We start from the raw sequence: 57671 nt of genomic DNA, 5'->3' as shown, positions 1-57671 counted from the left end.
GTGGACGTGGTGCTGAACAGTCTGACGGGAGAGGGCTTCATCGACGCGAGTCTGTCCTGTCTCAGGCACGGTGGCCGCTTCGTGGAGATGGCCAGACGGGACATCCTCAGCGAAGACGAGATGGCGGCGGTGCGTCCCGACGTCCCCTACTCCATCCTGGAACTGGATGTTCTGAAAAAGACCGATCCCGCATGGGTCGGGAGGGTCCTTCGGCGAGTGATGGAGCGCCTTGGGGCGGGCGAACTGAAACCCATCGTCCACAGCCGGTGGCCGTTGGCCGAAGCCGGAGCCGCGCTGAGCTTCATGCGGTCGGCCCGGCACCTCGGGAAGATCGTGGTGACCACGCCGCCGCTCATGGGGAACCGGTTGCGCCGGGACCGGACCTACCTGGTGACCGGCGGTCTGGGCGGGATCGGATGCGCCGTCGCCGGCTGGCTGGCGGACCGTGGCGCCGGGGCCATCGTGCTGAATGGACGACGCGCGCCCGAAGCCGACGCCGAAGAAGCGATCCGGGCGCTCCGGGAACGCGGGGCAACGGTCCATGTCGAGTTGGCGGATGTGACGGACGGGAATGCCGTGGACGCAATGCTGGCGCGCGTGGACCAGGAACTGCCCCCCTTGGGCGGCGTGATCCACAGCGTCGGGGTGCTGTCCGACGGTGCGCTCACCAACCAGACCTGGGAGAGGTTCGAAACCGTTCTTTGGCCGAAAATACTGGGGGCCTGGCACCTGCATCGCGCCACCGTCGACCGCGACCTGGACATGTTCGTCCTCTACTCCAGCCGCGTCGGCGTTATGGGCAATCCGGGACAGGCCAACCATGCCGCCGCCAATGCGTTTCTGGACCAACTGGCCGGTCACCGCCGGGCGCTGGGGCTCCCGGGGCAGGCCATCGCCTGGGGGGCCTGGTCGGAAATCGGCGAGGCGGCGGAACAACGGGAGCGGATCGACCGGCAACGATCGGCGCTCGGCGGCCGCTGGTTTACTCCTCAGCAGGGCCTCAGGGCATTCGACCGGCTGGTGCGCCAAGACGTCACGCATTCCGTTGTGATGTCCATGGACTGGTCGGTATTCGAAGAGGCTGTCGAGGACCGTCCACCACTGCTGGAAGATCTGCTGTCGACAACGGCCGATGCCGGCGGGGATGCCTCCGGCTCAACCAGAAACGTGCTCTCCCGGCTGCGGGAATCGCCCGTCGTGGAGCGCGAAGAGGTGCTGGTGGCGTTCCTGCAGGCGGAGGTGCAATCCGTCCTGCGGCTGCCATCGGAACCGGCGCCGACCGTAGGTTTCTTCGATCTGGGGATGGACTCCCTGATGGCCGTGGAGTTGCGGAACCGGCTGAACCGGGCGTTTGCCGAGGAGTACACCGCGTCCAACACCATCGTGTTCGACTACCCCGACATCGCTACCCTGGCCCGTCATCTCGCCGAAGAGCTTGCCCAAGTTGAGGGTGAACCCGTACCGGAGCCTCAACCCGGGCCTGAGCAACGTCCGGCGTATCAAGCTGAGGGAGACGCCATTGCGATCGTGGGCGTGGCGTGCCGCTTCCCCGGCGCTCCGGATCATGAAGCGTTCTGGCGCCAGCTCGAGGCCGGCGCGGACGCGGTGACCGACCGGCGCCCGGGTTCCGACAACTGGAGCGATCTTGCCGGAGACCTTCCGCCGGAATATGCCGCCTACTGCCGGGGCGGGTTCGTGGAAGAGATCGAGACTTTTGATGCGAGATTCTTCCGGGTTGCGCCGATCGAGGCGCGCATGATGGACCCGCGGCAGCGCATGCTTCTGGAGACGAGTTGGCAGGCTCTCGAGGATGCCGGGATAGATCCGGCCAGCTTGCGGGGCAGCCGCACCGGAGTCTATGCCGGTATCGCTACCAGCGAATACCGGGACCTGATGGCGAAGAACGACTACGGCGTGAGTTACCTGGGCAACGCCGCCAGCATGACCGTCGGACGCGTCGCATTTCATCTGGGACTTGAGGGGCCGACGATACCGGTGGAACTCAACTGCGCGTCGTCGCTGGTCGCGGTACACCACGCGGTCGCGAGCTTGCGCCAGGATGAAGTGGACCTGGCGCTCGTAGGAGGCGTGAGTGCAATCCTGTCGCCTGAGATTACGAGGGCGATGGCGGACATGGGTATGTTGTCGAAGGCAGGCCGGTGCAACGTATTCGATGCCTCCGCCGACGGCTTCGTGCGGGGGAAGGCTGCGGAATGGTCGTCCTGAAGCGGCTCGAAAGGGCGCAGGCCGACGGCGACCGCATCTGGGGCGTGATCCTCGGATCGGCGGTCAACCAAAACGGGGCAAGCGCTGGACCGACGGTCCCCAACGGTCCGGCACAGGAACGGGTGATCGAGGAGGCGCTGTCCCGTTCGGGAGTGTCTCCACCGGACGTCGACTACCTCGAGGCCCACGGGGTCGGGTCGGCGTTGGGCGACCCGATTGAAGTGCAGGCGGCAGCGGCGGTGTACGGCAAGGGACGTGAAGCGGACAGCCCGCTGTTGATCGGCTCGGTCAAGGGCAATATCGGCCATCTGGAGACGGCTGCCGGCGTTGCCGGACTCATCAAGGTACTCCTCGCCATGAAGCAGGGGGTGATTCCAAAGCAATTGCACTTCCACAACCCGAACCCGAACGTGGAATGGGACCGGCTCCCTGTAAAGGTGACTTCCGAGGCGACGGACTGGCCTCGTCACGCCGATCGGCCGCCGCGGGCAGCAATCAGCGCGTTCGGGGTTTCGGGAGCGAACTCCCACATCGTCGTGGAAGGGTACGGAACAACCAATGGCGACGATTCGAACTCCGGATCTCCACCGGCGGGTTCCGGGCGGACGGTCGCCGTTTCTCTTCCCGAGCCGCTGTCGGACCTGCCGCTACCGGAGGAAGGAGAATTCCGGGCGCGCGGGCTCCGGCTCCTGCCCTTGTCCGGGAAGTCCGGCGGTGCCCTGCGGAAACTGGCGGGGAGGTACGCGAGCTGGTTCGACGAGCGGACCGGGGAGCTGACTTCGTCAGCGGCCGAAGAGGCGATGCTTGCGGATATGGCGTGGACGGCGGGACTGGGTCGTAGTCATTTTGATTACCGGGCCGCAGTCGTATTCCACGACGCTCCGTCGTTGCGTACCGGACTGAAGGCCATCGCCGAAGGAAACGAGAGTCCCGAGCCGTTGACAGCCAAAAAGGTGGCGTTCGTGTTCACCGGGGAGGGCAGTCAGTGGATCGGCATGGGCCAGGCGTTGTATGACAGCGAGCCGGTGGTGCGGGCGGTGCTGAATCGCTGTGATGAAATGCTGCGGGAACAACGGGGGTATTCGCTGTTGGACGTGATGTTCGGACGGTCCGGTCCGGGCGGAGATTCGGACCGGGCTTCGTGGGCGCAGCCAGCCGTATATGCACTGGAATGTGCACTTGCGGCGCTGTGGTCAAGCGTGGGGATCCAGCCCAGAGTCGTGTTCGGCCAGGGCGTAGGGGAATTGGCGGCGGCGCAGGCCGCAGCGGTTATGAGCTTGGAGGAAGGGCTTCGATTGGCAATGGCGAGGACTCCGCTGCCGGCGACCCGGCCGCAAGGGAGGGCAGCGGCACCCGGGTTGGAGAATCCGGACGCATTCTTGCGGGGAATCACGTTCGCGCCGCCGTCGCGCGCCGTGGTCAGCGGCGCGACAGGCCGTGTCATGGAGCCAACCGAGGCGGCAGACGGCGAGTACTGGCGCCGGCAGACGAATGAACCGGCACGATTCGGCAATTGCGTCCGAACACTGAAACGACTTGGTGTTGACGCCATTTTGGAAATTGGCCCCGATGCCATATTGGGGCCGAAGGTCGTCAGGTCCTGGCCTCACCCACCGGGCGGGGAGTCGAATCGTGCACCGGCCGTGCTACGGAGTATGCGGCGCCCCTCCGGGAAGGAATCGGCGAACGAATGTGACGGCTGCTTTGTGGAGGCCGTTGCAGGAGCGTACGAGGCCGGTCTTGCGGTTTCCTTTGCCGGGCTGTTTGCGGGAGAGGTCCGGCGCCGGATTTCTCTGCCTGTCTATCCATTTCAACGACGGCACTACTGGTTCAGAGCGCCGAGGCAGAGTGCTTCCACCTCGTGACGTTGACGCATTCTCCAAGGGGTTCGGGACGGCAAGGCGTTTGACGCGAACCCGTCCAACGGGAAAGAGTGATCCGGAAGCGATTGATTGACTTGAGGAACCCTTCCTGATAGTTTTTCCGCCGATTTCCTTCTCCTAAACTGTTTGAAAGCATCAATACTATGGCCTCAGTCGAGGAACGTATCAGACAAATCGTCGACGAGAATCTCGAAGTGGACGGACGCCCGTTGGGCCGACCTTTGGATCTCAACACCAACCTCATCGAGGCCGGTGTTTCCTCAATGGATGCCGTTGCGTTCATGCAGGTCGTCTCCAAGGAGTTCAACATCACGATTCCTCCGGAAGAGTGTGCGAAGATTCGTTCCGTGGGGATGTTAGTCGAGTACCTCGATACGCACGCTGGTTGAACATTCCCGGACCCGCAGACAGTCAGCCCCCCGGGGTAACGATCACCGACGTCTGTACGGTCCACCGGGTCATTCGTCGCAGGCAGAATTCCCCTCCAATACGTGATCGGTGGAACAAGCTCAACCGGCGATGTCCGTTATCGCAGATCAGTGTTCGCGGCGTCCGTTCAGGGCAGCCGGTAAGATCTCCATCCTGCTCGTCGACCTGACTCCCCACAGAGCATCCGAGGCGGACAACTGAGCTTCGCTCGATAAGGGGCACCGGGTCCGTTTGCAACGCTGCCGCCACCCCGGCCCCAAATGGCGAGTTTGCCTTTTCCTGGCGCAGCGACAACTTATTGGGGAAACCTCCGACTTGACTGACGCGTGGAAAATACCCGAACCGCTCTCGACTTGCGAGGTCCGCGTGGACGATGTCACCTCGATCACGCTGAGACGTCACGGAAACCCGGCAGGTCCGCGCCTTGTCCTGAGCCACGGCAACGGATTGGCCATAGATCTCTACTATCCTTTCTGGTCACTCCTGGCCGACGAATTCGACTTGGTCATGTACGACCTCAGAAACCATGGGTGGAATACCGTCGGCAATCTGCGAGAGCAGAACATTCCGACGCTGATTCGTGACCACGACCGGCTTCTTGAGGCGATCGACGGCCATTTCGGGAAGAAGCCGCGAATCGGCGTATTTCATTCCGTTTCGGCTCTGATCACGCTCTTGTCACCGACACGGGGAAGCGGATTCTCGGCGCGCGTATTGTTTGACCCACCCCTGTGCAAGCCGGATGACAGCTACGAAGAATTCGAGCGGGCGGCGACCCGGGTCGCCGCCATGACCCGGCGCCGGACGGACCGCTTCAAGTCCAGGGAAGCGTTTGCCGGCTTTCTTCCGTATTTGCCGGTCTTCCAACGTGTCGTGCCCGGTGTCTGCGATCTCGTGGCCATGACGACGCTTCGGGAGTGTGCCGATGGAGACGGATTCGAGCTTCGATGCCCACCCGAATATGAAGCACGACTCGTAGACTACGCGCGAGCGTTTGCCGTGCTCGTGGACCTTGATTCCCTTCGCTGCCCGACCAAGGTCATCGGGGCCGATCCGATGCTGCCGTACTCCTACCTCCCCACCATGGATATGAGCAACATGCTGACCGTCGACTACGATTTCATTCCGGAAGCGAGCCACTTGCTGCAACTGGAACAACCGCACCAGTGTGTCGCGGCCATGCGTGAATTTATCGATCCCATTATCCGAACCTGATCCGAACGGTCACCCGCACGCGGGCGCCGGAAAGTCTCAATGCGCCTTTGGAGCCTGCACCCCAAGTACCTTTTCGCGTCACACCCGGCGCGATCGCGGATTGGGAAAAACGCTGACCCGATCGTCCCAGCGGAAGGGTGCGGTCCGGCATGAAAAATCGGGTTCCTTGAATCGGTCGGCCAACGATCTTATTTTAAGGGCGACCGTCGGCTCATCGGGAATCGCAACCGAGGCGTGACTCCGCTGGGAGAGGGAGAAAGCGGCTTTGTCCAAAAGAGATTATTACGAAGTTCTGGGGGTGGGTCGCAAGGCCTCTCAGCAGGACTTGAAGGCAGCGTACCGCAAGCTCGCCATCAAGTACCATCCGGACAAGAATCCGGGAGACAAACAGGCCGAAGAGCGTTTCAAGGAGGCCGCCGAAGCCTACAGCGTTCTGATCGACCCGCAGAAGCGCACCCAGTACGACCGCTTTGGCCATGCCGGCGTGAGCGGCGCGGGAGGCCCGGGTGGAGGATTCAGCGGCGATCCCTTCGCCGACTTCAGCGATATCCTGGGCGATCTGTTCGGATTCGGTGACGTCTTCGGCGGCGGACGATCCGGCCGAGGGACCCGGGCCCGCCGGGGCGCCGATCTGAGGTACGATTTCAGAATCTCATTCGAGGACGCCGTCTTCGGAGCCACGACCAAGATCAAGATTCCCAGACAAGAGACCTGCGAACCGTGTAACGGCTCCGGCGCCGACCCCGGAACCGGTCCCGTCACCTGCCCGGCCTGTCAAGGTCAGGGCCAGCAACGCTATCAGCAGGGCTTTTTTACCATCAGCCGCACCTGTTCCCAATGCCAGGGCTCGGGACGGATCGTCAAGAACCGGTGCCGCCAGTGCCACGGGGCGGGTCGGATTCAGCGGGAGAAGGTCCTGGAGATCAAGATTCCGCCTGGCGTGGACCAGGGTTCGAAGCTGCGCATCGTCGGCGAAGGAGAGGCCGGGCCCAACAAGGGACCTTCGGGAGACCTCTACGTGGTCCTTTCCGTCGAGGAACACCCCTTTTTCAGCCGGGATCAGAACGACCTTCACTGCGAGGTTCCGGTGAGTTTCGTTCAGGCCGCGCTGGGAACAGAACTGGTGGTCCCGACATTGCAGGGAACGGAAAAATTGCGGCTGCCCGAAGGCACGCAACCCGGTACGGTCTTCCGTCTCAGGGGGCGCGGAGTCATGAGTCTTCGAGGACACGGCCGCGGGGATCAGTTTGTCAGAATCAAGGTCACCTTTCCGAAGCGGCTGAGCCGGGAACAACGGGAGTTGCTGCTCCAATTGGACACCATCGAGAAGTCGAGCCGGGACAACGAGGGTTTCTTCGGCAAGGTCAAGGAAGTGTTCGGTTAACAGCGGCCGGCCATCCATCGTCCGCGGTCCCGCGTCTGGCCCTAGCCCGCATTTCTCACCAGGTCGCTATGCGTACGATGAAAAAGATTTTTTTGAACATTTACGGAGGTTTTTCCATAGTTTCTCCGGGACAGACTGCGCTGGGCGCGCGCTCGCTGGTCTTTTCGCCCTCAGCGCGCACGTACTCCCTCAAACGTAGTCACCACTACGCTCTCGGTCGCGAGCACGCGCTGAGGGCAAAAATCCTGCGCGATCGTCACGCCCCCTGGCGAGAAATGCGGGCAAGTTGACTCGCCTCGGAGGCGTCCATACACTCCCCCGGATGAAGCGGATCGCGGTCCTGCCGGCGCTCGTCCTCCTCTCCGGATCCCTGTTTGCTCAGGAACGTCCGCTGCACACGGAACCCGCCAGCACCGTTCCCGAAGGAATGACCCGCTTCGGACTCGGCTTCGAGCACTTCCAGGACGCCACTTTCCGGCTCTCGGGGCTGAAGGGGAACTTGACCCGCGCCGGTGTCTGCGATCTGCGCTTTGGGGTCGGACCCAAAGCCGAACTCCAGATGGGCTGGACCGTTCAGGAATCCTTGGGCATTTCCGAGAGGTTCCCCGCTCCGCACACGGAAAAACTCGCCTTTTCCGGAAACTCGACCAGCGACTATGGCGACCTTTTCGTCGGTTCCAAGGTCCGTTTCCTGGACGAGAAGAACGGTTGGCCGGCGATGGGACTGCACTTCCTCGCCCAGATTCCCATCGCATCGAACGAGACCGGCATCGGAAATGACGTGACGAACATCTTCTCCGCGCTCGTCATGGAGCGGAGTTTCGGCCGCCTGAGGGGCTTCATCAATATGGGTCTCGCGCTCTTGGGGGATCCGTTGGATGCGGCGGCCCAAGACGACCTGGTCCTGTACGGGGTGGGGATGATCTACCCGATCACTTCCAAGATCAATCTGGTGGGCGATTTCTACGGAAGGGCCGGGTCCGGCCGCCACACGGGAATTCCGGTGTCACCCGACATCATTGCCAGTCGATCGGGCATCGGAACCGAGCAACAAAAGAGGATGCGGATTGCCCTGGAGGTCCGGGTGGGAGGAATCTACCTGGATCTGGGCGGCTTTGCCGGGCTGCGAGACACCGACCCGTCCTACGGCGTGGTCTTCGGACTTTCGAAAGAGTTCAAGTCTCCGTTCTAGCCGCCAAGAGGCTTCAACTACATCCCGACGTGGTGCCGCAGACGGTGCACACGTAGCAGTTTCCGTTCCGCTGCATCAGGTTCCCGCACTGGAGGCAGGCGGGCGAGTCTGCCCGAACATCCTCCACCAGCTTTCCCGACGGGCTGGCCGGTTCGGCAGACCGCGAGTACTCGGAGAAACTCACCTGGACGCCATCCTGGACACTGCCGTTGGGCCGGACCTGATGGATCCCGAGCTCCTCCTGAATCTCGGTGTCGAGGAACCGGCTCGCCAAGTACCGGACCACGTAATCGGGAATGGACGTGGCGAAGGGAATCTGGGGATTGTCGGTAAACCCTGCCGGCTCGAAGCTCATGTGAGAGAACATGCGGATATAGTCTTCGATGGGCACTCCGCGTTGAACCCCCATGGAAATGGCGATGGCCCACGCCATGGCCATGCCTTGCAGCGTCGATCCCTGCTTCGAAAAATTGACGAAGATCTCGCCCAACTCTTCGTCTTCCGGATACATCCCCATGGTCAGGAAACCCTTGAAACCACGAATTCGGAATTCATGCTGCAGCGCCGGATGATCCTTGGGCATGTTCCGGTGCTGAGCCGCGAGAGCCTGGCGGCTGCTGTCCTTGGTCGACAGCGGCTGGACCAGCTTGCATCCGTCCCGATAGATGGAGACGGACTTCATCCCGTGTTTCCAGCCCTGGATATAGGCGTCCTTGATCTCCTCGACCGTGGCCGAATTGGGCAGGTTGACCGTCTTGGAAATCGCTCCGGAGAGAAAGGGCTGCACGGCGCCGCACATCTTGATGTGCCCCATGGGATGAATGGAGCGGACCCCATTCGCCGGAGTGTCCGCGCAATCGAACACGGGGAGATGGTCCCTCACCAGGTTGGGCGCACCCTCTACCGTATCCTTCCGGTTGATGTAGTCCAGAATCGCCTTCTGCTCACCCTCGTCGTACCCCAGAGTCCGGAGAGCCCGGGGAATGGTGTGGTTGACGATTTTGAGGGTGCCTCCACCGACCAGCTTCTTGATCTTCACCAGTGAGAAGTCCGGCTCGATGCCGGTGGTGTCGCAGTCCATCATGAAGGCGATGGTCCCCGTCGGGGCCAGCAGGGTCACCTGGGCATTCCGGAAGCCCGATTGAGTCCCCTTCTCGATGGCTTTGTCCCAAACCTCCATGCCGGCGTGGAGAAGGTTCATGGGCACCAGGGCCGAATCGATCTGGGTGAGGGCGCTCCGGTGCTTGTGGATGACACCCATCATGGGAATGCGGTTGCTCTCGAACCCGGCGAAAGTCCCCATGCGCTCCGCGATCCGGGCGCTGGTCAAGTAGGCCTGTCCCGTCATCAGCGCGGTGATGGCGGCGGCCGTGTTCCGCGCCTGGTCGCTGTCGTAGGACAGCCCCTGCGCCATCAAATACGCTCCCAGATTCGCGTATCCCAATCCCAACGTCCTGAAATCGTGACTGATCTCTTCGATCTCTTCGGTGGGATAGCTGGAGTTGTCGACGATGATCTCCTGAGCCAGGATCAAGACGGATACGGCATGGCGGAAGGACTTGGTGTCGAACTGTCCGTCCGGCTTCAGGAACTTCATCAAGTTCAGGGAGGCCAGATTGCATGCCGAGTTGTCGAGGAAGACGTACTCGGAGCAGGGATTGCAAGCGTTGATGGGGCCCGCGTTGGGACTGGTGTGCCACTCATTGAGAGTGGTCTTGAATTGCAGGCCGGGATCGCCGCACTGCCAAGTCGCTTCGGCAATCCACTGCATCATATCGGCAGCCTTGTAGACGCGGTCGACCTTGCCGTCGATGACCCGCCGGGTTCGCCACTCGCCGTCGGAAATCACGGCCTTCATGAATTCATCGGTCACTCCGACGCTGTTGTTGGCGTTCTGGAACTGGACGGACCGGTAGGCCTCTCCATCGATGGAGTCGTCGTATCCCAATTCGATGAGCTGCTGAGCCTTCTTCTCCTCCTTGGCCTTGCACCAGATGTATTCCTCGATGTCGGGATGTTCGGCGTCCAGGATGACCATCTTGGCGGCCCGGCGCGTTGCGCCGCCGCTTTTGATCGCTCCGGCGAAGCTGTCGTATCCCCGCATGAAGGAGACGGGACCGGAAGCGAAGCCGCCGGCGGCGAGGGGTTCCGTGGAGGCGCGGATCTTGGACAGGTTCACGCCCGAGCCGGACCCACCCTTGAAGATGGTGGCTTCGGTCCGGGCCAGCTTCATGATGTGCTCCATGGAATCGTCCACGGTGTTGATGAAGCAGGCGGAGCACTGGGGCTTCTCTTTGATCCCGACGTTGAACTGAACCGGCGAATTGAACGCCGCGACCTGGTGCAGCAGCAGGTAGCTCAACTCGTGGTTGAAGGTCTTGGCGTCGGCGTCCGAGTCGAAGTAATCCATCTTGGAACCCCAACCCGTGATGGTGTCGACGATGCGCCCGATGAGCTGCTTGACGCTCCGCTCCCGCCCGGGGGTGCCCAGATGGCCGCGGAAGTATTTGCTGGAAACGATGTCGGTGGCCCGTTGGGACCAGAACTTGGGAAACTCCAGATCGTCCTGGCGGAAACTGACCTTGCCCGTCTTCCAATCCTTGATTTCAGCGGAACGCGTCTCCCATTCCACGTCATCGAAGGGATGGATGTCGGGTCTGGAGAAATGATGCTCAAGCCCGATCCGAGACCCCGATACCGCTTCCGCCAGCTTCCCCATGCTCCCCTCCCAACAAGTGAATTATTTAATTTTCACAAAAAGTGCGGCGGATTGTAGCAGGGGCCCCTGACAGGATGAGCTGCGAACCGCCGGCGGCGGCACTTGGGGTTGAAGCCGCACCTCCGGTTCCTCCGATCAGTTCCTCCGGAACCCGGAACCTCCAGACTGGAACCGAAAACGGCCCCTCAAGAGGGACGTTTTCCGAACAGCTTCGACCCGACCCTGAGCAAGGTGGCCCCTTCCTCGATGGCCACGCGATAGTCGTGGCTCATTCCCATGGAAAGGCCGGTGACGGGCTCCGGCCGGGATCGGCTGATTTCCCGGGCCAATCGGGCCAACTGCCGAAAATAGGGTCTCGACGCTTCCGGGTCCGCGGCATAGGGTGGAATGGCCATCAAGCCCTGGAGAACCAGGGGCGGCGACCGGTCCACCAGCCTTACGAGCTGTCCCACGGTGGCGGGGTCGACGCCGTATTTCTGTGTCTCCCGGCCCAGATTGACCTGGATGTAGACGGCGAGAGCCTTTCCCATCTCCCGGGCGCATCGGGCCACCCTGGAGATGAGCTTCTCACTGTCCAGGGTCTGGATCACGTCGAAGAGCTGGACCGCACGGCGCACCTTGTTGGATTGGAGATGGCCGATCAGATGCCACTCCAGTGCGGAATCGTCGACGGCGGGAATCTTGGCCGCGGCCTCCTGAACGCGATTCTCGCCGAACCGTGTCTGCCCGGCCGCGACGGCGTGTGAAACGACCGCGGCGGGAAACACCTTGGTCACGGCCAGAAGCTGAATGTCGCGCCCGTCCCGGCCGCAGGACCGCGCCGTCCGGTCGATTTCGGCCAGCAGACTGTCCAGTCGGGATCTCAAATCCTGCATCGGCAGCCAGTATATCCGAGGGCAAACAGTGAACGCTCTTCGAAATCAACGAGTGAGCGGCAGATCCGGCAACCTGCACCCGCCGGGCCGTATGGTACTATGTGCAACCCTTGTTTCAGGACCAGCCGGAAGGCCTGCAACTCGGCATCGGCGGGGGATCCGTGGGCCGATTCATAGCACTCGAAGGCATCGAGGGTTCGGGAAAAACGCTGCAGTTGTCGCTGCTGTCGGAAGAGTTCAGGAGACGCGATATTCCCACCGTCGTGACCCGGGAGCCGGGCGGCACTCCCTTCGGTTCGCGCCTGCGCCGCATCCTCCTGGAATCCAAGGGACCCGGCCGGGAGGCCGAGGCCGAACTGCTCTTGTACCTGGCGGACCGTTTTCAGCATCTGGCGGAGGTGATCGAACCGGCGCTCCGGCAGGGGCGAACGGTCCTTTGCGATCGCTACCACGCCGCGACGCTGGCCTACCAGGGTTACGCCCGCGGCATCGGATTCTCGCTGGTCGATGAACTCGCACATCCTCTCCGGATCCGCATGCCCGATCTGACCCTGATCCTGGATCTGGAAGTGGAATCCGGGTTGGCTCGCGCCCGCAGGAGGAATGCCGTCGAGGGCAACCAGGCCTGGGGCCGCTTCGAAGCGGAGACCATGCGGTTCCACCGGCGGGTCCGGGAGGGATATCGACTCTTGGCAGAGCGGGATCCGGACCGGATCACGCTGGTTGACGCTTCCGGAGACCCGCAAGAGACTCTGAAGAAACTGCTGTCCGAACTGGAGGGGAAAGCACTGATCGGCTAGCCCGCACTGCTCGCCAGGAGGGGCCGCCGGCATGGCGAAGAGATGGCCGCCAAGCGTCGCGCCGCCAAGCGCAGACCGTCCGCTGGTTCCGGTTCCGGCGTGTCGCCGGGATATGGCTTGGTCCGTCTGAAGGATTTCATCGGGAACCACGAGCTCGTCAGCCGCGTGAAGAGAGCTTCCCTGCCCCAGTCCGCTCTCTTTGCCGGACCCGAAGGAGTCGGCAAGAAGACCCTGGCGCTGGGCCTCGCCGCCCGGACCGACTGTAGAAACCGGTCCGCTGAAGACTTCTGCGGAAACTGCGAATCGTGCGCGAAGGTGGCGGGAGGCAACCATCCGGATATCCGCCTCATCCAGGCCACCGGGGCTTCCATCGGAATCGAGACCGTCCGCCAGTTGACCCGGGAAGCCCGTTTCCGGCCCTTTCAAGGAGCCTTTCGCGTCTTCGTCCTGGACCAGGCGGAAAAGATGACACGGGAAGCCGCCAACTCCATCCTCAAGACGCTTGAAGAACCGGCCGAGACCAGCCGGATCATCCTGACGACGGCCTTTCCCAACCAGCTTCTCCCGACCATTCGATCCCGATGCCAAATCTTCGTTTTCCGGCCTCTGACACGCAACCAGCTCAGAAGTTATCTGGAGATCCGGTACGGAGCCGAAGAGGCCAAGCTGCGGGCGGCATTCGCCGGCGGCAGCATCGGACAAGCGCTGCAGTTGGACCTGGAGCAAGCCCTGCAGGACCGGGACCGGGTTTTGGCCGTGCTCCAGCAATGGCTGTCCAACGCCTCCTTCTCCCGACTCTTCGAGGCCTGCGAGGAAGAGCCCATGCGGCGCGACCTCAAGAGCAGAGAGCGAGTGCGGGAGTATCTGGAAATATTGAGGCACCTGGCTGAAGACCTGTATTTCCTTCGAACCGGGACCGAGTCCAGAATGGTGAACCTGGATCGCCGGGACCGGTTGCTGGAACTGGCGGAAAGCGTCGATCTGGACTGGATTCGGGATCTCCTTTACCATCTCCGGGAGGCGCGCGAGGATCTGGACAGGAACGTGCAGCCCCTCTTCTGCTTCGAGACCCTCTGGTTGAAATTGGCCGGAAGGGCATGACATGTACGAATTGCTCACGTTGAGATTCGGACTCCGGAAGACGATCGGCAGGTTCCTGGCGACGAACATGAGCTTTCGGATTGGAAACCGCTGTGTGGTCTCCACCGAGCGGGGCGTGGAGATGGGGATGGTCCTGGACAGTCGCCAACTCGACAGCAACGGGACCAAGGAAACGACTCTGGGCAAGGCTCTGCGGCGGGCCACGGAACGGGATCTCTACCTGTACGAGAAAAAGAAGGACTGGGAGAATACGGCGTACCGACTTTGCCGCAAGCAGATCAAGGCCCACAAGCTACCCATGAAGCTGTCCGAAGTCGAGTACGTCTTCGACGGAAGCCGCGTCATCATCTACTTCACCGCGAATCGCCGAGTCGACTTTCGACGTCTGGTCAAACAGTTGGCGCGCCGCCTGAGGACCAGAATCGAAATGCGGCAAGTGGGGGCTCGGGATGAGGCCAAGCTCGTCGGCGGACTCGGTTGCTGTGGCCTGGGACAGAATTGCTCGGCCCTGTTCCTGAAGGAACTGAAGTCGGTGAGCGTGCGAACCGTCAAACGTCAGGACTTGAGAATGAGCATGAATCGGCTCTCCGGCATGTGCGGCCGGCTCAAGTGCTGTCTGAACTACGAGGTCGATACCTCCCGCCGAAGTTGCAATCAACGACGGCGACGGCGACGGCGGGGCAAACGGCCGCGGAAGAAATGATCCGGGGAACGGTCTTCTTTGAAATAAGGAGGGGCGAACTACAATCGTCCGTTCTTGCGCCGTCGCTCTGCTGCTCGCGAATCGGCGGTTAGGAAACCGCCGCTCCGGTGTTCGGAAGGGCGATTTCCTAATCGCCCGGCATCGCTCCTGTTCTCCGGCTGCTCGGGAGTCCGGCGGTTGGGAAACCGCGCTGGCTTCCTTTCTTCAGTCGGCCCCGCTACCCAGCTTCTGTTCCAGACGCTTCGCCCGGCGCTCGAATTCGGGAGCCTTCTTGGAATCCGGCGCGGCCTTGAGAAAATCCCGGCAAGCCTGGATCGCCTGGTCGTATCGGGCCATGGTCTCCAGGGTCCGGACCAGTTTCTCGTAACCCCTGGGCCATTCGGGACCGTAGAGAATCGCCTCGCGGTAGCGGACTTCCGCCGCCTTGTAGTTCTCCCGCTTGTAGTAGAAGTTTCCGATCTCCACGGCCTTGCGGGCCTTGTCCGGATCGGGCTCGGGAGGAACCTCCTCCTGCTCCTGCGAGGAGGCATCATCCGCTCGAATCAGGACCGGCTTGCGCCCCAATCTCCGGTCCTGCAGGGGTAGCGTCAATGCAAGTAGAAAAAGGGGGTAGGTGAGGGCCCTCATACTGCCGCAAACTAGTCTATTTGCGGTGTCCCTTCTTGTCAAAAACAGGCATTTGTGCTAGGCTTTTTGAGACAGCGCTTTTAGAGATTCTCCTCTCTCTTATTGGTCCTTTTCATTTCAACCACAATACGAGAGCAAGACTCAGTCCAGGATGAGGTCACCATGGTTAACCGGAAACTGATACGACCCTCGCTTTCGGGACTGCGAGAGCAGAGTTCCAACAAGTACTCCGACGGCCCGAAGCGGCGGGTTCCGCCCGAACAGACCAACGCGGAGCAGTATTACTACCTGAAGCAGATGACGGGGAAAACCCCCATGGTGGTGCGACTCATCGACGGAGAGGAGATCCGGGGAGTCATCGAATGGTACGACCGAAACTGCATCAAGGTGAACCGCGAAACCGAGCCGAATCTCCTGATCCCCAAGAACGTGATCAAGTACATCTTCAAGCAGTATGAAGACAAGCCGGAGCTGGGTCCCAGACGCCGCGTCTGAGTCAGGAGTTCTCAAGTCCCAGATTGTAGGCCCGTCCCAGGGCCTGAAGATTCAGATTCACCAGATCTTCCGTCCTGAATTCCAAACCGGCCTCGAGCGCCCGGGCGAACTCGCCGGCGTCCGCAAACCTGTAGGCGGGCAGGAGATAGCCCTGTGCCAGCAGAAACCAGTGGGCGAGCAGTGAGACTGAGACCTCCGTCCCTTCCCCGAACGGATAGATTTCGTGGAGACGGACCTGGGTCACCGTGACCTGCTGCACGACGTGCATCTCGGCGAAGCCCGGACTGGAGGTCCACTCGAAGAACCGGTCCAGGGCCGGCCCCACCGCCCCCGGTTCGAGCGGTGCGTGAGCGGGAAACAAAGGCTTGGCGGGGACCAGGCGCAGTCCTGCCTTCGTCCCGGGGATGACGGCGTCGCGCAAGGCAATCAGACCTTCGAGATCGGGACCTCTCCCGCCGCGAGCCACCTGCAACAAAAACCGGAATCCACCGCTGACGACCGGCTCCGCCAATCCACCCCGGAAGGCCTCGAACTCCACCAATCCGGGTAGAATCCGCTGCCGGAGCAGTTCGTGGAAATCCGAACTCCCGGCCTCGAAGAGCTCTTTCTTTCGCGCCAGAGCGGCAAACCGGAGAGCCGTCCTCACCGACTTCCCCGGACTCGGGCCAATCCCGCGAGATGGCGAACGGCCAGCATCTGAGGTTTCATGAATCCGGGTGGAGTGACGCCAGCTCAACCATGGTCCGCACTCCGAAGCCGGTGGGACCCTTGTTGGCGCCACCCTCCTGAAACATGTCGACACCGGCTATGTCGATGTGGCACCAGGGCGTATCGCCTACGAACTCCTGGAGGAACTTGGCCGCCGTGACGGCGCCGGCCGCCCGCTTGCCCACGTTTTTGATGTCGGCAATATGACTGTCCAGGAGCGCGCGGTACTCGTCGTCGAGGGGCAGCCGCCAGAACTTCTCCCCGGCCTTGTCCGAGGCCTGGAAAAAGCACTCCGCCAGCCGGTCATCATTGGAAAACAGGCCGGCCCGGACATGTCCCAGGGCGATGACGCAGGCGCCGGTGAGCGTGGCGATGTCCACCATGCAGGCCGGATTCAAACGTCGGGCATAGTGCATGGCATCGGCCAGAATCAGCCGGCCCTCCGCATCCGTGTTGAGAACCTCGATGGTCTTTCCCGACATGGAACGGACCACGTCGCCGGGGCGCTGTGCCCGTCCGCCGGGCATATTCTCGACGGCCGGCAGGATGCCCACCACGTTCTTGCGCAACCGCAACCGGGAGACGGCCTTCATGGCGGCGAGCACGGCGCAGGCTCCCGCCTTGTCCGCCTTCATCTCCTCCATTCCCTGGGAGGTCTTCAGGGAGAGCCCCCCGCTGTCGAAGGTCACCCCCTTGCCGATCAGGACCACCGGCGGCGCGGCGGCGTCCTCGGCGCCGAAATGCTTGAGGACGATCATTCTGGCCGGCTCGTCACTCCCCCTGGCCACGGCCAGGAGCGCCCCCATGCCCTCCTCCTCCATGGCCGGCTCGTCCAGGATCTCGATCTGCAGACCCGACTTCTCGGCGATCGAGCGCGCTTCCTCCGCCAGCCGCGCCGGATTGATCCGATTCCCGGGCTGGTTGACCAGGGAACGGGCCAGATTCGTGGCCTCGCCAAGCACCTGCCCGCGGTTCAAGGCGTCCAGCAACTCAGTCTTGCGCGCTGGATCACCGGAGCAGAAAAGCGCCTGGCCGATCTTGGTCCGGCTTCGGTCCCGGGTCTTGTATTCGTCCGGTCCGTAGCTCCCGATGACCAGTCCCTCGGCACACGCCTGGATCGAGAGGGCGGACTCCGATGCATCCCAGCCTGCGACGGCGATGGATTCGACGTCGGAGCCCCGAAATTTGCGCACCACTTGAACCATGCGGTCGCGGAGCCGGGCGCCGTCGCAATCGCCGCGGCGTCCCGCTCCCAGAAGAACCAGGCGGCTCGCCGAGATGTCCGCGGGCCGGTGAATCACCAGGATGTCACCATCGGCCCCCGTCCACTCTCCACTGGCGGTCAACTGCGCCAGCAGACCATCCATGCGTTCATCCGCCGACTGGTTCAGCCGGCCGGACTCCTCCTCGCGATGGAGTATCAGCACCACGGCATCGCACTCCAGGCGATACCAACTCGAATCGACCACTCCAAGTTCCATGCTCATCGACGTTTCAACTCCTGTGCCATGTCCCGGTCGACGGCGCGGCGCCGGGCCGCCTCCCGTTTGTCGTAGAGACGTTTTCCTCGAGCGACCCCCAGCTCGAGCTTGGCCCTTCCCTTTTCAAAATAGAGCGCCAGCGGGACCAGGGTGAAACCCTTGTGGGCGACGGCGCCCGTCAACCGGTTGATCTCTCTTCGGTGCAGCAACAGCTTCCGGGGCCTCAAGGGTTCGTGATTGGCCAAATTGCCGTGACGGTAGGGTCCGATGTGGCAATTCTCCAACCAGACCTCGCCATCCCTGATCCTGGCATAACTGTCGGCAAGGCTGACCTGATGGTCGCGGATCGCCTTGATCTCGGTCCCCAGCAGCACCATTCCGGCCTGGTACCTCTCCCGGATCTCATAGTTGTGGAAGGCTTTCTTGTTTCTGGTCACCGAACCGCGGTTCACGACTCCTCCAACAGTGCGAACCCGGCAGTCCGCAGCACGTCTTCAAGGGCAGACCCCTAAAGGCTGGACAGGGTCCGGTCCCGGTTCCCGTAGACCAGGCGGTAGTAGCGCCGGTAATCGCCGCTTCGAACCCCGTCCACCCATTGGGGATGATCGCGGTACCACCGCACCGTCTCGTCCAACCCTTCCTCGAAGGAAATCCGCGGAGACCATCCCAACTCCAGCCGCAGACGACTGCTGTCCACGGCGTATCTCCGGTCGTGCGCCGGCCGGTCGGCCACGAAGGAAATCAGGTCTTCAGACTTTCCCAGGATACCAAGGATTCGGCGCGCCACTTCCAGGTTGGTCCGTTCCCCGTGGGCTCCGATGTTGTAGACCGCCCCCTCCCGGCCCGCGAGCAGTATCGCCTCCAGGGCGCGGCAATGGTCCAGGACATGGATCCAGTCCCGGGTATACAGACCGTCTCCGTACAAGGGGAGCGGTTCATCGTCCAGCGCGTTGGAGACCATCAGCGGAATCAGCTTCTCCGGAAATTGATAGGGACCGTAATTGTTCCCGCAACGGGTCGTAACCACGCCCAGGCCGTAAGTGCGGTGGTAGGCCCTGGCCAGCAGGTCGGCGGCCGCTTTGCTGGCGGCATAGGGACTGTTGGGAGCCAGCGGAGAATCCTCGGTGAACTGTCCGCTGCCGGACAGCGAACCGTAAACCTCATCGGTGGACACGTGGATGAAACGGGAGACCCCGTTGCGGCGCGCCGCCTCCAACAGGTTCTGGGTACCCAGAACGTTGGTGCAGACAAACGCGGAAGCATCCAGAATGCTCCGGTCCACGTGGCTCTCGGCGGCGAAATGGACAATGGCGTCGATTCCGGGATCCAGAGCGCCGGCCACCTGCCGCCTGGAGGCAATGTCGCCCCGGATGAAGCGGTAGTCGTCGCCGGCCCCCAGACCGGCCAGGTTCTGGAGATTCCCGGCGTAGGTGAGGAGATCCAAATTGACGACTTGAAAGCCGCGGCGGCTCAGAATGTGGCGGATGAAATTCGAGCCGATGAAGCCTGCTCCACCGGTGACCAACAATTTCATCTGAAGCCACCACTCAAGAAAACCGAATCCCGATCGTGTTTCCGGTCCCGGCGCCGGCCCACGTTTCCCGGGGGTTCATACGGGAGTGCCGCACGGGATGTCAAGGATTGGCGAGCAGCTCGACTTCAAGGGGCGCAGGTGCTCCTGCATCCTCCGCCACCAGGTTCGCGGCGCGCATCAGGGACTCGATGGTTCCCGCGTCCGTCCACCAGCCGTCGATGACATTGCAGGTCAGCTCGTTCGACTCGATGTACCGGTTGTTGACGTCCGTAATCTCCAGCTCTCCCCGGTCGGAAGGCGAGAGGGTGTCAATGATGTCGAAGACCCGGCAGTCGTACATGTACACTCCCGTCACCGCATACGGAGAGGCGGGCCTGGACGGCTTCTCGGTGATGCGTACGACCCGGTCGCCGTTCAACTCCGGCACTCCGAAACGTTGGGGATCGGGCACTTTCTTCAAGAGGATCTTGGCGCCCCGGCCCTGCCGGAGAAAGCTTCGCACGAAGGGCGCGATGGATTTTTCCAGAATGTTGTCGCCCAGCACGACGCAGATCAGGTCGTTCCCGGCGAAATGCCGGGCCAGAGAGAGCGCATCCGCGATCCCCCCTTCTCCCTCCTGGTAGCCGAAGTGGATCTGTCTGAGACCGAACTCCTGGCCGCTGCCCAGCAGGCGGAGAAAGTCACCCGCATTGTTGCCTCCCGTCACCAGCATGATCTCGTCGATGCCGGCTTCGACCAGCATTTCCAGCGGGTAGTAGATCATGGGCTTGTCGTAGACCGGCAACAGGTGCTTGTTGGTCACCTTGGTCAGGGGCCACAACCTGGTGCCGAGTCCACCTGCGAGAATGACTCCTTTCATGGCCTTCCAAATCCCGGCTCATCTTACCAGCCCGCGCCAAATGCCGTCACGGCATACGGCCGCACCCGCGCCGCGGCGGACTGCCCTGCCGCGCGGGAACTTTTCCGCGGCCTGTCAACTCAAGCGTCCCGGCCGCCGCGACTTCGCCAGTTCCAGATAGAGCCGCTCGGTCTCATCCAGCTTCCGTTCCAGGGTGAAATACCCGGCCACCCGCTGACGCCCGGCTTCCCTCATTCGCCGTCTCAACGAGGCGGACGACAGCACCTTGGCCAGCGCCTCGGCCAACTTGTCCGGCCGGCCCGGGGGGACCAGCAGACCCGTGCTTCCATCCACCACCAGCTCGGGAATCCCGCCGACGCGAGTGGCCACGACGGGCAGCGGACGGGCCATTGCGGCGAGAATCGCGGAGCTGAGCCCTTCGGACAGTGATGCCAGACAGAAGACGTCGAATTCCCGCATCATCGCGTCGCTGTCTTTCCGAAAGCCGGTGAACAGGACCCGGTCCGCGACGTTCAGGGCGCGAGCCCGCTCCTCCAGCATCTGCCTGCGCTCCCCGCCGCCGACAAAGACATACGTGACGCCGGGAAACCTCTCCCGCAACCGAGCCGCGGCCTTCAGCACCGTCACGTGCCCCTTCTCGGGACTCAGGTGGGCGACGACCCCGACGACGAGACCCGTTCGCGGCGGCAACACCGACGTGTGTGGGAGCCTGTCCACGGACCGCAGGTCCACCCCCTCGTAAACGACCGAGACCCGCTCGGGCCGGACGCCGTTTTGAACCAGCGTCCGCTGAATGCTCCCGGAGACGGTGACGACCCGGTCGAGGAGCCGGTTGTACTTGATGCGGCTGAACCCGGAGCGCAACGGAAAATTGACCCGGCGGGAAGCGACCAGAACGGAGACTCTGGAGATCAGAGCCGCCAGTTTGCCGGCCAGCACCGGACGGGGCGTATTGTAGTGGAGCAGGTCCACCGTCCCGGATCCCATGATCCGTGTCAGCTTCCAAGCCGCGGCAAGGCTCAGCTCACTCCGCTGGGTAAAGCTGTGGGTGGGGATGCCCGCATCCCGGGCCCGGTTCGCCAGCGGGCTCCCGGCCGGCGCCGCCAGCTCCACAACGTGGCCCCGTTTCCGGATTCCCACCATCAGGCTGAAGAGCTGCTCCTGGCCTCCCCGCCAGAAACTCTCGGTATCCACATATAGGATCCGCAAAGGACGCTTCACGCTATCCGTCACCCGCCCGCTTCGGGTCTCCTGCGGCCAGTTCCCACAGCTTGAGATACTTGAAGAATGTGGACATGGCAGAGAGGAAAGACACGGCCAGCCCGGGAACGCCGTCCTGAAAACCGCGGTGCAGGACGTAATTGCGAAAGAATACCCAAGGGGGGTACAGCAACAGCTTCGCTGGTCCGGCTCGAACGCCGGCATCGAAATAGTCGGCTGCCGCCAGGTTGGTGAACCGCTCCAACTGCCGCAGATACTCGCTCAGGGAAGCGTAGGTGTGGTGGTGCAGATCTCCCGAAAGCCGGCCGGTGGACCCATTGACCCGGAACGACTCATGGACCCGTCCTCCTTCCCACCGTCCCGCGGACCGGCGAAAGAGCCTCATCTGCCAATCGGGATACCAGGTCGTGTGCTCGATCCATCGCCCCAGAAAGAAAGTCTTGCGGGACAGGTAGTAGCCGTCGATTCCGTCATCCTTACCGGACTTCCAATGGAGCACTTCCCGCTGCAGCTCCGGACTCAGAACTTCGTCCGCGTCCAGGCTCAGGATCCAGTCGAAAGAGGCTTGATGCGTCGCGAACTGCTTCTGGTCGCGGTAGCCGGACCACGCGCGTTGGAGAAATCGATCCGTAAAACGGCGGCAAATGGCTTCGGTCCCGTCCGAGCTGAAGGAATCCACAACCACGATCTCGTCGCTCACGTCCTGAAGGCTGCTCAGGGCAGCGTCGATTTTTTCCTCCTCGTTGTAGCTGATGACGACGCCGGAGAGCTTTTTCAAGAGACTCGCCCCATCCCGATCACTTGACCCCCTGACATGGAGTTCAGATCCTCAGATCATACAATCGAACCGGGACGAGACGAACCGGCCTCGACGGCGGGAGCTTTTTCCAGACCCGGATGCTCCGCCCGGACCTCGCTGCTGCCCCGATACACCCGAATCGGCGCGGTCCGATAGAAAGCGCTCAATAACCGGGAGATCTCCACATCGGATCGCCGCGCACGGTCCCGCTCCCGCCGCCGCATCCTCCTCACTTCGGGAATCCGGGAGAGAGCGCCCAGGAAGGAACGGTAAAAGGCGCCATCGAGCACCATGAACCGGGTCAGCAGGAGGCCTGCAAGTCCCACCAGGTGGCGAATCCAGTAACCGGTGGAATGGAGATTGATCCAATGGAACAGGAGCCGGTTCCGCACCGCTACGGTCTGGACCCTTCGAGGCTGGAACCGGCTGCCGATGGTGGCGCTGATCCGGTGATAGGCGACACTGTCCGGTTCGTAGTGGATCTTCCAACCACGCTTCCATCCGCGGTAGGACAGGTCGACGTCCTCCCAGTGAAAGGGAGCGAGGAGGGTGTTGAAGCCTCCCAGCTCCTGGAGCTTCCGGCGGTCGTAGGTAGCGAAACCGCCGACGGCATAAGCCGACAGCCATCGGCGATCCTGCAGCTCGGCGCGGGCGCTGCGCGGGTCGACGTCATAATTCAGATAGACGCTCCAGAACCCTCGCCGGAAACGGCCGAACCGTCCTCCCGCCGTGAACTCGTCTCCGTCCCAGGAGAAAACCCGGGCCGTGACCGCCATCACCTCCGGGTCCTGAAAATGCGGGATCTGGCGCAGCAGGTAATCGGGCTCCACCTTCACGTCGTTGTTCAAGAGCGCCACCAGGGGAAAGCGGGCGTGCTCGAATCCGAGGTTGCAGGCCGGCGCGAATCCGCGATTCGAGGGGGACTCGATGAGCCGGACCTGGGGAAACTCGGCCGGCAGGACTTTCCGTGTCTCGTCTTCACTGCCGTCATCCACGACCAGGATCTCGATCCGGCAATGGCTCTCGCGGCGGTAGAACCCGGCGGCCTCGCACACCGAGGGCAGAGTCTCCCGCAACAGGGCGATTCCGTTCCATGTCGGGATGACGATGCTCACGTCCATGGGGAACTGCCAAGCTATCTCAACAGGGATCTGCCGGACATTTCCTTCGGCTTCGGCAAGTCCAGATATTCGAGCAGCGTGGGGGCGACATCCTCCAGAGCTCCGTCCGGCCTCAATGCCGTCCGGTTCTGAGAATCGACCAGAATGAACGGCACCGGGTGACTGGTGTGCGCCGTGTGGGGCTGACCCGTTTTCGTGTCCACCATAAACTCTGCGTTCCCGTGGTCTGCCGTGACGGCCATGACGCCTCCGGTTTTCCGGATCTTTCGGTAGATTCGGCCCAGGCAGGAGTCGACGGCTTCCACCGCCTGGACGGTCGCCGCCAGGTCTCCCGTGTGTCCCACCATGTCGGCGTTGGCAAAATTGACCACCATGGCGGGAAAGACGCCGTGTTCCAGCTCTTCGAGCAGCCGGTCGGTGATCTCGGCGGCGCTCATCCAGGGTTGGAGATCGTACGTGGCCACCTTCGGAGATGGGATCAGCACCCGGGTCTCGCCGTCCGGAGGCTCCTCCACTCCTCCGTTGAAGAAATAGGTGACGTGGGCGTACTTTTCCGTCTCCGCGAGGCGCAGATTGGAAACGCCATGGGAGCTCAGGAGCTGGGCCAGCGTCTGACGAACCGGAACGTAAGGGAAAGCCGCCGGCAGGGACCAGTCGAGACGATACCGCGTCATGGTGAGAAGGTGTGTCATGGGCCCCCGGTTCCGGGGAAAGGCCTGGAAATCGTCTTCCGTCAGCGCGTGCGTGAGTTGGCGGGCCCGGTCGGCACGGAAGTTGAAGAAAATCGCCGCATGATCGGGATCGATGGGACTCACCGGACGGCCGAGGGAGTCCACAACCGGAAACGGGACCACGAACTCATCGTAGACCCCCTTTCGATAGGACTCCTCTACACCCTGAATCGGATTCCGCCAGCCTCGCCCTCCGCGACCCTCGACCATGCACCGGTAGGCCTTCTCCACCCGTTCCCAACGGTTGTCGCGATCCATGGCGTAGTAGCGGCCGCCGACGGAAGCCAAGGCTCCGGTTCCCAGCCTCCTGGTCTCTGCCCGCAACTGCTCCAGATATTTCACTCCGGCGGTGGGACTCGCGTCCCTCCCGTCCAGGATGGCGTGGATCCACACGTTCTCGACATGCTCGTTCCCGGCCAGCCGCAGCAACGCCAGCAGGTGCCGGATGTGGCTGTGCACACCTCCGTCGGAGACCAGGCCGACCAGGTGGAGCGCCGTGTGGCGAGCCGTTTCCATGACGGATCGCAGGCTCGAGTTGCCGTCGAACCGCCCGGTCCGGATGGCTCGATCGATTCGGGTCAGATCCTGCGGGACAACCCGTCCGGCCCCCAGATTCAAGTGGCCGACTTCGCTGTTGCCCATCTGGCCCGGGGGCAGGCCGACACGCCCGCCGCTGGCCGCCAGGCGGGTCCAGGCGTAGCGCGAGCAGAGCCTCTCCATGGTGGGGAGCCGGGCCTGGGCAATGGCATTCCCTTCCCGGCCGTCTCGCAATCCCCAACCATCCAGGACGGCCAGAAGGACCACGGGGGGTGTCGACATGATTCAGTGCGGCAGATAGAGGGTCAAACGGCGGTTTTTCTCAGGCAAGCTCCTGCCCGGTCAGGGACCGTCGTGCGTGAGTTCAGTGCTGGAGTAGAGGGCTCGGTCGCCCAGTTCCTCCTCGATTCTCAACAACTGATTGTATTTCGCCACCCGGTCGGACCTGCAGGCCGATCCCGCCTTGATCTGTACGGCGTTGGTCGCCACGGACAGGTCCGCTATGAAAGCGTCCTCCGTTTCGCCCGAACGATGCGAGACGATCCAACTGTAACCATTCTCGCGAGCCAGACCGATGGTTTCGAGCGTCTCGGTCAGGGTCCCAATCTGATTCAGCTTGATGAGTATGGAGTTGGCGACGCCGGAATCGATGCCCCGTTGCAACCGGCCCGGATGGGTGACGAACAGATCGTCGCCCACCAGTTGGACCCGGTGCCCCAACTGGCGGGACATCCGAGCCCATCCGTCCCAGTCGTCTTCGGCCAGGCCGTCCTCGATGGAACAGATGGGATAAAGGTCCAGCCAACTGGCGTACATGTCGACGAGTTCCTCCGAACTCATGTAATTGAGGCCCCGCAGAACGTAGTGGCCGTCCCGGTAGAGCTCGCTGGCGGCCACGTCGAGAGCCAGATAGAAGTCCTCTCCGGGACGGTAGCCGGCCCACTCGATGGCTTTCAGGACCAGTTTCACCGCTTCGGCGTTGGATTCCATGTTGGGGGCGAATCCTCCCTCGTCGCCGACGGTGGTGGGGCGCCCGTCCTGCTCCAGGACCCGGCCCAGGTGATGGAACACCTCGGCGCCCATCTGCAGTGCGCGCGAGAAGGAGCCGGCGGACACCGGAACCACCATGAACTCCTGGAAGTCGACGTTCCGGTGACCGTGCACGCCACCGTTGAGGATGTTCATGAGAGGAACCGGCATGCGGCGGGCCCCGGCGCCGCCCAGAAAACGGAAAAGCGAGCAGCCCCGGCTCTGGGCGGCGGCCCGGGCACAGGCCAGGGAGACCGCCAGGATGGCGTTGGCCCCCAGCTTCTCCTTGGACTCGGTTCCGTCCAATTCGATCATCCGGCGGTCCACACGAGCCTGGTCCAGGACCGGCAGCCCTTTGACACCCGGCCCGAGGACGCGCCGGATATTCTCGACGGCCCGGCCGACTCCCTTCCCCAGAAACCGGCCCGGATCCGCGTCCCGCAGTTCTTTGGCTTCGTGAAGACCGGTGGAGGCTCCGGAGGGCACGGCAGCCCTCCCCAGGTGACCGTCCCGGGTCACGACATCGGCTTCGACGGTGGGGTTTCCCCTGGAGTCAAGGACCTCTCTGGCCCGGACCTCTGCGATGGTGGTCATGAGCAATGGTCACACGAACCGGGCGGGCGCTATCTTCGTTCCCTCTGTCTTCGAATCCGCTCCTGAACCCGCTCGACACTCGCCTGGATCTCGCCATCCCGGCTGAGGCTGTGAGCTTTCCTGTAGTGTTCCAGAGCCTCCGAATACTGGTTATTCATTTCGTAGATATAGCCGAGCCGGTTGTGCGTCTCCCAGCGGTCCGGATCGATTTCCTTGCTCTTCACAAAGGCTTCCTGCGCCGCCAGGAGGTGTTCGGAGAAGAGATGAGCGATCCCCAGGTTGAACCAGGCATCCCCGTCTTCCGGTTGCTCCTTCAGGTAGTCGCCCAAGGTGGCGACCGCTTCCGAATAGTTGCCCTGTTCGAGGGACGCAACGCCCCTGTAGTAGACGATGCGCGAGAGGTGGTTGCGGGCTTCGGCGGAATTCGGATCCAGCCCAACGGCCTGTTTCAGGAATCCTTCGGCCAGTGTGTAGCTCTTCATTCTGTAGTGGGCCAATCCGAGCTGGAGGACGTCGTCGAACTGGCCCCTGCGGATGGAGACGGCCCGCTCCAGGTCGGAGATGGCCCGGTCGTACATGGTCAGATTGTAGTAGGCGCTTCCTCGGGTGTGGTGCAGTTGGTAGCGGTCCGCGGGCGACTTGGCGTATGCCTCCGCTCTTTCAAGCGCCGCCGCGGCTTCCTGAAAATTGCCCGTGTTGTAGTAGGCGATCCCCAGTCCCTGATGCGAGGCGTAGACGTCGTCCTTGAGATCCAGCGCTTTCTTGAAGGACTCGATGGCCTTTTCCGCCCGATTGGTCTTCAGATAGGAGATCCCGAGAATCCGGTGCCCGCTCTCATAGTCGGAATGCTCCTCGACGATCGCCTCGAACTCCGCTATGGCCTTGTCGTACTGCCCCTGCTTGTAGAAGGAGATTCCCTTCCCGAAGTCTCCTTGACCCCAGACCGGGGGAGTACCGGGCAGCAGCGCCAGCAATAGCAGTCCGATTCGGCAGCGGCGGCGTCCGGGCGGCATGGTCACCCCTTCAACGGCATCACTCGAAAACACCGAATGCCTTCCAACGCTCGACTTCCGACTCCGTAGGCACCGAGATGTTCTTGACCTCAAGCTGTCTCAAGAGGTCGAAGACATCGATCATGACCCGGTAAGGGACGTGTCCCTGGGTCTGAATGATCACGGGTTTGCTGGGGTTTTGCCCCATTTTCCCCTGCACGTAGCTGGACATGGCCTCCAGAGACATGGGGGTCTTGTCCACCAGGTACTGGGCTTCACCGGTGATCTTGATGTGAACGGCCTCCTCGGGCTGGACGTCCAACCGCGTCGGATCCTCCTTGGGGAAAGCGAACTGAAGCCCCCGGTTGGACGTAAAGACGGCCGTCAGCATGAAGAAGATGATCAACAGAAAGGCGATGTCGGCCATTGAGGAGGTCGGGACCTCAGGGCTGCGCTGGAGGCGGCTTCGAAGTTTCATTCAGCCCGATTCCTTGACCTCGCGCTCCGTCAGAAGTCCGATACGGCGGGCGCCGTTGGTCCGCAACTGTTCCAGGACACCGTCCACCAACTGATACCGGACGCTCCGGTCCGCCTTGATCAGAAACTCCTTCCTGGGCATGACGGCCACCAAGGCCTTCACCACTGCCCCCAACTCGGCGACCGTGGCCAGTGGGAACGCCGCCGTTTCCCCGTCGGTGAAGCTGATCTCGCCCTGGGGCGAGATCGCCACGATGGCGGCATCCTTGGACACTTCGGTCCGAATCTCCGACTCGGGCAGGCTCACCGAGGTCCGTTCCGGAGAAAAGGAAGTCGTCAGCATGAAGAAAATGATGAGCAGAAAGGCAATATCCGCCATGGATGCGGTGGGAATCCTGGGCACCAGCGCTGCGGACTGTTTCCGTCTCAGCTTCATCAGGAATCACTCGGGGCCGCTTCCGTCAGCCGGCCTCTTCCACCCTGCCTCTCCTCCAACTCGTTGAACGTCTCCAGCAGCATGGAGGAACTCGTCTCCATGTCCAGACCAAGGATCGAGACCCGGTTGCTGAAGTAATTGTACGCGGCCTGGACCGGGAGAGCGACGATGAGTCCCGTGGCCGTGGTCACCAGGGCCTCGGCGATGCCTCCCGCCACCGCCTGCGGGTTCCCAAGCCCCACCTCCGCCAACGCCTCAAACGACGCGATCATGCCGGTGACGGTTCCCAGGAATCCGAACAACGGGGCAATATTGGCCACCGTTCCCAGGATCCAGAGTCCCTTTTCCAGATTGGAAACCTCGTGAAGAGCCACGCTCTCCATCGCCTTCTCGATCTCGTAGTGCGGCTTTCCGTACCTGAGCAGACCCGACTTCAGAGTGCTGGCGACGGGGTGGGTATAGGACTCGCAAACCTCCAGGGAGTGGCGAAGGTCCCCGTCCAGCAACGCCTGGCGGACCGACGAGAAGATGTCCGCCGTGGTTCCTTGAACCCGGTAGTACGTGATCATCCGTTCGAAGATGAATATCAACGCGACTATGGAACAGAGAAGGAGGGCGTACATCATGGGACCGCCCTGCTGGAAATAACTCCACAGGGTTCCCCCGATTGCTACTACCACTGTCCTGTCCTCCTATTGTCCGAACAATAAACCGATCTGCTTGAGTAAATTAGACTGCAAAAGTCGGTGGAAGTATCAATTCAGTCCAAAGAGTCCGGTATCCGACCCCGTGGCACTCGTAAGGAAAAATCATGATAGCCCCGCTTCGCCGGGCAAGTCAAACCGGCCCGGAGCCGGAAGCGGCCCCTCCCAACTGGTTTTTCGCGGTAGGAATGTCGTGCTCCGAAGCGGGCAAACTTCCCCCTGGACTCGCTCTTTTCTCTGTCCTGTTTTCTGTTTCCTCAGAACGTCAGGAGGGGATCCTGACCTGCAGGCGTTTCAGTTTGGCATTCAGGGTGGTCGGTTTGACCTTGAGAAGGCTGGCCGCCTTCCTCTGGTTCCAATTGGCCCGTTCCAGCGCCAGCAGAATCAGATTGCGCTCAAATTCAAGCACCAGTTCCCTGAGGGAACCGTTCTGGGATTGCGGCGGGATTCCATCCAGCCGGCCCGAGATCGAATCCAGAATTTCCCGGGGAAGCAGATCCGATCGGACGCTTGCGCTGGTCCCGGAGAGTACCACTGCACGTTCGATGGCGTTCTCCAGTTCCCTGACGTTTCCGGGCCAGTCGTAGTTCATCAAGACCCTGAGCGCGTCCTGGTCGATGGATTTCATCGTCTTCCCGTTCTCGCGGCTGAAGCGGGTCAGGAAGTGGTGGGCCAGCAGAGGGATGTCATCCTTCCGGTCGCGCAACGGCGCCACGTCCAGGGTGATGACCTTGAGGCGGTAGTAGAGGTCCTCTCGGAATCGGCCTTCCCTGACCGCCAGCTTCAAGTCCACGTTGGTGGCGGCCACGATTCTCACGTCGACCTTGGTGTTCCGCACGCCGCCCACGGGACGGAATTCCCTTTCCTGCAGAACCCGCAACAGCTTGGCTTGGGTCTGCACCGGAACGGTATCGATCTCGTCCAGGAAAATCGTGCCCCCATGGGCGATCTCGAACAGCCCCTTCTTGGTGGCCGTGGCGCCGGTAAAAGCTCCCTTCACGTGCCCGAAGAGCTCACTCTCCAAGAGCTCGGAGGGAATCGAGCCGCTGTTGACCGGGACGAAGGCCCGGTCGCGCCGGGGACTCAGATTGTGAACGGCCTTGGCGACCAATTCCTTCCCGGTACCGCTCTCCCCCGTGATCAAAACCGTGCTGCGGCCCGGGCCCACCTGGGTAATGAGTTCCGTGACCCGCCGGATCGGCTCGCTCTTGCCGACGATGTTCTGGAAGTGACCCTGACGGCGATGAAGACTGGACTTGAGCTGGCGATTCTCCAACTCGAGTCGCCGTTGCCGGATGCCGTTCTTGATGACCAGCAGCAACTCTTCGTTGCGAAACGGTTTGGTCACGAAGTCGAACGCTCCCAGCCGGGTCGCCTGCACCGCGTTTTCAATGGACGCATAGGCCGTGACCATGATGACGGCCAGGTCAGGATCCAGCTCCAGGATCTTCTCCAACGTCTCAAGTCCGCCGATGCCGGGAAGCATGAGATCCAGAAGCACCAGATCCACCGGCTCGCGTCGAATCAACTCGACGCCCTCCTCCCCCGAGGAAGCAAGGAGAACCTGGTGACCGCCGCCGGCGACGACTCGCGAGAAGACTTCCCGCATGATCTCTTCGTCGTCGATGATCAGAACCGTGGACCGGGATGTCATTGAACCCTTTTCACGGGCAGATGGACCGTGAACGTGCTTCCCTCGCCCGCCTGGCTTCTCGCCTGAATCCGGCCCTCATGCTCCTGCACGATTCCATAACAGACCGAGAGCCCCAGGCCGGTTCCCTTACCGACGTCCTTGGTGGTGAAGAAGGGGTCGTAGATTCGGTGCAGAACGTCGCCGGGAATGCCCTTTCCACTGTCTTCCACCTCCACCACGAGCCCTGAGTTCCTGTGGGAGGTGCGGACCGTGATGCTCCCTCCGTCCGGCATGGCGTCATTGGCATTCATCAGCAAATTGACGAAAACCTGCTGCAGCTTGCCCTCATGGCCCCGGGTGCGGGGCAGAGCGGGATCGAGGTGGAGACTGACCTCCACCCCCTGGCTCCAGAGTTGATGCTCCAGCAGGGACACCGTCTCCAGCATCAGGGAATTGACGTTGACTTCACGGAATTCGCCGTCCCGGACACGGGCGAAATTGACCAGGTTGTTGACGATCCGCGAGGCTCGAAAGCTCTGTTTTTCGATCTTCTCCAACAGGTCGCGCCGGGAGTCGGAAGCAGGGGTCGAATCCAGCAGCAACTGCGTGTAGCTCGAGATCCCGGCCAGAGGGGTATTGACCTCATGCGCCACACCCGCCGCCAGGAGGCCGATGGAGGTGAGCTTCTCCGCCTGGACCAGTTGATCCTCCAACTGCTGCTTCTCCGTGACGTCGTCGAAGAGCAGCAGAGTTCCGGTAAGGACGTCATCCTGGGCCACGAAGGGCGAGAGATGGACATTCACGAGGCGCTCCTCGCCTGAGGAGGACTTGAGACGCGTCTTGTCCAGGCGTGCCACCTTTGGAATCCGCCAGCGAGAGCTGCCCAGCGCTTCCGTCACGGATCGGAGCAGGTCCGGGGGAAAGACATGGTCGATGCTCCGGCCGACCGCCTGGCTCGCCTCCAGGCCGTAGAACGTCTCCATGAACGAGTTCCAGACTCGGACGGCGCCTTCCGAATCGACCACCACCACTCCCGCGGTGATGCTCTGGATGACGCTTTCGTTGTAGCTCTTGAGTCTTTGGAGTTCGCCCGCCTTGGTTTCCAACGAACGGTAGAGCACGGCGTTGTCCATGGCAGTCGCCGCATAACCGGCCAGCGCCGCCAGCAACTCCAAATCTTCGCTGTTCAAGGCGTCGCCGTTGGCCCGATCCCCCAGTCCCAACTGGCCGATGACGCGGCCATGGGTCTCAAGGGGCTGGAGAGTCCGGATTCCCAAGGCCGCCAGCCGGGTCCGGTGTCCCGCCTCCTCGTCCCTGCCGCCGAAATCCGGCGCCAACCGCTCCGCCCGGCCGTGGCCGCCGCCCCAAGCCGGACCCGGCAGCAGTATCGGACTTTCCTGGTCAACGCCGCCGTTCACGCCGCGGGAGTGGTAAAGGAAGAACCTGCCGGGCCGTTCCGGGGAGCGGAGAAAGACGGCCACGGGACGGACCGTGAAGGTCTGCTCGATCCGGGCGCAAACCCGCTCCGCCAAACGCGGCAGGCTGAACTCCGAGTTCAGGCTCTTGCCGAAATCCGCAAAAGACTGACGGTAATCGTAGGTCTCGGGATAGTAGTAGCGGTCCAACCGCTGCTGAATCTTGTCCTTCACCGGTGCGAACAGGAAAGCCGCCACCAAGGCCGAAACGGCGAACACCGAGAAATCGGAATGGGGAGAGAGTCCGAACAGCGTCCCACCGACCAGCAGGACCACCCCCACGTAAAAGACCAGGAGGACCCAACTGGCCAGGACGTAGGCCGCGCTTTCGCGAAAGATCAACTCAACGTCCATCAACCGGTAGCGGATGATGGCGTAACCGAAACACAAGGGAAGGAGCGCCAGACTCAGGATCGACATCTCCATGACGGGATGTATGGGAAAACCCATGAAATAGGGTCCCGCATACAGAATCAAAAACGGAGCCAGGGCGATGAGGGTCCCATGGGAAACCCACATCATCTGCCTGCGGTGAAGGGGAGTCCGCGCCTGCCGGCCGGACTGGATGAGCAAACCGGCTCCGAGACAGAAGAAGACTCCCAAATGGGACAGGTGAATCTTGTCAAAAAAGTGAGCGACCCCCGGACTTCGCGGCAACCCCAACGGCTGCAGGGATCCCAGGAACCAGGCCACGTGGATCGCCAAAAGCACGAACGCCGGCAGATAGAAGGCAACACCCAGCCTTCCCCGGCGGTCCAGCCATCGTTGGGCCTCGGGAAACGTCGCGCAGAAGTGGAGAAACAAGGGAGGAAGGACCAGCAGCGCCACCGATCCGATCCAATAAACCAGGAGATCGAAGGAATCGCTGCGACCCGAGTACCGGTACAGAAAGAGGCAGAACGAGACCAGGCACAGCACAAAAAAGTGGAGCGCGCCCGCCGACTCGTGCTTGCGCAGGAAAACGAACAATCCGATGGCCAGATGGAGCAGCGCGACAAGCACCAGAAGACCGTCGGTCCGGCCGAGTCCCGGCTCGACCTCCAGTTGAACCTGGTGTTGGCGCCGGTCGCCTCCCGGTGTTTTCTGGACCAGATAGGTCGCCGGCATGCCAATGGAACCGGACCCGGCCAAGACTTCCATCACCTCGACGTAGTCGTCGAGAGACCGGATCTCGATACCCCCCAGTTCCACCAGCCGGTCTCCCGGCTCGATTCCGGCACGCGGGCCACCGGCCCCAGGATCGTGGATCCGGTGGGCGAGGACGTCCCCGCTACTTCCTTCGGTCCAGACGATTCCGTCGGAGACCTCGCCCCAAGTCGACCGGTCCAGAAGATTCAGGACGCCGACATAGACGGCGACGGCAGAGGCCAGGACGACCAGGATAGCCTTCAGTTGGAAGCCACGAAGCATGAACGGCTCCCCTCAGAAACGGCCGTCAACGGAAACGATGCACACGTCTGCGGCGCTTTTCACAGTCCCTCCAACTCCCCATCTGTTACTCGCAAGATCGGTGCCACCTGTCGGTCCGCACCCGAAATGTCTTGGGACGAAGAGGGATACTCGGCCGTGGGAGGAAGCCGGCGCGCCATTGACACGGGTTCAGATCCAATCTCTCGTATGAGATCCAATAAATTAGATAGCCGACATGGGCCCTTGGATCGGAGCTTGCCGGGAGTCCCGCTTCCGACAATGGCGGGGACAGCGGTGGGAAATCAGAACCTGACCGTGACTCCTCCCCGAACGGACCTTGGGTTCTGGGCCAGGACGACGCTTCCACCCGGACCGTTGGAGATCACGCCAAGGTCCTCATTGGTGAGATTGCGGATATCCAGCAGTGCCTCGATCCGACGTCCGTTGAGGAAGTCCAGGCCGAGAAAACTCAAGACGCTGTCGGGAATGGGAATGATCTGGCGAATAAAGAGATTCAGACCCTTGTTGCCGGTCTCGTAGACATCCGAGAGAGCGTTCAACGGGGTCACGGGATCTCCATCCGTCACGAACTTGACCACGGTCGTCAACTCGGTCCGAGTCGTCGGGATGAGCACGCCCAGCTCGGAAGCGACAGCACCGTAGCCTCTTCGTTTCAACAGTGCGCCGACATCCGGCGTTTCCAGCACCAGCGTGTACCCGGCAGGAATCACACTGACGGCCGAGCCGCGGATATAGGAAACACCGGCTCGAACATTGCGGCTGATTCCCTGCCGCAGCGTCAACCGGTTGCCCCAGGTCCGGGCCTGATCATCTGTCAGCCGAACCAGGTCCGGGTCCGGAGAATTCGCGAAAAAGGCCATGAAGGGGACGGTTCCGCCGAAGAACTGGTCCTGGAAGCGGACCAGCTCCAACTCGGTGTCGTCCCAGAGCGTGTAGGACATGCTGCCCTGGAAGTGGCGCGAGGTGCCGAATTCCAATCGGTTGTCGATCCAGGAGATCTTGACGGCATCCGAGAGGCCCAGGGAACGGCCGTCCTCCAGAGTCACGGAATTCTGGTAGAGAGCGGGCCGTTTCGACGCCATGGTGAGGCGCAGACGGGCTCGGGGGACCGGTCGCAGGGTCAACTCGGCACTCGGACTCAGTGTCGAATAGTTGTAGATCGACCGGACCCTGTTCAGCTCCAGCCCCCAGGTCAGGTCCAGCGTGTCGCCCCACGAGAACCGGTCTTCAAAACCCACGCTGAGGATGTTGGTGGTGCCGGCGGCATTGGTGAAATCCAGGTCGCGCCCCAGGGAGCCAGGATTCCCCAACAGGGCCATTCTGGGTTGGTGGACGCCGATCCGGCCGTGGCCCAGGTACAACCTGATCGAGTGCCGCTCGCTCAGCGACTGGTCCATGAACGCCTTGATCCGCCAGAGCGCATCCTCGCCCGAATTCAACTGGCCCGCGAAGATGTAGTCGCGGCCGCCGGGCAGGCTCTGCACCATGGCGAAGTTGGCCGTGGTCGCGCCCGCGGAGTCGTCGGGAAGGCGGAGATAGTCGCCGCCATGGCCGGCATTGGAATAAACCTGGAAAACCGCGCTTTCGAACCAGGGATTGGTCTTTCCTTCCAGCAGTTCGGGAAGATGGCGGAAAATAAGCCGGGGGTCGGCGTTGCGAAACAGCGCCTTGAAGCTGACGTTTCGGCCTCCCAGCCCTTCGACATCCAGCAGATCCTGCAACACCAGGGTCATCACCGCCGTCTGCCCGGGAAGAATCTCCACCGGAGCCGCCTTCCGCACCGCGTACTGACTGCTCTTGACCAGGACTCTGTAGGAACCCGCCCTCATATTCTTGAAGAACAGGCGCCCCGAAGCGTCGCTGCGGGTGAGAACGGGCAGGCCCTCGTCGGAGGAGTCTTCCGTCAGAGTGACCAGAACGTCGGAAACCGGAAGCCCGGATTCGTCTTGCACCAGCCCCAGGAGTTGTCCCCGGGCGGACGCCCGCGCCGATACTCCGGACAGAGCTATGAGGGCACAGACGAGAATCAGACGAACTGAAAAGCGACCTATTGAAGGACAGGCCATAAGTTTTCTTTCAATTGCACATTGTAGGCATCGTCATCACGTTAGTCAATCCGCGGCAAATTCCCGAAACTGCGACTGCTCCCGGACCACCCCTTTTTCTCTCGGTATTTCACCGGGCCGGACCGGCCGTTCAGTCTCGTGCAGGCTCCTTCCCACTCTGGCTCCGAGTGTATACTCCGGCCATGACGCCGGTTTTCAATCCTGATCCCGTCTCATGATCGTTCACGGGGTCCATGCCGTCCGGGAGGCGCTGGCGGCGGAGATTCCCAAGGTCGAGAAGATTCTGATCCGGAGGCGGAGTCTGAATCCAAGGCTGCAGGGAATCGTCCAAGCGGCTCGCCGCCGCGGCATTCCGGTCGAAGTCGAGGCCGTGTCCCGGTCGTCAGCCGCCGGCCGGCGGCAGCGTCACGAGGAGGTCTCGGCCCGGGTTTCCGGGGCTGCGCCGGTCCCTCTCGAGTCGATCCTGCAGCAGAGGCCGAGCTTGCTGCTCGCCGTCGACGGCGTCCAGGACCCCAACAATCTGGGGGCTCTCCTGAGAACCGCGGAGGCCGTCGGCGTCGACGGAGTTCTGATCCCGCGGCGCCGTTCCTGCTCCATTACTTCCGGCGTCGTCAGCGCCAGCGCCGGAGCCGCCCTTCATCTGAAGATCTGCCGTATCTCCAACCTGTCTCGAACCCTGGACCAACTCAAGCAGGCGGGATTCTGGATCGTGGGTCTGGATCCGAAGGGCTCGACCGGCCTGAACCAGATCGACACCACGCTGCGGCTGGTGGTGGTCGTGGGTGGTGAACACCAGGGTCTGCGCCGACTCGTGCGCCGGCAGTGCGACTACCTCGCGGCCCTGCCCATGCAGGGACGGGTCGCATCCCTGAACCTGTCGGTGGCGGCGGGAGTCCTGCTGTACCACATCTCCTTTGGCAGGGCTAAGCAGGCTCCAGAATCAGGTTCCGCCAGCGGTCCACACGACCCTTGAATCCGGGAGGAATCAAAGTGGTGGCGCTGTATTCGCTGATCACGGCGGGCGACTTGAGCCGGGTTCCGGGCCGTAGCCGGTCGCGATCGTAGAAGCGGGTCACACGGCGCTTTCGCCCGAAGAAAACCTTTCTTTTTCCTTGGGCAATGGCCCGGGGCCGCTTCTTCGGAATGGCGGCAGCCTCCGGAAGCGGCAACTCGGAATGGTTGCCGAAGGCCCGGACGCGCAGTGTCACCACCTCCACGGAGAGACCGGGATTGGAGTATCCGTAGAGCCTCTCATGCTTCTTGTGAAAAGCCCGCAACAAGTTGCGTGAGTAGGGGACGTTGATTTCGTAACCCTGTCCCAGGTAGCGAAGGTCCACGCTCCGCTGCACCTCGATCCGCTTCTCCTCAAACCCATCCCGAACCAACTGGCGGCGCGCCCGATCCACCAGGGGCGCCACCCTTTTCCGGAGGCGGCGGGCCACGCTGGCGTTGCTGAAGGTGAGACGGACGGTGCGGGAGAGGTCCCGGACGACCTGCGAGTCCATCATCCCCCAAGCGGAGACCAGACCCGGGCTGGGAGGAACCATGACCCGCGGAATCATCAGAGACCGGGCCAGCTCGCAGGCGTGGAGCCCGCCCGCGCCCCCGTAGCTCACCAGTGTGAAGTCCCGGGTGTCGTAGCCCTTTTCCAGGGAGATCACGCGCAAGGCCGTTTCCATCTGGGTGTTTGCGATCTTGATGATTCCCTCGGAAAGCTCCTCGGGTGACCAGGAATGCTCCTGGAGCCGGTTGGAAAGCTGTTTCAGGTACTTGGGCAACCGGTCTGAATCGAGTCTCATCTCTCCGCCCAGAAAGCGCTCGGCGTCGATTCTGCCCAAAAAGAGGTTGGCGTCGGTCACGGTGATGCTCCGCCCCCTCCCGTAGCAGACGGGACCCGGACGGGACCCTGCGCTTCGGGGACCCACCCGCAGCAGCCCTCCGGAATCGACCCATGCAATGGAGCCTCCGCCCGCGCCGACGGAACGAATGGGAATCGTCTGGACGGGCAGGGGAAGGCGGTCCACCTCGGCCTCTCCCGTGCTGGGGACCCGCTGGTCGCAGAGGCAGACATCCGTGGACGTGCCCCCCATGTCCAAGGTGATGATCCGGCCGTAGCCGGCCTGCCGGGCCAGCTTGAAGGCTCCCACGACTCCTCCGGCCGGTCCCGAAAAGAGGGTTCTCACCGGATCGACGGAAGTCGACGCGAGCGGCACCGTCCCCCCGTTGGACTGCATGACCGAGAGACGGCCCCCCTCCAGCAACGGGCTCGAGCTCAAAGCGTCCAGATAGCGGTCGACCACCGGCGTCAGGTAGGCGTTGATGACCGTCGCCGACGTGCGCTCGTATTCGCGAAACTCGGGCAGGATGCGGCTGGAGAGGCTGACCGGTATTCCGGTGTCCCGCAACGCCTTGCCGACCAGGTCCTCGTGGCGTGGATTGATGTAGCTGTGCAGCAGGACGACCGCGACGGCCTGGGGCGACTTGCGCCGCACCCTTTCCAGGAGCCGATCCAGAGTCTCCCGTTTCAGCGGCTCCAGCCGCGCGCCATCGTGAAGCGTCCGCTCCTGGATTCCGATGCGCCGGCTGCGGGGGACCAGCGGCGCGACCCGGCCGGCGGTCAGATTGTACAGATGCGCCCGGTTCTGGCGGCCGATCTCCAGAATGTCCTGGAAACCCTCGGTCGTCACCAGAAGGATCTTGGCCCCCTTGCGCTCCAGCAAGGCGTTGGTGCCGACGGTGAAGCCGTGTTGAACCAGAGCGGGGGCGTCGCCGAGAATGCGGGCCAACCCCTCCAGGACTGCCTTTTCCGGCGTCGCCGGCGTCGAGGGCAGCTTGAGGGATTCGATCCGGCCTTCGCGGCAGACCACGAAATCGGTGAAGGTGCCGCCGGTGTCGATCCCGACCCGCAGCAGAGACCCGGGATCAGGGAGACCCTTCATCACACGCTGTCCCGTGTTTCTTCCTGCAATCCGATCAATCTGAATCCGGCCCCGCGGCCCGGCGCCCACGCCGTCCCCGCCGACCGGTTCAGGCCTGAGAAGATGCTACAATACCGAAGATTCGGGAAACCTGACAAGCGTTCCCCGGGGCGCTTTCCGACCCTTGACTTCGCCGGCATCATGAAGCGGCTCGAACGACTCCGGAGGATCTACTGGACGGGAGCGCTTCTCGCCTTCTCCGCGCTCCTGGTCCTGGCAGCCGTTCTCTTTCTGAACCCGACTTCCGTCGGCAACCCGCAGTTCGTCTCGAATCTGACTCTCTGGTCCGCGGTCTGGGCCATCTATTTCATCGTGGCCCTGACGCTTCTCTTCATTTTCGCCCGGAATCTCATCAAGCTGTTTTTCGAGCATCAATCCAGGCGGGAAGGCACCCGCCTGAAGCGGAAGCTGGTGCTGACCCTGACCATCATTTCCCTGTTTCCGGCTCTGATCTACTTTTTCGTCGCAACCGGACTGATCAACGAAAACCTCAAGCTCTGGTTCAGTTCCCCCTCCGAGGACCTTCTGGAAGCGTCTGAAATCATTGCCTCGAACTATTACGAAGAGAAGAAGACCGTGAGCATGGTTGCGGCCCGCACCCTCGGCGGCCGGATCGATTGGGCCGGCTTCTCTTTCGATTCCGCATTGCGCGGCCGCATTGCCGAGCTCGGGTTCGACGGCCTGATGCTGGTGGATCGGGACCGGAAGGTCCGATTCCGGCAGGGCGATTGGGAGGATGCTCCGTGGGACCTTGCGCTGGACCATGTCCTGGACGGCAGGGAGTACTATGACGTCTCCTCTCAGGCCGACCTGAACCTGCGGAGGTTCGTCGACCGGGGATTGGCCGCGGTTCCGGCCCGAGGTTCCGACGGATCGGTGGTGGGGGGCCTGGTGGCCAGCTTCGCACTGCCCGACAGCGTCAAATTCCGCATTGGGGAAATGCAGGACGCGGCGGCGAGGCACCGCCAGTTGATGAGCAGCCGGCAACAGTTCGAAAACAACTACTTCCTGATCATGACCGTCACCACCTTGATCGTGGTGGTCGTTTTCGTCTGGCTGGGCACCTATATGGCCAGACGGATCACGGTTCCGCTGGAGGCCCTGGCCCAGGGCGCGCGGGAGCTTGCCGAAGGGAACCTGGACCACCGGGTGGAGCAGAAGGCGGTGGACGAGTTGGGCATCCTGGTGGACTCCTTCAACCGGATGGCCGACGAGATTCGCCAAAGCCGGCGGCGGCTGGAGCAGGCCAACGCCGAGTTGCGGGAGACCAACGAGCGCCTGGACGAACGCCGGAAGTACATCGAGACCATCCTGGAGAATATCGCCACCGGCGTGGTGAGCGTCGATCGGAACGATGTGATTCGCACCGTCAACCAGGCGGCGATGGAAATGTTCGGTGCGGGGCCGGAGCAGATCCTGAACCGGCCCTTGAGCAGCGTTCTGGAGCCGGATGTCTACGCCGATTTTCAGGACATGAAAAAACGGGTGAGCCTGTTCAGCACCGATCGGCGCCGGGTCAATTTCAAGCACGGCCAGGGCCAACCGCCGCTGACCGTCACCGCCACCACCACCAACCTGCCGTTCAAGAACGGCGTCGAGCACCTGGTGGTCCTGGACGACTTGACGGAGCTGATCCGGGCGGAGAAATTCGCCGCCTGGCAGGAGGTCGCCAAGCGACTGGCTCACGAGATCAAGAACCCGCTGACACCGATTCAACTCTCGGCCGACCGCATCCGGAACCGCTTCCACAGGATCGAGCGGACCCTCCCCGGAACTCGCGAGACCCGCCGGTTTGGCGAAACCTTGACGGAAGCGACGGCTCTGATCACCACGGAGGCGGCTACGCTCAAAACCCTGGTCGAGGAGTTTTCCCGTTTCGCCCGGCTTCCCATCTGCCATCCCGTGGAGGTCGATCCGGCCAGGCTGGTGGAACAGACCCTGGCCCGTTACGACGGCGCGTTGAAGAGCGTGGGGGTGAGCACCCACTTCGATCCCCGCATCAGGACGGTGCGCTGGGACCCGGTCCAGATCCAGCGGGTGTTCGTCAACCTGATCGACAACTCCCTCGACGCCCTGGTGGAAGTCAAGGGCCGCCGCCGGATCGGGATTCGCAGCCGCTGCGATCCGGACCGGGGTTCGGTGGTGGTGGAATTCGAAGACAACGGAACCGGGATCTCCCCGGAAGATTACGAGAATCTCTTCCTTCCCTACTTCTCCACCAAGAAGCGGGGCACGGGTCTGGGACTGGCCATCGTCAGGCAGATCGTCTCCGAGCATGACGGCTTCATCCGGGCGGAACGGAACGAGCCCCGCGGCACCCGATTCATCATGGAGTTTCCGTCCGCATGATCGGCGAGGCCGGCAAGACTCGGGGGCACGACCCGCTCAGGACCGGACGCCATCCCGGAATCCGGCTGTTGATCGTCGACGACCACCGGAGCGTGCTCCGTTCGTTGGCTGGAGTCCTGGGAGACGAGGGCTACCTGGTGGAAACGGCGGCCAGCGCCGAGGAAGGGCTGCGCCTCGTGGACCGGACCACCTACGACGCCATCTTCCTCGATATCTGGTTGCCCGGCATGGACGGGATCGATGCCCTCAAGCGGATTCGAGCCCGGCGCCCCCGCCAGTACGTCATCATGATCTCCGGCCACGGCACCATCGAGACGGCGGTCCAGGCCACCAAGTTGGGAGCCTACGACTTCATCGAGAAACCGCTGGCCCGCGACAAGGTCCTGCTGGTGCTGAGCCATGCGCTCAAGCAGAAGCGCCTGGAAACGGAAAACCGGAGCCTGAAGGACCTCGTCCGGCAGGAGACGGTCATGATCGGCACCTCGGTGCCGATGCAGGCGCTCCGGCAACAGATCGACTTCGCGGCCCCCACGGAAGGAAGGGTGGTCATTTACGGCGAGAACGGCACCGGCAAGGAACTGGTGGCGCGATTGCTCCACCTCAACAGCGCCCGCCGCGAGGGGCCCTTCGTCGAAGTCAATTGCGCGGCCATTCCGGACGACCTGATCGAGAGCGAACTGTTCGGCAGCGTCAAGGGAGGGTTCACCGGGTCGACCGAGAACCGGAAGGGGCGCTTCAAGCTGGCCGACGGCGGCACTCTCTTTCTGGACGAAGTGGCGGACATGAGCCTCAAGACCCAGGCCCGGGTCCTGCGGGTGCTGGAGAATCAACGATTTTATCCGGTAGGCAGCCAACGGCCCACCGAGGTAGATACGCGCGTCCTGGCGGCGACCAACAAGGACCTGGAGAAGCAGATCGAAACCGGACTGTTCCGGGAGGACCTCTTCTTCCGGCTCAACGTCATCCCCTTCGAAGTCCCGCCGTTGCGGGAACGCAAGGAGGACATTCCTCAGCTTCTGGACTACTTCATGGAGGTGCTCAGTCCTCATCATGGGAAACCGGCCAAGATCATTCCTCCGGAAGTCCGGGACCGGCTCCTCCGTTATCACTGGCCGGGGAACGTCCGCGAACTCCGCAACATCGTCGAAAGGTGGATTATCATGGTCCCCGGCGGCCGGGTGAAACTTTCTGACCTGCCCCGGTCGATCCTGGACGGGCCCGGCGCCTCCCGGCCGGAAGCCTGGAGCTGGCAGGAAGCGCGTTCGGCGTTCGAGTCCGATTTCCTGACCCGGAAGCTGCAGCAATATGGCGGCAACATTTCCAGAACGGCCGCCGAGATCGGGATGGAGCGTTCTCACCTGCACCGGAAACTCAAGGCCCACGGGATCAGCGTCGGCGCTTCGCGCGGAAAGCGCGGGGGCCGGCAGGAGCATTCGGATCCGGCCCGGGGACGAAAGGTGAACCGCTGACCGATTCGGGATCGAAGTTCATGCAGGCACTGATGGCATCCTTCGTCGCTCATTTGAGGTTCGAGAAGAACTACTCCCCCCACACCGTGGAGAGCTACTCCCGCGACCTGGACCAATTCCTCCGCCACCTGACTGACGGCCGCACCGACAGAGAGATCAAGCCTTCCGATCTGGACCACATCACCATCCGGGAATTCCTGAGCCGGTTGAGCCAGGCGGGGAACCGGAAGGTGACCATCGCCCGGAAACTGTCGGTATTGCGGTCCTTCTTCCGCTACCTTTACCGGGAGGGCCACCTGGACCAGAACCCGGCCAAGTTGGTGCGGACTCCCCGCCAGCCACTCAGGACACCCCGTTTTCTCTCCCTTTCGGAGGTCGAATCCATCCTCAGTCTGCCTCCGGCGAAGACCGTGAAGGGAATCCGGGACCAGGCCATTCTGGAACTCCTCTATGCCAGCGGCCTGCGGGTGGGAGAGCTGGTCGGCCTGAACCTCATCGATCTCTCCATGAACCGCCGGCTGGTGCGGGTCCGCGGGAAGGGGAACAAGGAGCGGGTGGTCCCCTTCGGAGAACCTTCCCGTGCGAGTCTGGCCGCCTACCTGGAGGCCAGGAGGCGCATCCTGGCCAAGCGCAAGGACCGTCCGCAAACCCCAGCCCTGTTCCTGAATCTGCGCGGAGGCCGCCTCACCGCCCGCTCGGTCCAGAGAAACCTGGGGGCCTACATCCGGCAAGCGGCCTTGCTGCTGGACGTCCACCCGCACCTTTTTCGCCACTCCTTCGCCACGCACCTGCTCAACAACGGCGCCGACCTGCGCTCGATTCAGGAACTCCTGGGACATGAGAGCCTCTCCACTACCCAGCGCTACACCCACGTCTCCATCGAGCACCTGCAGAAGGTCTACCGGGACGCCCACCCCAAGGCCTGACGGAGGAACGATTTCCAATCGGCCGGCTCCCCCTTGTTCGGACAGGTCCAAAGAATCGGCGGTTGGAAACCGCCGCTCCTGCGGGAATCGGCGGTTTGGAAACCGCCGCCCCTTCGGGAATCACCGGTTGGGAAACCGTCGCTCCTCGGGAGTCGTTCGGGATTTGGAATCGGTCTGCGGGCCCCTCGGTTTCTCCCCAGGACCCACCGGTTCGGTTGCCAGAAGACACCCGTCTCTGCTAGATTGACGCGCGAACGAAGAAGAAAATGTTGACTAAGGAACAGAAAGAAGAGCTCATCAGAGGCTACCAACTGCACCGAACCGATACCGGCTCGCCCGAAGTCCAGGTTGCCATTCTGAGCCACCGTATCGGTTACCTCACTGAACACTTCAAATCCCACAAGAAAGACCACCACTCCCGGCGGGGGCTGTTGAAACTCGTCGGTCAGCGGCGTCGGCTTCTGGACTATCTGAAGCGGATCGACTTCGGCCGCTACAAGGAGTTGATCGGTCACCTGGGAATTCGCAAGTGAACAGCGGTACGCCCAACCATAGTGTTTCCGAATCTTGACCCCGGCGACCCTCCGGCCACCGGCTTTCGAGCCGGACGGAAAACGGCACTCACACCCCCGGTGAGAATCTGCCCATACGGTTGCCGCGACGGCTGAGAACGGTTTCACGCACCGTAAAACCCTTAAAGGAGAAGGAATGTCGGAGAAAATAGAAGTTCACCTGGACGGTAAAGTCCTTTCCATCGAAACCGGAAAAATGGCCAAGCAAGCCGACGGCGCCGCCGTCGTTCGCCTCGAAGAGACGATGGTCCTGGTTTCGGCCTGTTCCCAACGCGAGCCTCGGGAGAATTTGAGCTTCTTCCCGCTGACTTGCGACTACCGGGAATACACCTATGCCGCGGGCAAGATTCCGGGCGGCTTTTTCAAACGGGAGGGCAGACCCACCGAAAAAGAGGTCCTGACGAGTCGCCTCATCGACCGTCCCATCCGCCCGCTCTTCCCGGACGGCTATGCTTGCGAGACCCAGATCGTGGCCATGGTGATGTCGGCCGACCCGGAGACGAACCCGGATATTCTGGCTCTGAATGGCGCGTCGGCGGCACTGGCCCTGTCCGACATCCCCTTCCCGTTTCCCCTCGGGGCGGTGCGGGTGGGCCGCGTCGACGGCCGCTTCGTCCTCAACCCCAGCTATTCCCAGTTGGAAGAGAGCGATCTGAACCTGATCCTGTCCGGCTCGTGGGACGGCATCACCATGGTGGAAGCCACGATGCGGGAGGTCTCGGAAAAGGTCGTCGTCGATGCCATCGAATACGGTCACGAGCATGGCATCCGGCCCGTTATCCAGGGGATTCGCGAGCTGGCGGAACGCCGTCCGGTTGCCAAACGGACCGTGGAGCCCGGATCGCTCGACCCGGAACTCGTGGACCAGGTCGAGGCCCTGGCCAAGGAGAAAATTCTGGAGGCTCTCCATACCCCCGGAAAATTGGCCAGCGAACGAAACATGAGTGACGCCAAGCGTGACGTTCTCGATTCCATCCCCGATGAAACCGGCGAAAAGAGAGCCGAGGCGGGAGTCTGCTTCAACCGGCTCAAGGAGAGGCTGTTCCGGGAACGGCTGCTGCAGGATGGACGCCGTCCCGACGGGCGCAGTTTCGACCAGGTGAGGGCCGTCTCCAGCGAAGTGGGCCTGTTGCCGCGGGCGCACGGATCGGCCCTTTTCACGCGAGGCGAGACCCAGGCCCTGGTGACGTCCACGCTGGGAACCGGAGATGACGCCCAGCGCCTGGATCTGCTCACCGGGGAGAGCTCGAAACGCTTCATGCTCCACTACAACTTCCCGCCCTTCAGCGTGGGGGAGGTGAGATTCCTGAGGGGCCCGGGCCGGCGGGAAATCGGGCACGGAGCCCTGGCGGAGAGAGCCGTCACGCCGATGCTTCCATCGGAGGAGGAGTTCCCCTACACGGTCCGAGTGGTATCGGACATCCTGGAGTCCAACGGCTCTTCGTCCATGGCTACCGTCTGCGGCGCCGTCATGGCGCTGCAGGACGCAGGCGTGCCGCTCAAGGGACCCATCGCCGGCATCGCCATGGGACTGGTCAAGGAGGGAGACGACTATGCCGTCCTGTCGGATATCGCCGGATTCGAGGACCACTACGGCGATATGGACTTCAAGGTCGCCGGCAGCCGGAACGGGATCACCGCCCTGCAGATGGACATCAAGATCGCGGGGGTCACGCGAGAGATCATGGAGGAAGCGCTGCTCCAGGCCCGGGAGGGCCGGCTGCACATCCTCGATCGGATGGCCGCGACCATAGCCGAGCCGCGCCCCGACATTTCCAAATTGGCGCCTCGTATCGTCACCATCAAGATCCCGGTCAAGAAGATCGGCGGGGTCATCGGTCCCGGCGGGAAGATGATCCGCAGCATCATCGATCAGACGGGAGTGAAGATCGACATCGAAGACGACGGCACGGTCAACATCGCTTCCACCAGCAGCGAGGCGACCGAAAAGGCGATCCGGATCATTGAAGATCTGACGGCCACCGCCGAAATCGGGAAAACCTATCTGGGGACGGTGATGAAGGTGGTGGACTTCGGAGCCTTCGTCGAGATCTTCCCGGGCACGGAAGGGCTGCTGCACATCTCCGAAGTCGCGGAACATCGGATCCGGGACATCCACCAGGAGATCAGCAATGGGGACAAGATGATGGTGAAGGTCCTCAATGTCGACGACAACAACAAGATCCGGCTCAGCCGCCGCGCCGTGCTCAGAGACCAGCAAGGGGATCGGGAACAGCAAAGGGATCGGGGGCAGCCGCGGCAGCCACGCCGTACGGACCATCGACGACGTCCCGGGCGTCGAGAGCAACAGGGGAATCGCCGGAGGCGCCGCCGGCAGCGCCGATGATCCCGGAATCGCTGAAGCAGGCCCTCCGCAACTTCAAGGAGGGCCGCCTGCCCGAGAGGGAGTTGCTCCGGCTGCTCCACGACCTGCCTTACGAAGATCTGGATTTTGCCAAGGTCGACCACCACCGGAGTCTTCGGCAAGGCTTTCCCGAGGTCGTTTTCGGGAGGGGCAAGAGTCCGGACCAGATCCTCCGGATTGCGGAGGCGTTGCTGGAGAACCACTCGAACCTGCTCATCACTTCCACCAGCGAGGAAGTCCACATCCGGCTGAAGGCGTCCTGTCCGGAAGCCGTGTTCCACAGCCGAAGCCGGATCCTGGAGGTGGTCCGGGATCCGGCCGATCGGGGCCGGGGCACCATCGGGGTCTTCGCCGCCGGCACCGCGGACATCCCGGTCGCCGAAGAGGCCCTGGTCACGGCAAGGGTCATGGGCAACAAAGCCGTCCCCTGCTACGACGTGGGCGTGGCGGGGCTGCATCGGATCCTGGGGCAACGGGAGCTGTTGGCGTCATGCACGGTGGTGATCGCCGTCGCCGGCATGGAGGGAGCCCTTCCCAGCGTGGTGGGCGGCCTGGTCGATCTGCCGGTGATCGCGGTTCCCACCAGCGTGGGATACGGGGCTTCCTTCGGCGGCCTGGCCGCGCTCCTGGGCATGCTCAACAGTTGCGCGGCGAACGTGTCGGTGGTCAACATCGACAACGGGTTCGGCGCCGGCTACGTGGCCAGCATGATCAACCGTCGGCGGGACTCCGACTGACCCGGACTGATTCTGGTAACTTCTAACCGGAATCTCTCACCGGCTCACTGAGGGCACGACAAGGAAAGGACCTTTTTCGGGCGCACACCGGCTCGGCATGTGAAGTCATCCGGGCTCCGCCGGTTGCGGCCCCGATCACGACTCAGGGATGAAGTTCGACGACCGGATCGTGGAACAGATCCGCAACAGCATCAATATCGTGGATCTGATCGGCGGCTACCTCCCCCTGAAGAAGCAGGGGCAGAACCACTCCGCCCTCTGTCCCTTTCACGCCGAAAAGACCCCTTCGTTTCTGGTCAGCGAAAGCAAGCAGATCTTCAAGTGTTTCGGGTGCGGCTCCGGCGGGGACATCTTCAAGTTCATCATGCTGATGGAAAACCGGACCTTTCCCGAATCGGTGAAGTTTCTGGCGGAGCGCTCGGGCATCGCGGTCCGTCAGTCGGAGGCGAGTCAAAACCCGCGGACCCAGCGGACGCAGCGCCTGCGTCAAGCCATGGAACTGGCCGGGAAACTCTACCGCCGGTTCCTGGAGCGGTCGGGAGCGGCCAGGGACTATCTGCAGAACCGGCAGATCAACGCTGAAACCGTCGAGCGATTCCAGGTCGGCTATGCCCCGGGCGGCGGTCAATTGGTTACCGAGCTTCGCCGGGAGGGTTTTACGAATCAGGAACTGATGGCCTGTGGCCTGGTCAAGGAAGGAAGAGGGGGCCGCCCCTACGAGTACCTTCGCCAGCGTGTGATATTTCCGATCCGGGATCTGCAAGGGAGGATCGTGGCCTTCGGCGGACGCGTCATGGGAGACGGCGTCCCCAAGTACCTGAACTCTCCCGACAGCGACCTCTACAAGAAAGGCGCCAATCTGTTCGCCCTGGACCTGAGCCGTCCGGAGATTCGCAGGAGGGGTTTCGCCATTCTGGTGGAGGGTTATTTCGACTGTGTCATGCCTCATCAGTTCGGCTTCCGGAACGTGATCGCCTCGCTGGGCACCAGTCTCACCACCGACCAGGCCAAGCTGCTGCGGCACTACACGCGTCGAGTCGTGATCAACTACGATCCGGACACGGCCGGAGCCAACGCGACCGTGCGCTCGGCGGACATCTTCGTGCGCGAAGGATTCAGTGTGAGCATTGCCCAGGTTCCAGGCGGCCGGGATCCCGACTCCTTTTTGAGAGAACACGGGGCGCAGGCCTACGGTGAGGTGCTGCGGTCATCCGTCCCTCTGCTGTCTTTTCTGCTCTCCTGGCTGGTTGGCCGGCACAAGGATCCGTACAGTCCCGCGGGTAAACGGGAAATCGTGGAACAGGTCGTGCCTCACCTTGCCGCGATCGCCAATCGAATCGAGCGCGCCGAAGCCGTGTCCCGGACAGCCTCGCTTCTGAGACTGGATGAGAACCTGATCCTGGCGGAGATGCGCTACGTCCGCAAACCCCGGTCCAGGCAACTTCTCGCAGCGCAGTCTCCACGGCCGGCGGCCGTCACTCGGGCCGAGAAGACCTTGGTGCTGGCCGCCCTTGATCCGGACCATGGGCATCGGGTCTTCAGCGAAGTGGAACCCGACTGGTTCGAGAACCTGGAATCGGGCAAGATCTTCAAGGCCTTGTTCGAATTGAACGGTCAGCAGCGGGGCCTGACGGTAACCGCGGCCTCGGAGCGGCTCGACGCGGATGACATGGATCTCCTGGAAAACCTGGCTCTGGCCGACGAAACGCTTTCGGACGAGGTCGTTCTCGAGTGCATTCGGGCGCTGAGACGCAAGCATTTCGAGAACCTGAGCCGGCAGGTGCAGCAACAGATTCTGGAAGAGGAGAAGAACGCTTCGTCAACCGAAAATTTGCAGGAGCTTCTGGCAATGAAGGCGCAGATCCGCAAGAAAATAGAGTCCGATTTTGTATAATGGGGGCGGCTGGCGGCATGAGAGAGAACGAAGAGAAGATTCCCGTTGAGGAAAGGTACGACGGCGTCAAGGAATTGATCGCCCTGGGGAAGGAAAAGGGCTATCTCCTTTACGACGAAGTCAACGACCACCTCCCGGACGATATCCAATCCTCGGAAGACCTGGACAGCATCTTCTACCTGTTCGGCGAGGCCGGGATCGAGGTCATCGACTCGGAGGAGGACTTCGAGTCTAACCAGCGAAGGATTCGGACCAAGACCGAGGCGGGTGAGGCAGAGCCCCCGGATCCCACGCTCGAGAAGACCAATGACCCCGTCCGCATGTATTTGCGGGAGATGGGCACGGTACCCCTGCTGACCCGGGAGGGGGAGGTGACCATCGCCAAACGGATCGAGAAGGGTCGAAAGACGGTGCTGAACGTGCTGTCCCGATCTCCCGTAGTGGTCAACGAGGTCATGCGCTACGGGGAAGCCCTGGGCGAGGGCGGCCTCAACGTCAAGACACTGGTGGTGTTCCGTGACGACGAGATCACCCCCGAGGTGTTGGAGGCCAGGCGGCAGACCATCATCCGCGTGGTGCGGGAGGTGGAAGAGCTGGAAGATGGGGCCAGCAGGATCCGGCACAAGATCCGGCGGGTCAGGAAACCCAAGGATACGCCCGAATACAAGAGCCTCCTGTCGCAGTTGGCCCGCTATCGAATTCCCATTGCCCGGCACATCCGGGCCCTGGATCTCACCCCCGCGACTTACGAGCGGCTCGTCAACGTCATCAAGCGAGCCGTCGACCGGATCGTCGCCCTGGACCAGGAGACCAAGAAGCTCAAGAAGCTGCACGAAGCCCCTCTGAAGCTGGAGGACTCCAAGAAGATCAAGCTTCGGTTACGAGAGATCGACAAGCACCTGAAGGAGATCGAAGACGAGGTTCTGGCCACTCCCGCGGAACTCAAGCGTACTTTGGCCACCATAAAGCAGGGCGAGCTCGAAGCCGATATCGCCAAGAAGGAGTTGGTGGAAGCGAATCTGAGATTGGTGGTTTCCATCGCCAAGAAATATACGAACCGGGGCCTGCAGTTCCTGGACCTGATCCAGGAAGGGAACATCGGCCTCATGAAGGCGGTGGAGAAGTTCGAATATCGAAGGGGATACAAGTTTTCGACCTACGCCACTTGGTGGATTCGGCAGGCCATCACCCGGGCCATTGCGGACCAGGCCCGAACCATCCGGATCCCGGTCCACATGATCGAAACCATCAATAAGCTGATTCGAACCTCCCGGGCGCTGGTCCAGGAATACGGCCGGGAACCGACCAACGAAGAGATTTCGGTGAAAATGGGGCTTCCGGTCAGCAAGGTCCGGAAGATCCTCAAGATCGCCCAGGAACCCATTTCCCTGGAGACCCCCATCGGCGAGGAGGAGGACAGTCATCTCGGTGATTTCATCGAGGATCGAGGGGTGACCTCACCCGCCGAAGCGGTCATCAATCTCAATCTCAAGGAACAGACGGCGGCCGTTCTCAAGACTCTCACCGATCGAGAGGAGCAGGTGATCCGCATGAGATTCGGCATCGGGGACGGAAGCGAGCATACCCTGGAAGAAGTGGGCCAGCGGTTCTGCGTGACCCGCGAACGGATCCGCCAGATCGAAGCCAAGGCCTTGCGAAAGCTTCGACACCCGTCCCGCAGCCGGAAGCTGAAGACATTCCACGAAGACAATGGGAATTCCGGCCGTACACTTTCCTAGGAGCCCGTCGTGAACTTCCGGCGCATTACCGCGACGGGGAACACGGGGCGGGCTCGGCGCGACCAGGGGGCAACATCGTTGCCGCCACCGGGTTTCGACCTGGGGACAGGATCTCCGGCCGGGATGCGGCGCCGTCCGAATGGCGCGGCAACTGTTTCACACGGGCGCTGGGAAGCGCCCTTTTTTTTTCGGTGGGCCCATAGCTCAGTCGGTTAGAGCGTCTGACTCATAATCAGGTGGTCGTAGGTTCGAGTCCTACTGGGCCCATAGCCACCGACGCCGGCTGCCGGTCCGGACCGTCCCATGGAGGCATGTGTTGAGCGAAGAGTTGCAGAGGTTGATCCAGCTGCAGCAACTCGACGCCAGTATCGTCGAGTTGCGGCAGCGGGTCTTGTCCATTCCTGACGAGATCGAGAATCAGGCCGAGTCGCTCCAGGAGAGTCACGACGCCGTAGAAGAGCTCCGGGAGCAAACCGACCGGCAAGCCCGGACCCAACGCCGGTTGGAGGGTGAAGTCGATTTGCTGCAGCAGAAGCTGTCCCGCTACCAGGAGCAGCTCATGGACGTCAAGACCAACCGGGAATACAAGGCCATGCAGCTCGAAATCGCCGGCGTCCGGGAACAGATCTCCAGCAAGGAAGATGAGATCCTGGAAATCATGCTGGCCATGGACGAATTGGATGACCAGACCCGCGAAGCCCGCCGCCGGGCCGAGGAACGGGCCTTGGAGGTGTCATCCCGGCAAAAGGAGTTGGAGACCTTCGCGGCCGGTTCCGAGACCAACATGGCCGACTTTGAGCAGGAGCGAAACCGGCTGGAACGGAACCTGCCCGAACCATTGCTCGAACAGTACCGCAGGATCGCCTCGGTCAACAACGGGCAGGCCCTGGCACCGGTCAGCGACGAATCCTGCCAAGCCTGCAACGTGACGCTTCGTCCCCAGCTCTTCACTGAGGTCAAGACCGGTCTGAAGATATTGACCTGCGAGACCTGCAATCGAATCCTTTATTATGTACCGCCCAATGCTATTAGTCGGTCCAAATGGAAGGCGGGTCCCATATGGCAGGCGATGAAAGGGGATTCCGAACACCCTAAGCCGAAGTGGATTCCAGAAGACCTCAAGTACCAACACTTTTCCCGAGATACAGGCCAGAAATTTGAGAAACAGATCCAGCAGAATGACCTCATGTTGATCTACTGGCCTGGGCCCGGGAATAGGATCTACATGGGTCTACAGATAGCCGCCGAAGAGGGGCCGTATGAACTTCCGAATTCGGTTCCAGGAGCGGATCGATGGCCGTACGGGTTGCGTGTCAAGTCGGCTGTATGGATTCCGGATCCGCAACGGGGAATCTCTCATGGCATAGCCAGACGCCATGTGTCACTGCCGCAAACGTGGCGGAGAGGGCTGGAAAGAGCAGATCAATGGTCCGGCATTGACTGGCTCATAGAAGAGATCAGGAAGCGGGGAATCAAGGCTGAGCGGGTGCCCAGTGGATCGATTGCGAAGAAGTGACCTACCTGAAATCAGACGCTGATTTCAGGGACGCCGGACAGTGTGATCGACCAAATCGTGAAGGATCGCTTGGAACAGTAAGTCTTTCCAGTGTCCGTTTACGCCCAATCCTTGGCGATTGCCGCCGCGGATGCCGGAACGACCGACCCGGGACAGATCTCGCACGTGTCAGCCATGAGGACCGCCTTCTACCGCCAGTTCTACTGGGCCATCACTGAATTCCCGTTCTACAAGACGATACTGGCGCAACCTCCCCGGCAGACCCTGCTCTATCTGCTTTATCTCTGCGCCCACGCCTCCTTGATCGTGACTCTGGCCTACGCATTTCACTTGGGCCCGGAGTTTCGGGAATTCGGAATCTGGCTCCAGGAGAATGTCCCTCCCATGCAGGTGAGCGAGGGCCGGCTCCGCGTGGAGGCGGACCAGCCGCTGATCCAGACGTACTCCGGCCGGGAACCCGTCACCCTGATCTTCGACACCACGGGAAGCCGCCAGGACTTGGCCCGTTTCCCGGAGCCGCTGCTCCTTTTCACCGAAGACGCCCTCGTGCTACGCCGGAACCAGTCGGTGGAAACCTTTCCCTGGACGGATTTCGGCTCATTCGAAGTCACTCCGGAACTGCTCCGGAACTGGCTTGAGGTCATGAAATGGGTTTATTTCCCAACCGCGTATTCCCTGGTTCTGGTATTCACCTTCGCGGTCAAACTGGTTCTGGCCTTGCTCTTCACTCTGCTTGCCCTCTCGGTGACGACCCGTTACCAAGTGAAGTTCCCTTATCCCGCCTATCTGGCGATCGCCATCTACAGCCTGACGCCCGCCGTAACGATTGAAACGGCGGTGACCCTGACCGGCCTTTCCATCCGCCATCTGGATGTGATCTCTCTGGCGACCACGGGCATCTACACCTATATGGCGACCAGTAGAATCATGGCGGAGAAGTCGGCCCGGTGAAGGATCGGATCAGGCCTTGCTCCGTTTGGATCTCCGCCCTCTTTGGAACGGCCCTGGTCCTCGGCGCCTCCTGGACCGCCGGCGGACAGCAGCGCCCGTCCTTCCGGGCCAAGGTCGACGTGGTGGACGTCTCCTGCATCGTCCGGGACCGGCGGGGCCGCTACGTGGAGGGCCTGACGCGGCGCGACTTCCAGGTCTACGAAGACGGAGTCCGGCAGGAACTTCTGTTTTTTCATCGAGAGAAGGCGGGGACGGAACGGTCCTTGTCCGTCGCCCTGGTCATGGATTCCAGTGCCAGCGTCAAGGACAAGTTGGCGTTCGAGCAGAAGGCCGCCATCGAGTTCTTCGGCGAGGTCCTGACTCGGGGAGGGGAGTCGGGAGCGGTGGTCCAGTTCGACAGTGACGTCCGGCTCCTCCACGATTTCAGCGCCGATCCATCGCAACTCGCGGACGCCATCATGGAGGTTCGGGCCGAAGGCGCCACCCGGCTCTATGACGCCATCTGGGTGACGGTCAGGGATCTGTTGCGGCACCGGGACGGGCGGCGAATCCTGTTGGTGCTCTCCGACGGCGCCGACACCCGGAGCGCCGTTTCATGGGAACGGGCGATTCGGACGGCCCAATCCCACGATGTGGTGATCTACGGAATCGGGGTGAAGAGTTCCGGTTTTGACGCGGATTTCGAGAAGCTGAAGCGCTTCGCCCGGGCCACCGGAGGCCGTTTCGTCAACTCCAAGGCCAACCTGAAACGTCTCCGCCAAGCCTTCAACGGCATCCGGAGGGATTTGGGCAATCAGTACAGCCTCGGCTACGTCTCCTCCAACGCCAAGGCCGACGGATCATTCCGCAAGATACGGGTTTCGCTGGCTCGCTCCGGGTTGAAAGTCAGGCACCGTGAGGGGTATTATGCAGCGGAATCGAATCCATGAGTCACAAGACCTCGGGCCCGGAAGCGGCTTTACCTCTTCAACTCCAACTCTGCATCCTCGAGGCGGAGTTGGAGAATATCCAAAGTGACCTGGACCGCCTTGAGATCCGCCGGGACGAACTCCTGCAACAGATTCGGCACTACCGGACCGAGCTGACGCAAGTTCAGGGCCGGACGGTTCTTCGCCGCGTCAAGTGACGCGCCGCCCCGGAAATCCTCCCCTTACGGATCAATCGGCCGAGGGCGGGATCGGCTTCTCCGCACACTTCACCTCATGGGGGAAAAGGCGGCAGACCGCTATTCGGACTTGCTTGTATTGAGCCAGTCCAGATAGTCGACGATGGCTCTCAATTCGTCGTCGCTGTACTCGGTGGAGACGGTCCGATGTTCCCATTTTCCATCCTGGGCCAGGGACTCGATCTCGTCCGGCCGGAGCGTGCGCAAGACGGGAGGAATCGTTGTGAGGTCAAAAAGCCGGACCCGGTCTTCCTCCTGAGCGACTCTCAGAGCGGCAAAGCTCTGGCCGTCCGTGAGCTGCGCTCGCAGGACGTGAGTGGCACGGCGGCTCCTGGTCCTTCCCACCAAGGTGGCGCCGAGCCCTTCCCCCAGCGCCAGCAGGTCGGGACCGACGGGAATGCCTCGACCGCCGGCCTCGTGACAGGTCCCGCAACGGGCATCCCGCGTCGCATCGAAGAACAGGTCCCGCCCGCGGGACGCGTGCTCCGGCCCGCCGAATCCAACGAAAACCGCCGGACCGGTTCCGGGAGGCATGGACTCGTCCGCCGGCGGTTCACGAGCGTCCATGGCCAGACTCCACACATACTCCACCACCGCCGACAGGTCCGTCTCGCTCAACTTCCCTTCCCAGCCCGGCATGGCCGACCGGGGGATCCCCTCGCGAGTGGCTTCCAGAATCCGATCGCGGCTGAGTTCCGTGCCTCGAAGCCGAGGCCCCCGGCCCGCCGTGCCGGCCGAACCATGGCAGTACCCGGTGGCGCAACTCTGAGCGAACACGACCTCGCCCCGAGAGACCAAATCCGGATCAGGGGAACTCTGCGCCAGTAACAGGAGCAACCAGATCATGGATCGTTCGCGGCCCGCCGCTGCTGAGAGCCAGCGATTCGCGGTGGGCATTTTCCTCAGGATTTCAGCGGACCAACCGTACGCTGCAACCAATGTGAGGTCAAGGGCTTCGCCCGGCCCAATCGCGCCCGCGGACGGTACGCGAAGTGGCTTCGTGGTAAAATTTCGGCAGGATACAGGACAGGAATGAAGTGGCACGAAGTGACGAAATCCGGGACCGGAACCAACCTTCCGGCCTTGAATCCCTTGGCCCGCCAAGGGAAGACCGACACCAGAAAGCTCGAATCAATTGGCCTCAACCCGACAAGGAGGCCAAACCAAAGCGAACCACCCACAGGAGACGACTTCAATGCTTAGACGAACCATATCCGTGATTGCGATGCTGACGATCGGGATCTCTCCGGTCGTCCCCATCAGCTTGGCGGGAGCCAAGGACGAGGCGCCCGACAATGACTATTGGTGGCCCAACCGGCTGAGCCTCGAACCACTGCGGCAACGGTCCGCGGAATCCGGTCCCCCCAGCAGAGACTTCGACTATCGGAAAGAGTTCGAAGGTCTCGACCTGCACGCGTTGAAGGCGGATCTCAAAAAGCTGATGACGACATCCCAGGACTGGTGGCCGGCGGACTACGGCCACTACGGACCGTTTTTCATTCGCATGGCCTGGCACAGCGCGGGCACCTATCGAACCCTCGACGGGCGGGGTGGCGCTGACGGCGGCCTGCAACGCTTCGCGCCCCTCAACAGTTGGCCCGACAACGCAAACCTGGAAAAAGCGACGCGATTGCTCTGGCCCATCAAGCAGCAGTACGGCCGCACGATCTCCTGGGCCGACCTGCTGATCCTGGCGGGTGACGTCGCCATGGAGTCCATGGGCTTCAAGACCCTGGGTTTCGCGGGTGGCCGTGTCGATGCCTGGCAAGCCGAAGAAGTGAACTGGGGACCCGAGGGCGAGTGGCTCGCCTTCGACCGGCGCAATGACAAAGGAGATCTGAATCATCCTTTCGGCGCGACGCAGATGGGCCTGATCTACGTGAACCCTCAGGGCCCGGGCGGCAATGCCGATCCGCAGGCGGCCGCTCACGCCATCCGTGAGGCTTTCGGCCGCATGGGAATGAATGATGAAGAGACCGTCGCGCTGATTGCCGGCGGCCATACCTTCGGCAAGGCCCATGGCGCCGCTGATCCGTCCAAGTACGTCGGTGTCGAGCCGGAGGCCGGGGATATCGAAGCCCAAGGTTTCGGCTGGAAAAACAAATACGGAACCGGCAATCGCGGCGATACGATCACCAGCGGCCTGGAAGGTGCATGGACGAGTCGTCCCGCGGAATGGACTCACGAATTCCTCACGAACTTGTACGGTTTTGAGTGGGAGCAGACTCGGAGCCCCGGCGGCGCCACCCAGTGGAAGCCCGCCGGCGGCGCCGCGGCGGACTTGGTCCCGGACGCCCACGATCCGTCGAAACGGCACGCGCCGATGATGCTCACCACCGACCTGGCTCTGAAGGTCGACCCGTCCTATCGCGAGATCACTTCGCGTTGGCTCAAGAACCCGAAGGAGTTCGAAGACGCCTTCGCCCGGGCGTGGTTCAAGCTGATTCACCGCGACCTGGGTCCCAGGTCGCGTTACCTCGGCGATCTGGCGCCGGACCGGGAATTCGTATGGCAGGACCCGGTTCCTGAAGCCGATCACGCCTTGATCGATGCAAAGGACGCAACCGCGCTGAAAGCCAAGGTACTGGCCTCCGGGCTTTCTACCGCTGAATTGGTCCGGGCCGCCTGGGCCTCGGCATCCACTTACCGCGGGACCGACATGCGCGGCGGCGCCAATGGTGGACGTATCCGTCTGGCGCCGCAGAAGGACTGGGCGGCAAACGATCCGGCCGAACTCGGCCGCGTGTTGAAGACCCTGGAGGGCATTCGCAAGGATTTCAACAGCTCGCAATCCGGCAAACGGGTTTCGTTGGCCGACCTGGTGGTTCTCGGCGGCGCTGCCGCCATTGAGCAGGCCGCTTCGAAAGCCGGGGTCGATGTGAATGTTCCCTTTGCACCCGGGCGTACGGACGCCTCGCAGGGACAGACCGACTCAGACTCCTTTGCCCTGCTCGAGCCCACCGCGGATGGATTCCGCAACTACTTCGCCAGCGGAAATCCCAGATCTCCAGCGGAGAGGCTGGTGGAGAAGGCGGCTTTTCTGAACCTGACGGTCTCTGAAATGACGGTACTTGTGGGCGGCATGCGAGTCATGGATGCCAATGCGGGGGACTCTGCCCACGGCGTGTTCACCGACCGTCCCGGCACCCTGAGCAACGACTTCTTCGTCAACCTGGTCGACATGTCAACGCAGTGGAAGAAGTCATCCACCGCGGGCATATACGAAGGTCGTGATCGCGCCACAGGTGATCTCAAGTGGACGGCGACCCCGGTTGATCTGATCTTCGGTTCCAACTCCGAACTCCGCGCAGTCTCCGAGCACTACGCGGTCGACGACGCCAAGGAAGAGTTCGTCCATGACTTCGTCGCGGCGTGGACCAAAGTGATGACCCTCGACCGCTTCGACCTCCTTTGATGGTGGAGCGGCGGCTTTCCTGCCGCCGAACTGGAGCGGGGGCATTTTTTAGCCCACTTTGGGGGTTTATGGGGGGCCGCAGTACCCCCATTTCGCGTACCGGCTAAAACCCCCCGTG

46 protein-coding genes and 1 tRNA gene (1 of these 47 running past the window's edge) are annotated in these 57671 nt (G+C 62.3%); 25 read left to right on the top strand and 22 right to left on the bottom strand.

Features of this window, described 5'->3' with window-relative positions; all coding sequences use genetic code 11:
* From OXT71_13820 to OXT71_13795, 6 genes are all read left to right on the top strand, one after another.
* Nucleotides 1–2226, top strand: the final stretch of a protein-coding gene (locus tag OXT71_13820; protein ID MDE2927469.1) for an SDR family NAD(P)-dependent oxidoreductase. It extends 6225 nt beyond the left edge of the window; 2226 of the gene's 8451 nt are visible here — the last part of the coding sequence; the start codon falls outside the window, past its left edge; its stop codon occupies nucleotides 2224–2226.
* Nucleotides 2214–4091, top strand: coding sequence for a type I polyketide synthase (locus OXT71_13815; protein ID MDE2927468.1), 1878 nt, complete (start codon nucleotides 2214–2216; stop codon nucleotides 4089–4091). Before OXT71_13820 ends, OXT71_13815 begins: the two co-directional genes overlap by 13 nt.
* Nucleotides 4092–4252: 161 nt before the next feature.
* Nucleotides 4253–4498 (top strand): acyl carrier protein, encoded by a 246-nt coding sequence (locus OXT71_13810; GenBank protein MDE2927467.1) that lies wholly within the window; start codon nucleotides 4253–4255, stop codon nucleotides 4496–4498.
* A gap of 355 nt (nucleotides 4499–4853) precedes the next feature.
* Entirely contained in the window at nucleotides 4854–5753 is a 900-nt protein-coding gene (locus OXT71_13805; protein ID MDE2927466.1) for an alpha/beta hydrolase, read from the top strand.
* 265 nt (nucleotides 5754–6018) lie between these two features.
* On the top strand, nucleotides 6019–7137 hold the full coding sequence (gene dnaJ / locus OXT71_13800) for a molecular chaperone DnaJ (protein MDE2927465.1): 1119 nt from the start codon (nucleotides 6019–6021) through the stop codon (nucleotides 7135–7137).
* Between the two features lie 286 nt (nucleotides 7138–7423).
* Nucleotides 7424–8329, top strand: a complete 906-nt coding sequence (locus OXT71_13795) for a hypothetical protein (protein ID MDE2927464.1) — start codon at nucleotides 7424–7426, stop codon at nucleotides 8327–8329.
* Nucleotides 8330–8342: 13 nt separating this feature from the next.
* Here OXT71_13795 and OXT71_13790 read toward each other — a convergent pair whose 3' ends face one another.
* Entirely contained in the window at nucleotides 8343–11048 is a 2706-nt protein-coding gene (locus OXT71_13790) for a vitamin B12-dependent ribonucleotide reductase (protein MDE2927463.1), read from the bottom strand.
* A gap of 185 nt (nucleotides 11049–11233) precedes the next feature.
* A complete protein-coding gene (locus OXT71_13785; protein MDE2927462.1) occupies nucleotides 11234–11923 on the bottom strand; it encodes a YggS family pyridoxal phosphate-dependent enzyme in 690 nt (229 codons plus the stop codon).
* A 101-nt stretch (nucleotides 11924–12024) separates the two neighbouring features.
* Between OXT71_13785 and tmk the strand changes: the two genes are divergently transcribed.
* The 3 genes from tmk to ricT all read left to right on the top strand — a co-directional run bounded on the left by tmk (nucleotide 12025) and on the right by ricT (nucleotide 14527).
* A complete protein-coding gene (gene tmk / locus OXT71_13780) occupies nucleotides 12025–12723 on the top strand; it encodes a dTMP kinase (protein ID MDE2927461.1) in 699 nt (232 codons plus the stop codon).
* 117 nt (nucleotides 12724–12840) lie between these two features.
* Nucleotides 12841–13824, top strand: coding sequence for a DNA polymerase III subunit delta' (gene holB, locus OXT71_13775; GenBank protein MDE2927460.1), 984 nt, complete (start codon nucleotides 12841–12843; stop codon nucleotides 13822–13824).
* Between the two features lies 1 nt (nucleotide 13825).
* A complete protein-coding gene (gene ricT, locus OXT71_13770; GenBank protein MDE2927459.1) occupies nucleotides 13826–14527 on the top strand; it encodes a regulatory iron-sulfur-containing complex subunit RicT in 702 nt (233 codons plus the stop codon).
* A 204-nt stretch (nucleotides 14528–14731) separates the two neighbouring features.
* On the opposite strand, the gene OXT71_13765 is transcribed toward ricT, so the two are convergent.
* Complete coding sequence (locus OXT71_13765) at nucleotides 14732–15154, bottom strand: hypothetical protein (GenBank protein ID MDE2927458.1); 423 nt, start codon at nucleotides 15152–15154, stop codon at nucleotides 14732–14734.
* A gap of 162 nt (nucleotides 15155–15316) precedes the next feature.
* Here OXT71_13765 and OXT71_13760 point away from each other — a divergent pair, with 162 nt between their 5' ends.
* Nucleotides 15317–15649: an RNA chaperone Hfq gene (locus tag OXT71_13760; GenBank protein ID MDE2927457.1), complete on the top strand. Its 333-nt coding sequence runs from the start codon at nucleotides 15317–15319 to the stop codon at nucleotides 15647–15649.
* A gap of 1 nt (nucleotide 15650) precedes the next feature.
* Here the strand turns inward: OXT71_13760 and OXT71_13755 are convergent, their stop codons facing one another.
* The 17 genes from OXT71_13755 to OXT71_13675 form a co-directional block, all read right to left on the bottom strand.
* Nucleotides 15651–16295: a hypothetical protein gene (locus tag OXT71_13755; protein MDE2927456.1), complete on the bottom strand. Its 645-nt coding sequence runs from the start codon at nucleotides 16293–16295 to the stop codon at nucleotides 15651–15653.
* A gap of 58 nt (nucleotides 16296–16353) precedes the next feature.
* Nucleotides 16354–17844 carry a leucyl aminopeptidase gene (locus OXT71_13750; GenBank protein ID MDE2927455.1) on the bottom strand — a complete coding sequence of 497 codons (1491 nt, stop codon included), beginning with the start codon at nucleotides 17842–17844 and terminating at the stop codon, nucleotides 16354–16356.
* Nucleotides 17841–18290: an SsrA-binding protein SmpB gene (smpB, locus tag OXT71_13745; GenBank protein MDE2927454.1), complete on the bottom strand. Its 450-nt coding sequence runs from the start codon at nucleotides 18288–18290 to the stop codon at nucleotides 17841–17843. The genes OXT71_13750 and smpB overlap by 4 nt, the downstream gene beginning before the upstream one ends.
* A gap of 56 nt (nucleotides 18291–18346) precedes the next feature.
* Nucleotides 18347–19372 (bottom strand): dTDP-glucose 4,6-dehydratase, encoded by a 1026-nt coding sequence (gene rfbB / locus OXT71_13740; protein ID MDE2927453.1) that lies wholly within the window; start codon nucleotides 19370–19372, stop codon nucleotides 18347–18349.
* 100 nt (nucleotides 19373–19472) lie between these two features.
* Nucleotides 19473–20231 carry a sugar phosphate nucleotidyltransferase gene (locus OXT71_13735; GenBank protein MDE2927452.1) on the bottom strand — a complete coding sequence of 253 codons (759 nt, stop codon included), beginning with the start codon at nucleotides 20229–20231 and terminating at the stop codon, nucleotides 19473–19475.
* A gap of 114 nt (nucleotides 20232–20345) precedes the next feature.
* A complete protein-coding gene (locus OXT71_13730) occupies nucleotides 20346–21452 on the bottom strand; it encodes a glycosyltransferase family 4 protein (GenBank protein MDE2927451.1) in 1107 nt (368 codons plus the stop codon).
* A gap of 1 nt (nucleotide 21453) precedes the next feature.
* Nucleotides 21454–22230: a glycosyltransferase family 2 protein gene (locus tag OXT71_13725; protein MDE2927450.1), complete on the bottom strand. Its 777-nt coding sequence runs from the start codon at nucleotides 22228–22230 to the stop codon at nucleotides 21454–21456.
* 56 nt (nucleotides 22231–22286) lie between these two features.
* Nucleotides 22287–23372, bottom strand: coding sequence for a glycosyltransferase family 2 protein (locus OXT71_13720; protein ID MDE2927449.1), 1086 nt, complete (start codon nucleotides 23370–23372; stop codon nucleotides 22287–22289).
* Between the two features lie 14 nt (nucleotides 23373–23386).
* Nucleotides 23387–24922: a 2,3-bisphosphoglycerate-independent phosphoglycerate mutase gene (gene gpmI, locus OXT71_13715; protein ID MDE2927448.1), complete on the bottom strand. Its 1536-nt coding sequence runs from the start codon at nucleotides 24920–24922 to the stop codon at nucleotides 23387–23389.
* A 60-nt stretch (nucleotides 24923–24982) separates the two neighbouring features.
* On the bottom strand, nucleotides 24983–26263 hold the full coding sequence (eno, locus tag OXT71_13710; protein ID MDE2927447.1) for a phosphopyruvate hydratase: 1281 nt from the start codon (nucleotides 26261–26263) through the stop codon (nucleotides 24983–24985).
* 29 nt (nucleotides 26264–26292) lie between these two features.
* Complete coding sequence (locus OXT71_13705) at nucleotides 26293–27309, bottom strand: tetratricopeptide repeat protein (protein ID MDE2927446.1); 1017 nt, start codon at nucleotides 27307–27309, stop codon at nucleotides 26293–26295.
* Nucleotides 27296–27733, bottom strand: a complete 438-nt coding sequence (locus tag OXT71_13700; protein MDE2927445.1) for a biopolymer transporter ExbD — start codon at nucleotides 27731–27733, stop codon at nucleotides 27296–27298. The genes OXT71_13705 and OXT71_13700 overlap by 14 nt, the downstream gene beginning before the upstream one ends.
* Complete coding sequence (locus OXT71_13695) at nucleotides 27734–28168, bottom strand: biopolymer transporter ExbD (protein MDE2927444.1); 435 nt, start codon at nucleotides 28166–28168, stop codon at nucleotides 27734–27736.
* On the bottom strand, nucleotides 28168–28848 hold the full coding sequence (locus OXT71_13690) for a MotA/TolQ/ExbB proton channel family protein (protein ID MDE2927443.1): 681 nt from the start codon (nucleotides 28846–28848) through the stop codon (nucleotides 28168–28170). Before OXT71_13690 ends, OXT71_13695 begins: the two co-directional genes overlap by 1 nt.
* A gap of 289 nt (nucleotides 28849–29137) precedes the next feature.
* Entirely contained in the window at nucleotides 29138–30526 is a 1389-nt protein-coding gene (locus tag OXT71_13685; protein MDE2927442.1) for a sigma-54 dependent transcriptional regulator, read from the bottom strand.
* Nucleotides 30523–33390 (bottom strand): ATP-binding protein, encoded by a 2868-nt coding sequence (locus OXT71_13680; GenBank protein MDE2927441.1) that lies wholly within the window; start codon nucleotides 33388–33390, stop codon nucleotides 30523–30525. Before OXT71_13680 ends, OXT71_13685 begins: the two co-directional genes overlap by 4 nt.
* 302 nt (nucleotides 33391–33692) lie before the next feature.
* On the bottom strand, nucleotides 33693–35363 hold the full coding sequence (locus tag OXT71_13675) for a carboxypeptidase-like regulatory domain-containing protein (GenBank protein ID MDE2927440.1): 1671 nt from the start codon (nucleotides 35361–35363) through the stop codon (nucleotides 33693–33695).
* A gap of 328 nt (nucleotides 35364–35691) precedes the next feature.
* Between OXT71_13675 and rlmB the strand changes: the two genes are divergently transcribed.
* Entirely contained in the window at nucleotides 35692–36450 is a 759-nt protein-coding gene (gene rlmB, locus OXT71_13670) for a 23S rRNA (guanosine(2251)-2'-O)-methyltransferase RlmB (protein MDE2927439.1), read from the top strand.
* On the opposite strand, the gene OXT71_13665 is transcribed toward rlmB, so the two are convergent.
* A complete protein-coding gene (locus OXT71_13665) occupies nucleotides 36401–38416 on the bottom strand; it encodes a hydantoinase/oxoprolinase family protein (GenBank protein ID MDE2927438.1) in 2016 nt (671 codons plus the stop codon). The two genes, rlmB and OXT71_13665, sit on opposite strands and share 50 nt — an antisense overlap.
* Nucleotides 38417–38596: 180 nt before the next feature.
* Between OXT71_13665 and OXT71_13660 the strand changes: the two genes are divergently transcribed.
* From OXT71_13660 to OXT71_13600, 13 genes are all read left to right on the top strand, one after another.
* The gene (locus OXT71_13660) at nucleotides 38597–40804 is read left to right on the top strand and encodes an ATP-binding protein (GenBank protein MDE2927437.1); all 2208 of its coding nucleotides are present in this window, start codon (nucleotides 38597–38599) and stop codon (nucleotides 40802–40804) included.
* Nucleotides 40801–42273 carry a sigma-54 dependent transcriptional regulator gene (locus tag OXT71_13655; GenBank protein ID MDE2927436.1) on the top strand — a complete coding sequence of 491 codons (1473 nt, stop codon included), beginning with the start codon at nucleotides 40801–40803 and terminating at the stop codon, nucleotides 42271–42273. The genes OXT71_13660 and OXT71_13655 overlap by 4 nt, the downstream gene beginning before the upstream one ends.
* A 20-nt stretch (nucleotides 42274–42293) precedes the next feature.
* A complete protein-coding gene (xerC, locus tag OXT71_13650; GenBank protein ID MDE2927435.1) occupies nucleotides 42294–43199 on the top strand; it encodes a tyrosine recombinase XerC in 906 nt (301 codons plus the stop codon).
* Nucleotides 43200–43465: 266 nt separating this feature from the next.
* Nucleotides 43466–43732, top strand: a complete 267-nt coding sequence (rpsO, locus tag OXT71_13645) for a 30S ribosomal protein S15 (GenBank protein ID MDE2927434.1) — start codon at nucleotides 43466–43468, stop codon at nucleotides 43730–43732.
* Between the two features lie 175 nt (nucleotides 43733–43907).
* A complete protein-coding gene (gene pnp, locus OXT71_13640; GenBank protein ID MDE2927433.1) occupies nucleotides 43908–46118 on the top strand; it encodes a polyribonucleotide nucleotidyltransferase in 2211 nt (736 codons plus the stop codon).
* Nucleotides 46115–46873 (top strand): nickel pincer cofactor biosynthesis protein LarB, encoded by a 759-nt coding sequence (larB, locus tag OXT71_13635; protein MDE2927432.1) that lies wholly within the window; start codon nucleotides 46115–46117, stop codon nucleotides 46871–46873. The genes pnp and larB overlap by 4 nt, the downstream gene beginning before the upstream one ends.
* Before the next feature lie 148 nt (nucleotides 46874–47021).
* The gene (gene dnaG, locus OXT71_13630) at nucleotides 47022–48767 is read left to right on the top strand and encodes a DNA primase (GenBank protein ID MDE2927431.1); all 1746 of its coding nucleotides are present in this window, start codon (nucleotides 47022–47024) and stop codon (nucleotides 48765–48767) included.
* A gap of 17 nt (nucleotides 48768–48784) precedes the next feature.
* Nucleotides 48785–50506 (top strand): RNA polymerase sigma factor RpoD, encoded by a 1722-nt coding sequence (rpoD, locus tag OXT71_13625; GenBank protein ID MDE2927430.1) that lies wholly within the window; start codon nucleotides 48785–48787, stop codon nucleotides 50504–50506.
* A gap of 193 nt (nucleotides 50507–50699) precedes the next feature.
* Nucleotides 50700–50773: transfer RNA gene (locus OXT71_13620), tRNA-Ile, on the top strand.
* A 49-nt stretch (nucleotides 50774–50822) separates the two neighbouring features.
* Nucleotides 50823–52022, top strand: coding sequence for a C4-type zinc ribbon domain-containing protein (locus OXT71_13615; protein MDE2927429.1), 1200 nt, complete (start codon nucleotides 50823–50825; stop codon nucleotides 52020–52022).
* Between the two features lie 90 nt (nucleotides 52023–52112).
* Complete coding sequence (locus OXT71_13610; GenBank protein ID MDE2927428.1) at nucleotides 52113–52973, top strand: DUF1189 family protein; 861 nt, start codon at nucleotides 52113–52115, stop codon at nucleotides 52971–52973.
* Nucleotides 52970–53902 (top strand): VWA domain-containing protein, encoded by a 933-nt coding sequence (locus OXT71_13605; GenBank protein MDE2927427.1) that lies wholly within the window; start codon nucleotides 52970–52972, stop codon nucleotides 53900–53902. The genes OXT71_13610 and OXT71_13605 overlap by 4 nt, the downstream gene beginning before the upstream one ends.
* Nucleotides 53899–54099 carry a hypothetical protein gene (locus tag OXT71_13600; protein MDE2927426.1) on the top strand — a complete coding sequence of 67 codons (201 nt, stop codon included), beginning with the start codon at nucleotides 53899–53901 and terminating at the stop codon, nucleotides 54097–54099. The genes OXT71_13605 and OXT71_13600 overlap by 4 nt, the downstream gene beginning before the upstream one ends.
* 99 nt (nucleotides 54100–54198) lie before the next feature.
* On the opposite strand, the gene OXT71_13595 is transcribed toward OXT71_13600, so the two are convergent.
* A complete protein-coding gene (locus tag OXT71_13595) occupies nucleotides 54199–55035 on the bottom strand; it encodes a c-type cytochrome (GenBank protein MDE2927425.1) in 837 nt (278 codons plus the stop codon).
* Between the two features lie 298 nt (nucleotides 55036–55333).
* On the opposite strand from OXT71_13595, the gene katG reads away from it, so the two are divergent.
* On the top strand, nucleotides 55334–57553 hold the full coding sequence (gene katG / locus OXT71_13590) for a catalase/peroxidase HPI (protein ID MDE2927424.1): 2220 nt from the start codon (nucleotides 55334–55336) through the stop codon (nucleotides 57551–57553).
* Nucleotides 57554–57671: the final 118 nt, after the last annotated feature.

Source organism: Acidobacteriota bacterium (assembly GCA_028874215.1).
Taxonomy (GTDB): domain Bacteria; phylum Acidobacteriota; class UBA6911; order RPQK01; family JAJDTT01; genus JAJDTT01.
Note: the sequence above shows the minus strand (reverse complement) of the source record. Positions and strands in the feature narration are given on the sequence as shown.

Bases quoted from the DNA above. Each gene is read 5' to 3' on its own strand.
- dnaG (MDE2927431.1), top strand. From the start codon at position 47,022: ATGAAGTTCGACGACCGGATCGTGGAACAGATCCGCAACAGCATCAAT.
- OXT71_13810 (MDE2927467.1), top strand. From the start codon at position 4,253: ATGGCCTCAGTCGAGGAACGTATCAGACAAATCGTCGACGAGAATCTC.
- OXT71_13720 (MDE2927449.1), bottom strand. From the start codon at position 23,372: ATGGACGTGAGCATCGTCATCCCGACATGGAACGGAATCGCCCTGTTG.
- OXT71_13680 (MDE2927441.1), bottom strand. From the start codon at position 33,390: ATGCTTCGTGGCTTCCAACTGAAGGCTATCCTGGTCGTCCTGGCCTCT.
- rlmB (MDE2927439.1), top strand. From the start codon at position 35,692: ATGATCGTTCACGGGGTCCATGCCGTCCGGGAGGCGCTGGCGGCGGAG.
- OXT71_13750 (MDE2927455.1), bottom strand. From the start codon at position 17,844: ATGAGCATGGAACTTGGAGTGGTCGATTCGAGTTGGTATCGCCTGGAG.
- OXT71_13760 (MDE2927457.1), top strand. From the start codon at position 15,317: ATGGTTAACCGGAAACTGATACGACCCTCGCTTTCGGGACTGCGAGAG.
- OXT71_13595 (MDE2927425.1), bottom strand. From the start codon at position 55,035: ATGCCCACCGCGAATCGCTGGCTCTCAGCAGCGGCGGGCCGCGAACGA.
- pnp (MDE2927433.1), top strand. From the start codon at position 43,908: ATGTCGGAGAAAATAGAAGTTCACCTGGACGGTAAAGTCCTTTCCATC.
- OXT71_13660 (MDE2927437.1), top strand. From the start codon at position 38,597: ATGAAGCGGCTCGAACGACTCCGGAGGATCTACTGGACGGGAGCGCTT.
- OXT71_13815 (MDE2927468.1), top strand. From the start codon at position 2,214: ATGGTCGTCCTGAAGCGGCTCGAAAGGGCGCAGGCCGACGGCGACCGC.
- rpsO (MDE2927434.1), top strand. From the start codon at position 43,466: ATGTTGACTAAGGAACAGAAAGAAGAGCTCATCAGAGGCTACCAACTG.
- OXT71_13665 (MDE2927438.1), bottom strand. From the start codon at position 38,416: ATGAAGGGTCTCCCTGATCCCGGGTCTCTGCTGCGGGTCGGGATCGAC.
- OXT71_13790 (MDE2927463.1), bottom strand. From the start codon at position 11,048: ATGGGGAAGCTGGCGGAAGCGGTATCGGGGTCTCGGATCGGGCTTGAG.
- eno (MDE2927447.1), bottom strand. From the start codon at position 26,263: ATGACCACCATCGCAGAGGTCCGGGCCAGAGAGGTCCTTGACTCCAGG.
- OXT71_13785 (MDE2927462.1), bottom strand. From the start codon at position 11,923: ATGCAGGATTTGAGATCCCGACTGGACAGTCTGCTGGCCGAAATCGAC.
- katG (MDE2927424.1), top strand. From the start codon at position 55,334: ATGCTTAGACGAACCATATCCGTGATTGCGATGCTGACGATCGGGATC.
- OXT71_13735 (MDE2927452.1), bottom strand. From the start codon at position 20,231: ATGAAAGGAGTCATTCTCGCAGGTGGACTCGGCACCAGGTTGTGGCCC.
- rfbB (MDE2927453.1), bottom strand. From the start codon at position 19,372: ATGAAATTGTTGGTCACCGGTGGAGCAGGCTTCATCGGCTCGAATTTC.
- OXT71_13685 (MDE2927442.1), bottom strand. From the start codon at position 30,526: ATGACATCCCGGTCCACGGTTCTGATCATCGACGACGAAGAGATCATG.
- xerC (MDE2927435.1), top strand. From the start codon at position 42,294: ATGCAGGCACTGATGGCATCCTTCGTCGCTCATTTGAGGTTCGAGAAG.
- rpoD (MDE2927430.1), top strand. From the start codon at position 48,785: ATGAGAGAGAACGAAGAGAAGATTCCCGTTGAGGAAAGGTACGACGGC.
- gpmI (MDE2927448.1), bottom strand. From the start codon at position 24,922: ATGTCGACACCCCCCGTGGTCCTTCTGGCCGTCCTGGATGGTTGGGGA.
- OXT71_13700 (MDE2927445.1), bottom strand. From the start codon at position 27,733: ATGAAACTTCGAAGCCGCCTCCAGCGCAGCCCTGAGGTCCCGACCTCC.
- OXT71_13765 (MDE2927458.1), bottom strand. From the start codon at position 15,154: ATGAGGGCCCTCACCTACCCCCTTTTTCTACTTGCATTGACGCTACCC.
- ricT (MDE2927459.1), top strand. From the start codon at position 13,826: ATGTACGAATTGCTCACGTTGAGATTCGGACTCCGGAAGACGATCGGC.
- OXT71_13600 (MDE2927426.1), top strand. From the start codon at position 53,899: ATGAGTCACAAGACCTCGGGCCCGGAAGCGGCTTTACCTCTTCAACTC.
- OXT71_13655 (MDE2927436.1), top strand. From the start codon at position 40,801: ATGATCGGCGAGGCCGGCAAGACTCGGGGGCACGACCCGCTCAGGACC.
- larB (MDE2927432.1), top strand. From the start codon at position 46,115: ATGATCCCGGAATCGCTGAAGCAGGCCCTCCGCAACTTCAAGGAGGGC.
- OXT71_13695 (MDE2927444.1), bottom strand. From the start codon at position 28,168: ATGAAGCTGAGACGGAAACAGTCCGCAGCGCTGGTGCCCAGGATTCCC.